This is a genomic window from Streptomyces sp. ID05-26A (genome assembly GCF_033794685.1).
GTDB lineage: Bacteria > Actinomycetota > Actinomycetes > Mycobacteriales > Pseudonocardiaceae > Lentzea.
This window is the reverse complement of record NZ_JARAYZ010000002.1, coordinates 1,551,433-1,607,811: the sequence shown is the minus strand read 5'-3', so window position 1 is coordinate 1,607,811 and position 56,379 is coordinate 1,551,433. Positions and strand designations below refer to the sequence as shown.

Genomic DNA, 56,379 nt, shown 5'->3' with positions numbered 1-56,379 from the left:
ACGTACGGCGTGTTCGCGTCCAGCTGCTCGGCGGGGATCGGCTCGCTCAGCGAGAGGATCGGGCCCTCGCCTCTGGCGAGGCCCGGTGCGTTCTCGCCTCTTCTCGGGGCGTGCAGGTGGCCGGCGAGCAGGTCGCCGGGGTTGGCGTGCCGTTCGCGCGGGGCGGGGAGGAGCAGCTCGGTGGTCTCGGTCGGGGTGATGCGCAGGATCGTCATGGCGGCCTCGGAAAGGAAGGGGTTTGGACCCGTTCAACGTTCCGCCGGCCGCCGTGGCGCGACAAGATATCTATAGGTGGACCGGAGAGGCCGCCGCGGGCGTTGCGCTCCGGCAAGCCACCCGGAGGTGTGTCGCTGCCGGGTGAAATCCGCCGCGCTGCCTCTTGACCCGGTCAAGCAGTGCTATTCGGTGGAGTCACCGCTGGCGCAGCGCGGCCTCGATCGCCTCGGTGACGGTGGCGTCCTCGGGCTCGGTGCGCGGCCGGAACCGGCCGATGACCTGGCCGTCGCGCGAGACGAGGAACTTCTCGAAGTTCCACTGCACGTCACCGGCCGTGCCGTCGGCGTCGGCGTGCCGGGTCAGCTCCTGGTAGACGGCGTGCTGATCGGGCCCGTTGACCTCGATCTTCTCGAAGAGGGGGAACGACACCCCGTACGTCGCCGAGCAGAACGTGGCGATCTCCTCGGCCGTGCCCGGCTCCTGGCCCATGAACTGGTTGCACGGGAAGCCGACCACGGAGAAGCCCTCGGTGCCGTACTTCTCCTGCAGCCGCTCCAGGCCCGCGTACTGCGGGGTGAGGCCGCAGCGCGAGGCGACGTTGACGACGAGCGCCACCTTGCCCCGCAGTGCCCCCAGGTCGCCGGGCTCACCCGCGAGCGTGCGGACCGGGATGTCGTAGATCTCCATGCCGCCAACGTAGTTCATGTCTTGGACCCTCCGGGAGCGGGCACGATCCGGGAGGCGAGTGAGGGCGGCGCGGGGGCGACGCCCGGCCCGCCCGCGTCGACCCAGTCGATCACGCCCTCCACCGTCTCGTCGTCCAGCACGGACCCGACCCACACCGCCCGCGCCCCGACCGCACGGGCGGCGGGACTGGGCCGCACGACGACCACGTTCGACGACTCGCACGCGTCCAGGCAGTCGGCCACGAGCACGGAGGGGATCCGCTCCCGCAGCACCGCGAGCTGGTGGTCGTGGTCGACCTCGGGGTGCTTGCGCGCGGTGCCGCAGCAGCAGCCGCGGCACACGGTGATCCGGGAACTCATGATCACCGTTCTACGCAGTCGACTGTTCGTTGCACAACGAGCACATTCCGCTGGCCGTCCGGGGACATCGCTCCGGAAAGCTCGAAGTCGTGGCTGGTAAAGGAATTGCGATGATGCTCCTGCTCGTGATGGTGACGGGTTGCACACCCGCGGGCCCGCAGATGACAGGCACTCACACGAGCACGCGGGTGAAGACGACCGGCGACGGCAGCATCCCGAAGAACGAGACCATCTCGCTGGACGACGACGGGCACGCCGCCATCGCGAACCTCGACCCGGCGTTGCTGGCCGCCATGCGCAAGGCCGCCGCCGACGCGTTGCTGAAGGGCGTCGAGTTCCGGGTGACGTCGGGCTGGCGCAGCGCCGAGTACCAGCAGCGGCTGCTCGACGAGGCGATCGACCTGTACCGCAGCAAGGACGAGGCGCTGCGGTGGGTGCACCCGCCGGAGAAGTCGGCGCACGTCACGGGCAAGGCGATCGACATCGGGCCGACCAACGCCGACGACTGGCTCATCCAGCACGGCTCGGACTACGGGTTGTGCCAGGCCTACGCCAACGAGATGTGGCACTTCGAGCTGCTGACGACACCCGGTGGCCAGTGCCCGCAGCCGCAGAGCAACGCCGGCTAACGACCGTGGATCACGGCCAGGGCGTGCTCGCGGGCCGGAGCGCTCAGGGTGGCGTTGAGCTCCCCGAACAGGGCCTCGGCCGTGACGCCGTTCCAGCCGGGAGGCAGCAGCGACAGGGGGAGACCCGGGTCGCTGTACGGCAGGCGCCGCCACGCCGTGAGCATCGGGACGTAGGTCTGGAAGGCCTGCTCCGGTGAGATGACGCCGGCATCCAGAACGGGACGGTGGCGGCGCAGGAAGTCCGCGTACAGGTCGGTCAGCTCGTCGAGGTCCCACCAGGCGCGCACCTTCGAGCGCAGGTCGCCGAACGCGAAGTGGTGCCCCGCGAAGATGTCGACGAACTCGGACAGGCCGCGGCGCTCCAGGGTGCGACGGGTCTCCGTCGCGAGGTTGCCCGGTGCCACCCACACACCGGGGGCCGTGGTGCCGAAACCGAGCTGGATCAGGCTGGTGCGCAGGGCGTGGCGCTTGTCGCGTTCGGACTCGGGCACGGAGAAGACGACGACCAGCCACCCGTCCTCGGCGGTGGCGCGGCGGCGTTCGAAGATGCGGGTGTCGCCCTCGGCCAGCGTCTCCAGGGTGGGTTCGGCCAGCGCGTAACCGGCGCCGTCGCGGCGTTCGGCCCGCACGACGCCCCGGCGCTTCAGGCGCGAGATCGACGACCTCACCGCCTGGCCCTCCACGCCCAGGTCGGCCATGAGCTGGACGACGGAGGCGACGGAGAGCCAGTTGTGCTCGCCGCGCGCGTAGAGGCCGAAGATCGTGATGATCAGCGGGCCGAGCCGGTCGCGCCCGGCGGGAGCCGCGGCTTCCACGGTCATGTCCGCGACGTCCAGTGCCCTCTCCTCACCTTGATCAGCCGAGCTTAACGCCCGGCCCACCCAGGTCCGTCAGCGTGACGGTGTTGCGCAGTTCGCCCAGGCCGCTGACCCGCGTCACCACGACGTCGCCGTCACGCAGGAAGAGCTGCGGCTCACGGGCGTTGCCGACGCCGCTGGGGGTGCCGGTCAGGATCACGTCGCCCGCGCGCAGGGTCATGCCCTGGCTGAGCTCGGCGATGATCTGAGCGAACGAGAACGCCATCTGCTCGCTCGACGCGTCCTGCAGCAGCACGCCGTTGACCTCGCACTGGACCCGCATCCCCGTCAGGTCGACGGAGTCGGTGGTGGTCAGCCACGGGCCGAGCGGCATCGTCGCGTCGAGGCTCTTGCCCTTGAGCCACTGGCCGCCGTGCGCGCGTTGCAGGTCGCGCTGCGAGACGTCGTTCGCGACGAGGAAGCCGAACACGTGGTCCAGCGCCTTCTCCTCCGGGATCGACCGGCCGTCGCGCCCGATGACCATCGCGATCTCCGCCTCGTAGTCCCACTTCTGGGACACCGCCGGGTCGTACGCGATGGGGTCGGACGGGCCGATGACGGTGTCCGGGCCCTTGGTGAAGAAGGTCGGCCGCAGCGGACGGGAGACCGGGTCTTGGCCCTCGCGCTTGCCCGCGGACTCGTCGAAGTGGTCCCAGTAGTTCCAGCCGGTGCACAGGATGTCGCGGTTGAAGCGGTGCAACGGCGCCTCCAGCCGCACCTCGGCCAGCGGCAGCACCTCGGCGCCGGCCACGTCGGCCGGTGCCCCGCGCACGATGTCGTCGACCGTGGTGGACAACACCGAGACGAGACGTCTCGTCTCGTCGACCACCGCCGCGCGCCGCACTCCGCCGACTGTCACAGCTGCGAGCTTCACCCGCGCACCTCCTCGGATATCGCGTTCACGTTTCGTGGATCATGAATACGCTATCGATTCAGCTCGGCCTGACCAGCCGCTCCTCGGGGATCACCGCGACACCGAGGATCTCGATGAGCGCCTCGGGCTGCCACAGCGCGGTGCAGCCGATGCCCGCCATGGCCGGGTAGACGGGTCCGGCGAGCTCGCGCCACGCCTTGCCGATCTCCTTGCCGTGGGCCTGGTAGTCGGGGATGTCGGTGAGGTAGATCGTGATGCTGACCAGGTCTTCCGGCTCGCCACCGGCCGCGCGCAACGTGGTGAGCACGTTGCCGAACGCCTGCCGGAACTGTTCGACGATCCCGCCCGGGACGATCTTCATGTCCGCGTCCAGGGCGGTCTGCCCGCCGAGGTACAGGGTGGTGCCGGCGAGGGTGCCGTGGGAGTAACCGCTCGGCGCAGGAAGGCTGGCCGGGTTCACTGCTGCTGGCCTCATGAGTATTGACACTATCTGACGGTCGTGAAGAATACGAGATATGGAGCCCGACCTGAGCAAGTACCAGCTCGACGGCGACAACTCGATGTACCGGCTGCCCAGCGGCCTGGTCGCGCCGGTCGTCACGCGCGGTGGCGCCGAGAACCCGGACACCGCGAACTCCGGCGGCGCGATCCGGGTCTCGGGCGTGAGCATCCAGCACACCCCGGCGAGGAGGCTGTGGTTCGGGAAGGTCACCAACGAACCCGGCTACCGCTCGGTCACCCACCACCACGGTGAGGCCGAGACCGGCGGGTACGTGCTGTCCGGCCGCGCCCGGATCTACTTCGGCGAGAAGTTCGAGGACTACCTCGACATGGAGGAGGGCGACTGGGTGTTCGTGCCCCCGTTCATGCCGCACATCGAGTGCAACCTCGACCGCAACAACCCGCTCACGTGGATGACCACGCGGACACCGGAGAACATCGTCGTGAACCTCGACGACGTCCCGGACGAGGACCTGCGCGACTGGCTGACCCGATGACGACCTCGAAGACCTTCACCGAGGCCATCGCGCTGGAGAAAGCCGAGCCGGAGCACTTCGACCTGGCCTTCACCGCCGTCACCCAGCCCTGCCCGTGGCCCAAGGCCTACGGCGGGGACCTGGTCGCCGCCGCCGCTGCCGCCGCCATGCGCTCGGTCACCGACGGCAAGACGCTGCACTCGATGCACAGCTACTTCCTGCGCCCGGCCGACATCGGCGCCCCGGTGCGCTACGAGGTCGAGGTGCTGCGCGACGGCCGCGGCTACAGCACCCGGCAGGTCCGCGGCTACCAGAACGGCAAGCCCCTCTACGTCTGCCTCGCGAACTTCGCCGCGGGAGAACCGGGCGGCAGCTTCCAGGCCGAGACCGCGGCCTTGCCCGGCCCGGACGCGCTGCCGAGCACCGCGGACCTCCTCGCCGGACGCTCCGGCGGCACGATGACCGAGGAGTCGCAGGCCTACTGGTCGGCGGGCCGCAGCTTCGACATGCGGCACGTACCCGGCCCCGTCTACCTCGAGGTCGAGGGCGACAAGGTGCCGCACCAGGCGGTGTGGATCAAGCCGTTCGACCCGCTGAGGCCCGTCGACGGACTGACCGACGCCCAGCGGGACCTCGCCGCGCTGGCCTACGTCTGCGACTACACGATCCTCGAGCCGATCCTGCGGGTGCTCGACCTGCCGTGGGCCCGGCCGGGCCTCGTCACCGCGAGCCTCGACCACGCCATGTGGTTCCACCGCGCGGGCCCGGTCGACGACTGGCTGCTCTACGTGCAGGAGGCCGTCGCCGCTGACGACGGCCGTGGCCTGGGACACGGCCGCTTCTTCACCCGCGATGGCCTCCACCTCGCGACCGTTGCCCAGGAGGGCATGATCCGCGCTTCCTGACCCGCCGCCCGCGGAAGGACCCACCATGGACACCTTCGCCCGTGACCACTTACCTCCCTCGGCGCTGTGGCCGGCGATCGAGTTCACGACGCCCGAACTGGAGTACCCGGCCAGGCTCAACGCCGCCACCGAACTGATCGACGTCCCGGTGGCGCGGTTCGGCCCCGACCGCCCGGCGCTGCGCACCCCCGCCGGTGAGGTCTGGACCTACGGCGAGCTGCGGACCCGTGCGAACCAGGTGGCCCAGGTGCTCGTCGAGGACCTCGGTCTCGTTGCAGGGCAACGGGTTCTGCTGCGCTCGCCCAACAACCCGTGGACCGTGGCGGCGTGGCTCGGCGTCCTGAAGGCCGGTGGTGTCGCGGTGACGACCATGGCCGCGCTGAGGACCCGCGAGCTCCTGCCGGTCGTCGAGCGGACCCGGCCGTCGATCGCGCTGGTCGACCCGCGCTTCACCGCCGACGTCCGAGAACTGACGTCGCTGACCGTGGTGGACTACGACGACCTCCAGGTGCTCGCCGCGACCAAGCCGGGGGAGTTCACCGCCGTGGACACCGCCGCCGACGACGTGGCACTGCTCGCGCCGACGTCCGGCAGCACCGGATCACCGAAGATCACCGTGCACTTCCACCGCGACGTCCTGTCCATCGACAACACGTTCGGCCGGCATGTGCTGCGGCTGAACGAGAACGACGTCGTCGCGTGCACAGCTCCGTTCGCCTTCACGTTCGGCCTCGGCATGCTCGTCGTGTTCCCGTTGCGCGCCGGTGCCTGCGCGCTGCTGACCGAGGCCGGTACGCCCGCCCAGGTCGCGGACTTCGTTCAGCAGCACGGAGTCACGGTGCTAGCGACGGCGCCGACCGCGTACAAGGCGATCCTGCGCGACGGCGTCGACGCGAAGCTCTCCGGCCTGCGGACCGCGGTGTCGGCCGGCGAGCACATCCCGCAGGAGACCTGGCAACGGCTGCACGACCGCCTCGGACTCCGCGTGATCGACGGCATCGGCGCCACGGAACTGTTGCACATCTTCATCTCCGCCGCCGGTGACGACATCCGGCCGGGCTCCACGGGCACACCTGTGCCGGGCTACCGCGCCACCGTGCTCGGCGCCGCCGGTGAGGAGCTCGGTCCCGGCGAACCCGGACGGCTCGCCGTGATCGGCCCCGTCGGGTGCCGCTACCTCGACGACGAGCGGCAGAAGGACTACGTGGTGAACGGCTGGAACGTCACCGGCGACGTCTTCCACCGCGACGAGGACGGCTACTTCCACTACCACGCCCGCAGCGACCACATGATCGTGTCCTCCGGTTACAACATCGGCGGGCCCGAGGTCGAGGAGGCCATCGACACCCACCCGGACGTGCTGGAGTCCGCCGTCGTCGCCAAACCGGACGACGAACGCGGCTCGGTCGTCTGCGCGTTCGTGGTGCTGCGCGAGGGCGTCGTGGGCGACGAGGCGAAGGCTCGCGAGATCCAGGACCACGTGAAGCACACCATCGCGCCGTACAAGTACCCGCGCGAGGTTCGCTTCCGGACCTCGTTGCCCCGCAACGCGAGCGGCAAGCTGCAGCGCTTCGCCCTCCGCAAGATCGTCGAGGAGGAGGTGCCGGCGTGAAGGTCGCACCCAAGAGGATCGCTGTCGTCGGTGGTGGCCCGGGTGGCCTGTACTTCGCCGCGCTGATGAAGCAGCTCGACCCTTCGCATGACGTCACCATCTGGGAACGCGACGCAGCCGACGTGACGTTCGGCTTCGGCGTGGTGTTCTCCGACGAGACGCTCGGCGGCATCGAGAACGCCGACCCGGAGTTCGCCGACGCCATGTCCCGCCGGTTCGCCCGGTGGACGGACATCGACATCCACCACCGCGGCGAGAGTCACACCGTGGGCGGGCAGGGGTTCGCCGCGATGAGCCGCAAGGAGCTGCTCCACCTGCTCCAGCAACGGTGCCGTGACCTCGGCGTGGTCGTGCACTACTCGACGCCCGCACCGCCGGTCGAGGTCCTGCGCGCGAGCCACGACCTCGTGGTGGGCGCGGACGGCGTGAACTCGTTGGTGCGGCAGTCCTCACCGGAGGTCTTCCGCTCCACTGTGGACCACAGGCGCAACAAGTACATGTGGCTCGGCACGGACCTCGTGTTCGAGGCGTTCCAGTTCTTCATCAAGGACACGCCGTGGGGGACCATGCAGGTCCACGGCTACCCCTACTCGGACAGCGGTTCCACGTTCATCGTCGAGATGCACGAGGACGTCTGGCGCCGCGCCGGTTTCGACACCGCCGAGGAGTTCGGGCCGGGTGTCTCGGACGAACGCGCCGTCGACCGGATCCGCGAGCTGTTCGCGGAGGAGCTGGCGGGCCACCAGGTGTTCGCCAACAACTCGAAGTGGCTCAGCTTCACCACCGTGCGGAACGTTCGCTGGCACGACGGCAACCTGGTCCTCGTCGGCGACGCCGCGCACACCGCGCACTTCTCCATCGGCTCCGGCACGAAGCTCGCGATGGAGGACTCGCTCGCCCTCGCCGCGTGCCTGCACGAACACCCTGACGTCGAGACCGCGCTGACGGCCTACGAGTCCGAACGGCGCCCCGTGGTGGAATCCACCCAGCGCGCCGCCCAGGCGTCCCTGGAGTGGTTCGAGAACATCGGCATGTACGCCGAGCAGGAGCCGACCCGGTTCTGCTTCAACCTGCTCACGCGCTCGCGCCGGATCACCTACGACAACCTCCGCACCCGCGACTCGGAGTTCGCCGACCGCGTCGACGCCGCCTTCGCCGCTTCCCAGGGGCTCACCGAGACGGCTCCGGCCATGTTCCAGCCGTTCCGCCTGGGAGAGCTCGAACTCAAGAACCGCGTGATCGTCTCGGCGATGGACATGTACTCCGCGGCCGACGGCGTGCCCGGCGACTTCCACCTCGTCCACCTGGGCTCCAAGGCCATGGGCGGCGCGGGACTGGTCATGACCGAGATGGTCTGCGTCTCGCCGGAAGGCCGCATCACGCCCGGCTGCACCGGCTTGTGGACCGACGAGCAACGCGACTCGTGGGCACGGATCGTGGCGTTCGCCCACGAGCGGAGCACCGCCCGCATCGGGCTGCAGCTCGGCCACTCCGGCCGCAAGGGCTCGACCCGCCTGATGTGGGAGGGCATGGACGAACCGCTGCCCGAGGGCGGCTGGGACGTCATCGGTCCGTCCGCGCTGCCCTACGGCCCGGGATCACCCGTTCCGTCCGAGGCGACCCGCGCCGACCTCGACCGGATCACCGCCGAGTTCGTCGCGGCGGCGGAACGTGGTGCCGAAGCGGGGTTCGACCTGCTCGAACTGCACTGCGCGCACGGCTACCTGCTGTCGTCGTTCCTCTCACCGGTGGCCAACCAGCGCACCGACGAGTACGGCGGCTCGCTGGCGAACCGTCTGAGGTACCCGCTGGAGGTGTTCGACGCCGTGCGCGCGGTGTGGCCGCCCGAGCGCCCGATGATCGTGCGCATCTCCGCGACCGACTGGGTCGACGGCGGCAACACCGAGCACGACGCCGTGGAGATCGCCCGCGCGTTCATCGCCCACGGCGCGAACGCGATCGACGTCTCCACCGGCCAGGTCACGGCAGACGAACGCCCTGCTTACGGCCGCAGCTACCAGACCCCGTTCGCGGACCGGATCCGTCACGAGGTCACCGGCGCCGCCGTCATCGCGGTGGGTGCCATCGCCTCCTACGACGACGTCAACTCCATCCTGCTCGCGGGTCGCGCCGACCTGTGCGCGATCGGCCGCACCCACCTCTACGACCCGCACTGGACGCTGCACGCGGCGGCGGAACAGGACTACCGGGCCGAGTGGCCTGTCCAGTTCCGGGCGGGCAGCCGCAAACCGCCGTCCGCGCGCACCGACGCCGTCCGCCCGCGGTTGTCCCTGCTGCGGGCCGACCCGCCGGACCGGAACGTGCACCTGCGCTGGACCCCGCACCGGGCCCATTCGCTTCTCTGATAGGCGTTTCGGTGGCGTTCAGGTGAAACTTCATTCGGCTATGAATTGGAATCTCCTTTCAGGTCACATGTCCCGCGTCCCCGCGTTGGTCTGATGGGGCAGACCTGCCGTGCACGCGGGTGAGGGGGTGTTTCGAGCACGGGCGAGGTCCCTAGCGTCGGCGGTCTGTTCCCGAACTCACCGCCGCTGAAGGGACCTCGCTCGTGCGAAGACGTTTGCCGGCGCTGGTGCTAGCGGGCGTGCTCGCCGGCAGCACGCTCACCGCCGCTGTTCCGGTGGCCGCCCAGCCACCCGAGTCCACTCTCACCAAGTCCGTGCAGGGCGTGTCCGACCCCGCCTCCCACGGAGACACCGCCTCCTGGGTCGTGTCCTACTCGAACGGTGCCAACGGCGCCGCGACGATCACCGACCCCATCGGCGCGGGCCAGACCCTGCTCGCCGGTTCGCTGCAGGTGCCGCCGGGCTGGACCGGCACCGAGGGAAACCTCGTCACCGCAACACATCCGAACGTGCGCAACGGTGGCAAGGCGCTGTCCAGCGTGCTGACGCCACCGGTGCAGGCCAGTGCGACCGCGACCGGTGGTGACGGCTTCATCCCGATCCTGCACCGCACGCCGGAAGGCCGCCTGCAGGCCTGGAACATGTACCACCACCTGGGTTTCACCAACCCGAAGCTGGTGTGCACCGACCTCGCGACCAGTGCGCTCTGCGCGGGCGGGCCGTGGCCGAAACCCCTCAACACGAACCCCGGCCCGTTCGGCTCGGGCTTCACCGGCAACATCGCCAGTCCCCTGGCGGCGCAGTACGTCCGCGACGAGACGAACCCCGCCCGCGTGTACTACTCGGCGACCACGCCCGGGACGCTCGGCGTCGGCTGCCTCGACCTCGCCGCTCCCGGTAACTGCGGCTACTGGCCGCTGATCAACCGGGCGGGGCAGACGATCGAGATGGCGGGACTCGTCCGGATCGGCGGGAACCTCTACGGCGTCGCGAACACCGGCCAGGTGGTGTGCTGGACGCCCTCCACGCAGACCGCCTGCGGTGGCCAGCCCTACGCGCCGATCGTGCCGTTGACCAACCACGGCAACTACTACCTCGGCGCGCTGGCCGTCGCCGGGGGCAAGTTGTTCGCGTCGTCGTCCAACATGAACAGCGGCACCCCGACGATGGGCTGCTTCGACCCCGGCACGACGAGCCTGTGCGCGGGCTGGCCCTCCCCGAAACCGTTGGGGCCCCTGGGCAACTACACCTACAACGCCTTCAGCGCCTACGGCTCGACGGGTCAGGAGACCGGCGCGTGTGCGAGCACGGCCGGCGCCACGAACATCACCACCTGCTACGCCGTCGACGGTTCGGTGCTGCCCAACGGGGTGACCGGACTGGCGAGCCAGACCTGGGTGTTCACCCCGGAGGTGGTCCGCACCGGTGACCGCGTGCGCAGCTACTTCGGCCTCTGGGGCGGTGCCTACCCGGCCGGCGCGACGATCTGCCACGACTGGAGCACAGGGACGTCGTGCCCCGGGTTCTCCTCGCCGGTCACCCACCCGGCCGCCAACGGCGGCGTCACGAGAGATTACGGCTACGCCTACGACGCTCCCACCGGCTGTCTGCTCGGTCTGGGAGACGCGGGCGTGCTGTTCTCGATGGATCCTGACACGGGGGCGTCGCCCTGCGTCCGCAGCGGCGCCTCCGTGTCGATCACCCCGTCCCAGTTCTACTGCGACGGCAAACCGCACACCACCACCTACACCAAGGCGAGGCTCGTCGGCATGACCCCGGCGAACGTGAACTTCGGCGCGTCCACGGTGAAGGCCGTCGACGGTGGCGGAAACCCCGTCGCCACACCGGGTTTCGCCCCGGACGGCACGGTCGACCTCGCTGGCGTCACGGCGTCCTCGCTGACGCTCACGGCAACGCTCGTGCTGAACAACGCCGCGGACTTCGGCGGCGGCAACCAGCCGTCGCTTGCCGTCGAGTTCACCGGGGACGCACCGCAGGTGTGCTTCCGCACCACGGTCGCCGCGGACTGCGCGGTCACGTCCGTCGCCAACACCGCGGGCGGTACCGACGCCACCGGCGGCTTCTCGTCCAACACGGTGACGCGCCAGGTCGCACCAGGTGCGGCGTGCCTGCCGAACGTGGTGGTGAACAAGGAGATCTGCGGCTCGTACACGCCCTCGCACTGCAAGGCGGGCGGAGCCGGTCCATGGGTGAAGCAAGCGCCCGTGGGCGTCCTCGGCCTGCTGTTCGCCACGGCGTACTGGCGGGTGACCGTGACCAACAACGGCCCGATCCCGATCGTCGACGCGTACGTGGTCGACGACGTGGAGCCCGCCTGCCAGACCGGGCCGTTCACGTTGCAGCCCGGTGAGTCCGAAGTGGTGCACTGCTCGACCTACGCGTTGCTGGCGCTGTTCCCCTTGACCAACAAGGCGAAGGCGAAGTACACGCCGGTCAACGGCACCCGTCTGTACACCGAGTGGTCGTCCGCGAAGGCGTGTTCACTGCTCTGCGCGTTGTAGTCCCGTCAGTGGAGGAGCATCAGCCGTACTCGGCCAGGTAGGTCAGGACGGCCAGCACCCGGCGGTGCTCCTCCACGTTGGCGGCCAGTCCCAGTTTCGCCATGATGCTGCCGATGTGGGTCTCGACGGTGCGTTCGTTGAGCCAGAGCCTGCGGGCGATGGCGACGTTCGTGCAGCCCTCGGCCATCAGTCCGAGCACCTCGCGTTCGCGCGGGGTGAGCGCCCCGGTGGTGGGCCGTCCGAGCAGCCGGCCCACCACCTCGGGGTCGAGCGCCGACCCGCCCGCGGCGACGCGCGCGATCGACTCCAGGAAGTCGTCGACGTCGAGCACGCGGTCCTTGAGCAGGTATCCGAACGCGCCCTGGCTGACCAGGGCGACCGAGTGCTTCGTCTCCACGTGCTGGGACAGCAGGAGGATGGCCACTCCCGGCTGGGCGGACCGGATCCGGCGGGCGGCCTCCGCGCCGTCGTCCTTGAGCCCCGGTGGCATCCGAACGTCCACAATGGCCAGATCAGGCTCTTCCCTGGCCACCACGGCCACCAGTGTCTCGGCGTCGGCGGCCTTGCCCACGACGTCGTGGCCCGCGTGGGAGAGCAGGCTCGCCAGGCCCTCGCGGAACAACGCCGAGTCCTCGCCGATCACGATGCGCACGGCAGCACCGCCTGGATGGTCGTGCCCGAGCCGGGCCTGCTGCTCAGGCGCAGTGAACCGCCCAGTGCGGCGACGCGGTCGGCCAGTCCGGCCAGACCGGAACCGGTCTTCGGGTCGGCGCCGCCGCAGCCGTCGTCCCTCACCCACACGTTGACCTCGTCGGCCTGCTGCGTGACGCGGACGGTGATCGTGCTGGCGTGCGCGTGCTTGGCGGCGTTGGTGATCGCCTCGGCGGCGACGTAGTAGGCGGTGATCGCGATGTCGTCGGTCAGCGGTTCGGACATGATCTCCAGAGCCACCGGAACCGGCAGCGTGTTCGTGAGCGCGGCCAGCGCGTTGTGCAGGCCGTCGTCGAGGCTGGTGGGACGCAGGCCGTGCGCGATCTGCCGGAGTTCGGCGATGGCGGTGGCCAGTTCGGCGACGCCCTGGTCGAGCAGCGCGTGCACGTCGACCTCGCCGGTGGGCAGCCGGCGCTGGGCGAGCCGCATCGCCATTCCCAGTGACACCAGCCGTTGCTGGGCGCCGTCGTGCAGGTCGCGTTCGAGCTTGTGCCGTTCGGCGTCCCCGGCCTGGATGATCCGGGCGCGGCTCGCCTCCACCTCGCGCAGGGCGGTGGCGAGCTCACCGCGCAGCCGGGCGACCTCGACGAGGCTCGCGGCGGCGGTGGCGACGACCTTGAGCACCGCCGGGGTGGTGCCGGACGCGGTGAGGACACCGATCTGCGTGCCGCCCAGGGTGATCGGGACCAACGAGGCGTCGGCCACCGGTGCGCCGTGCGCGTCCCTGAAACCGGCGGGGAGCAGCAGGCCGACCCGGAGCGTGGGGTCGCGCAACGCCGTGCGGAGGGTCGCCTCGAGCTCCTCCGGTTGCGCGGCCTGGGTGTGGACGCGGTGCTGCAGGTCCTCGATGGCGAGCAGGGCCGCCCTGGTCCGGGGGAAGAGCCGCCGGTCGACCGCGCGATGCAGGCGCCGCTGGACCGGTGTGAGCAGCACCGCGCAGATCGCCGTGGCCCCCGCCGCGGCGGCAGGGGAGTCCTGACCCACCACGAGACCCAGCGTCAGCGCCGACACGGCGTAGGCGCCGACCAGGACCAGCAGGACGATCGTGTAACTGATCGTGTCGGCGAGCACGCGATCGACGTCGTAGAGGTCGTGACGCAACATGGCGATGCCGACCGAGCAGAACAGCGCGACGATCGTGATGACGCCGAACACCGTTGCCACGACACCACTTCGGCCGGTCACGACGATCTCGGCGAGGCACACGACCGGGTACGCCGTCACCGCGAGCCCGGCGAACGCGAGCCACTTCAGCTGCGCCCGCACGACTCCGGCGGACCTCCGGAACCGCGCCACCAGGGAGATGCCGGCCGCCAGCACCGTCAGGACCAGCCCGATGGTGACGACGTAACTGAGCACGTGCACCACGTCGGACGGCGGTCCCCACGGATGCGCGAGACCTTCCATCGGTTCGGTGAACGGCTCCCTCGGCGTCGCGCCCAGTGCCTGCTGCGCCAGGGCGAGCACGACGATCAGCGGTGGCAGCCCGCGCCACCGCCCACTGGGCACTCGGCCGTCCGGGAAGTGCAGCAACAGCAACGCGACCGCGGCGAGCAGCCACCAGCCGCTCTCGTTGAGCAACGCGACCACGCGGGCGTCCAGCGGCACCGATCCCGGATCGCCGAGCCAGGTCCGGTAGTAGACGTCGCGCGTGGCCAGGAAGACCACGATCGTCCCGGCCCAGGCCAGCAGCGGGCCGACGGGGTTGGCGCGCACGCGGAACTCGATCGTCACGCCCAGCGCCGCCATCGCGAGCCCGAGGACGGCGAGGCCCGCGAAGGCGAGGGCGGGCTGCGGCGTGCGGACCAGCAGCCAGGCGCCGCCCGCCGCGAGCACGGCGGAGACGCCCAGAAGACCCGGCCCTGCCGGTCGCGGCCACCTCATCGGCCCAGGGTAAGGCCGGTGCGACGGCATGGCCTCCGTGTCAGCACGGAGACGGGGTACCGGGCCGGTACCGATGTGCCGGACGCGCCCGGACCGGTTCGCTGAGGGCCATCGAAACCGGCACTCCGAAAGGACCAGGGACCATGTCCGTCGACATCACCGCGACGCACGACACCGCCGCCACCTCCACGCGGGGACGCGTCGCCGTCCTCGCGGTCGTCCTGGGTGTCACGTCCGTCGCCGCCGTCGCGGGTGGACTGCTCTGGCCGGAACCCGCGGCCGGCGGCGAGACCTACTCCTACGCCGACATCGTCGTCCGGCGTGACCTGTGGTGGGGCCTGCTGACCGGCCTCGCGGCCATGCAGGTCGTCAACATCCCGTTGCAGGCACTGGCGGCGATGTTCCTGGTCCGGCGCCGGGGCAGTGCCGGGGTCACCTGGGGTGCCGCGCTCATGTGGATCGGCACCGGGCTGCAGGGTGCCGGCGGCGCGGGCTGGGCGGCGGCCTACTTCTTCCCGACCGACCCCTCCGTCGGCGCGGCGGCCGGTGAGGCGGTGTTCTCGGCGGCGAACGACTCGGCTCAGCTGTTCGCGTTCCTGATCCCCGGTGCGGTGCTCGTGTTGCTCGGCACCGTGCTGCAGTGCGTGGGGCTGTTCCGCTCGCACGCCGTCCCGAAGTGGGTGCCGGTGCTCCTGCTGTTCGTCGTGGTCTCGTTCGTGATCCCCGGCAACGGGCTCGCCGGTCTGCTGACCAGTGTTCCGATGGCCGCCGGTGCGATCGCGCTCGGCTACTACGCCTGGCGCGCCGCCTAGGCCGGGACGGCGTTGTGGGAGAGCAGGCTCTCGGCGGTCTCGGCGATGCTGTCCTCGATCGGGCGCGGCCGCCACCCGAGCACCCGCTGGGCCTTGGCGCTGCTCGCGTTGAAGTCCTGCCCGAGCTGCGGGCGCAACGAGCGCATCTGCGGGTTGACCATCGCCAGGCCGCGGGCGACGGCGAGCGGGATCTCCTTCGCCGGAGCCTTCGCGGCCCGCTCGCCGAGCCGGTCGCGCAGGATCCGCGAGACCTCCACGATCCGCAGGCTCGGGCCGGCCTGCGCGACGAAGCGCTCGCCGGCGGCGGCGGGATCGGTCATCGCCCGCAGGTGCAGGTCCGCGACGTCGCGCACGTCGACCCAGCCCGTGGCGAACGGGGGACAGGCGGGCAGACCGCCCTCGAGCATGCCGCGGATGGTGCGCAGCGAGGGCGGGTCGTCCGGGCCCAGCACCGGGCCGATGACCGCGGCCGGGTGCACGGCGGTGAGTTCGAGGCCGTCGCCCTCGGTCGCGACGAACTCCCACGCGGCGCGTTCGGCCAGGGTCTTGGACCTCTGGTACGGCGGGACGTCCGCGTCGACGTTCGTCCAGTCCGCCTCGGTGAACGGCTCCGACCGGCGCGGATGTCCGTAGGCGATGGCGCCGAGAGCGCTCGTGAGCACGACCCGCCGCACACCCGCGTCCCGGGCCGCCTGCAGCACCCGCAGCACGCCGTCACGCGCGGCGGAGATCATCGCCTCCTCGCTCTCCGGCGCGGTGCGCAGCGTGGGCGAGGCGACGTGCAGGACGTGGTCACAGCCCGCGACCGCCTCGGTCCAGCCGTCGTCACCGCTCAGGTCGGCCCGCACGACGGTCAGCCGCGAGTCCTCGAACTCGGTCGCGCCGTGCAGCAGGGCCCGCAGCGCCGGCTCTCGTTCGAGGCTGCGCACCGTCGTGCGGACGTCGTACCCCGCCTCCAGCAGTGCGACCGCGCACCAGCTGCCGATGAACCCGGTTCCGCCGGTGACCAGCACTTTCGACATGGTCTTCTCCTCTGATGCCAACTTCCGGACGATCCTCCGCAAGTGAGTGCGAAACTAGCGGAGGATTGTCCGCATGTCAAAGGCAGGGCATCATCGCAGGCATGAACGAGGACACGCCGGGCACGTACGGCACGCAGCGCAAGGCCGCCGCGCGCAACCGTGTCGCGATCATCGAGGCCGCTCACGAGCTGTTCGCGGAGAACCCGCTGGTGACGCTCAGTGAGGTCGCCAAGCGCGCCGGAGTCGGCCCGGGAACGCTGTACCGGCACTTCCCGACCCGCGAGGACCTGATCCTGGGCGCCTACCAGCACGACATCGAACGCCTGACCACCGCCGCCGACGAGGTGCTGGCGCGCAACTCCTCGGCCAAGGTGGCGTTCGTCGAGTGGTTCGAGATGCTGTCGGCCTACATCCGCCTCAAGCACGGCCTCGGCGACGCGTTGCACAGCGAGGCGGCCCAAGAGATGGTCCGCGCGTCTTGGGGACCGGCGACGGAGGCGGTGACGAAGCTCGTCGACGCGTGCGTGGCCGAGGGCACGATGGCCGCTGGGCACGACCCGGCGGACGTCATCATGCTGATGAGCTTCCTGTGGCGGGTCCCCAACAACGACGCGGGTGTGGCTCAGGGGAGGCGTCTGATCGCCATCGTGTTCTCGGGCCTGGAGAACGACCCCAAATCGCTTTAGGTGTGGCGCCGGTGGTCGAGTCACGTCACTGAGGCAAGGTGCCGCTGCGGTTCGGATGATGAGGTAATCTGGATGTTCAGAACATCTCAAATGCGTTCGGCGAGGAGTGGCGATGGTTCGGCTGACTCGGGTGCAGCAGCAGGCGCGCACGCGTGCCGCGGTGCTGGCGGCGGCGAGGGACGAGTTCGCCGAGCACGGGTTCCTGCCCGCGAAGGTCGACCGGATCGCCGAACGGGCGGAGCTGACGCGGGGCGCGGTGTACTCGAACTTCCCGAGCAAGCGCGCCCTGTACCTCGCCGTGCTGATCGACCTGATCGAGAAGGCCGCCGGGGGCGAGCCGCTGGCGTCGGTGTCGCCGACGTCGAGGGTCGACGCGCTGGGGGTGTTCGCGCGGGTCTGGCTCGAACGGCTGCCGCTCGTCGACGATTCGGCGCCGGGTGGCCGTCTGCAGCTGCGGTCGCTGGAGGGTGTCTTCGAGGACGAGCGGGGCCCGGCCGTGCTGGCGCAGCTGGCCCGGCTGGAGGCGTTGCTGCTGGCCATCGCCCTCGAACGGGGTGCTCCCGTCCGGCGGGTGCGGCTGGCCGAGCTGGTGCTGACGATGCTGTCCGGCGCGGGACACCGGGCCGAGACGTCGCCGGGGTTCGGCGACCCGTTCGACGTGGCGCACGCGTGCAGGCACCTGGCCGGCATCGAGCTGGAGGACGTCTGGGCGCCGCCGCACCTGCCGTACGTCGCCCCGGCGCAGGCCTGTTCCGACGCCTGGACCGCGCCCGAGGGTCTCGTGGACCAGATCAGCGGTGGGCCGGTCGACCTCGGGGACGGACTGGTCGTGGTGCTGGGCGCGGGGCGCCTCGGTGCGGCCGAGGAGGCCGTGCGGTCGGCGCAGCCCGGTGAGACGGTCACGCTGGCCGTGGTCACGGGTGATCCGGAGGAGACGGGCCGTCTCGTCCGGCTCCGGGTGATGGACGCGGTGGGCTGTCTGAGGAGGGTGTACGCGTCCGAGGTCTGGCAGCACGTGCGGCTGGTGCTCGACGACGACGCGCTGGTGGCGTCGGCGATCGGTCTCACGGGTTCCGGTGACGACACCGAGTCCGCGGTCAGCGTGCGCGGCGGCGTGATCGTCGCCCGCGCCCACGGCCGTGGTGCCGGGTACGCCGCTGGAGCGCGCCGGCGGGAGGCGACGCAGTGACGGTTCTGCACGCGTTGCGTTGTGTCGGCACGAGCGGACTCACCCGCGTGGCGTCGTTCACGGGGCTGGCGGAGTCCGATGTGGAATCCGAGCTGATCGACCTCGCGGTCGCCGGTCTCGTGACGCACCACAGGGGTTTCGGCGGGTGGGCGCTGACCGAGTCCGGCCGGGCCGCCGACGCCGCCGCGACCGAGGCCGAACTGGAGTCTGTCGGCACTCGCTCCGCGCTGGCGGAGGCGTTCGAGTCGTTCCTCGTGCTCAACCCCGAACTGCTCGAACTGTGCACGGCGTGGCAGATCCGTTCGGTCGACGGCGTCGTCAACGACCACTCCGACACCGTCTACGACGCTCGCGTGCTCGCTCTGTTCGCGGACCTGCACACCCGCGCCGTGGTCGTGATCGCCGCACTGGCCGCCGCGGTGCCGAGGTTCGCGCGCTACGACGCCCGCCTGTCCGAAGCGCTGGCCGACGTCCAGGCGGGGAAGGTGGAGCGCCTGGCCGACACCATCGACTCGTTCCACACGATCTGGGCGGAACTGCACGAGGACCTGCTCGCCACGCAGGGGATCGCCCGATGGGCTGGGTGAGGCACCTCTCGGCCACGCTCGACGACCCGCCGGAGGTGGTGGGCGGCAAGGCACACGGCCTCGTGCTGCTGCACCGCCTCGGCCTGCCGGTGCCCGCCGGCGTGGTCGTCACCACCGAGGCCTGCCGGGCGTTCCTCCGAGACGGCACCCTCCCCGCCGGGCTTGCCGACGAACTGTCGGCCGCCGTCGTGCCTTGGGGACCGTCGGTCTCCGTGCGCTCCGGCGCGGCGGTCTCGATGCCCGGCATGATGGACACGATCCTCAACCTGCGCCCCACACCCGACGCGCTGGCCGAGGCGGTGAAGTCGGTGTTCGCGTCCTGGAACACCCCACGCGCCCGCACCTACCGCACCCTGCACGGCATCCCGCACGACCTGGGCACCGCGGTCGTCGTGCAACGCATGGTGTTCGGCGACCACGACGCCCACAGCGGCTCCGGTGTCGCGTTCAGCCGCGACCCCACCACGGGCGACCACGTGCCGTTCGGCGAGGTCCTCTTCGGACACCAGGGCTCCGACGTCGTCTCCGGCCGTTCGCTGACCGAGCCCTTGAGCGCGCTGGCCGACCGCGAACCGCTGGTCTGGCGCACCCTGCTCGACGCCCTGAACCGGCTGGAACAGCACTACCGCGACGCCTGCTACGTCGAGTTCACCTACGAGGCCGGCACCCTGTGGCTGCTGCAGGTGCGACCGGGCCGCTTCACCGGTGCCGCCGCCATCCGACTGGCCACCTCGCTGGCCGACAGCGGCGCGATCACCCGCGAGGAAGCACTTCTCCGCGTGTCGCCACACCACCTCCGGCACGTCCGCACACCCCGGATCACTTCAGATGACGACGTCATCGCACGAGGCCTGGGAGTCTGCCCGGGAGTGGCGACGGGCAGGGTGGCGCTCACGTCCGACGAGGCCGTGCGCCTGGCCGCCGACGGCCCGGTGGTCCTGGTGCGGCCGGAGACGTCGCCGGACGACATCCGCGGCCTGGCGGCGGCCACCGGCATCGTCACGGCGCGGGGAGGCCCGGCGAGCCACGCGGCCGTCGTGGCGCGCTCCATGGGCAAGCCGGCTGTGGTCGGGGTGGCCGATCTGGTGGTGGGCAGCGGCTCGATGGTGTTGCCGGGGCGCGTTGTCGGAGCGGGTGAGGTGGTCGCGATCGACGGGACCAGCGGCGTTGTCGTTCTCGGGACGCCGCGGGTGGTCACGGCGGGGTCGGACGGGGACCTGCGGCGGTTGCTGGGGTGGGCGGACGAGGTGTCGGGGGACCGGTCCGCGCGGGAGGAGGCGGAGCGGCTTCGTGCCGCGCAGGCCGTGCTCGGGCAGGGGTAGGGCGCACGCCGGGTGGGTGCTCGCTGGGTGGGTGCTCGCTGGGTGGGTGCTCGCTGGGTGGGTGCTCGCTGGGTGGGTGCCAGTTGGGTGGGCGTTGGCTGGGCGCTCGCAGGCTGGCACTCGCTGGCTGGGCGTTGGCAGCTGGGTGCTCGCTGGGTGGGCGCTCGCTGGGGTGGGCGCTCACAGACTGGGCATTGGGTGGGTGGGCGCTCGGTGGGTGGGCGGTTGCTGGGTGGGCGGTTGCTGGGTGGGCGGTTGCTGGGGTGGGCGCTCACAGGCTGGGCGTTGGGTGGGTCGGCGTTGGCTGGGCGTTCGCTGGCTGGGCGTTCGCTGGCTGGGCGTTCGCTGGGTGGGTGCCGGCTGGGTGCCAGCTGGCTGGCACTCGCTGGGGTGGGCGCTCGCTGGCTGCGCCCGCTGAGTGGGGCACTCGTTGACCTGAGGTGGACATTGGCCAGGGGCGAGGCACACCTGCTTGGGTGCACGCCTGCGGTCTGGACGTTCACCGGATCTGACGTTCGCCCGCCCAGGCGCACACCGGCCTGCCACAGACCGGCCTCGGCGTGAGCCAGGCAGGGCGGGGTCAGGTCCGGGGTGGCGGGCTCAAGGCCGGGTGCCCGGCCCGAACCCCGTCCACCGCAGCTCCTCCGGCAGATGGCTCATGTCGTTGTACACCAACAAAGCCGGCAGCGACCCGGCACGGAACTGGAGCGCGGTCAGCCCGGTGTTGCCGCAGCTCATCGAGAGCCACCGGTCCGGGGGCGCGCCGAGGGCGTGTCGCACCAGCCAGGCCACCTGGTAGGCGTGCGTGACCAGGACCTCGTGCGACTCCGTGTCGGCCGGGCGTGCGAACCGGTTCGTGAGGGCCTCCGCGAGGGTCGCGCCTGCTGCTGCCTCCGCGGTGTCGTAGCCGTCGAAGAAACCTGCCCACGCGGGCGGGGGAGCGGCCGGTACGTGCGGCACGTGGTCCACGAGTTCGGCTGCCTCGGCGACGGCCGCGTCTGGCAGGTGTTCGCCCAGGATTCGTGCCGTGCTCGCGGCCCTGGCCAACGGTGAGTGCCACACGGTGCCGATCGGCAGCCTGGCCAGGCGCCGGCCGAGGAGGTGCGTCTGGCGTTCGCCCGCGTCGACCAGCTCGCCGAACGGGTCCGCCGCGCCGTGACGCACCACGTAGAGGTGCCGTGTTGCCATCTGTGTTCTCCCAGGTTGTGAACATCGGGATGGTAGCAACATCTGGATTTCCACGGTCGGCCTACGGCGGTAGGCACTGCGCTGGTGCGGACGGGTGAACTGCGTGCCACTCGTCATGCAGGTCGGGGATGGTCGTTTGACCATGGCTGAGTTGCGGTTGTAGCAACACAGAATTCCGTGTGCGGGGGCCACAGTCGGGGCCGACGCGAAGGAGACGGGGAGTCGATGCACCGACTCGATGACGTGCAGGCCAGGGAACTCACGCTGGCCGCGGTGGGTGCGATCAACAGGCGTGATCACCTGTGGTCGTCCGATGCCGTGCAGTGCCTGGCATCGGACGAACGGACGCGGGTGGTCGCGATCGACACGTGCGCCGCGATTCTGTTGCGCGGTGTTCCGCGTGGATCGCTGAACCCGGCTGTTCGCATTCCGATGTCCGTGCCGGCGACGCGGGGCGACCAGGCCTCCGCGCAGGCGGTCGAGGTGGCCTCGGAGGTGTTGAGCGGCCTGGCCTGCGGGCACGACGGGCGTGTCGCGGCGGCGTTGGAGACGTTGACGGAAGATCAGCAGTTCGACGCGCTGCTGGTGCTGGTGCGCGCCGCGGCGGCCTGGATCGACGCCTACGTGGGGATCGACGGAGACACAGTGGACGCCTACTACGCGATCTCCAAGGCGGAGATGACCTGACGCGCTGAAAGTTCTCGCGCCGTTGTGCGGGCGGTCCGCGCCGCCCATACGGTCGTTCGGGGAGACCGGTGACGTGACACCGGCCCGACGCTGGAGGACACGAGTGATCGTCGTGGTGGGAGCCGGTCTGGCCGGGCTGAGCGCCGCGCTCGAACTGGCCGCGGCGGGCGTCGAGGTCACGGTGCTGGAAGCGGGCGACGAGGTCGGTGGCCGGGTGCGGACCGACGTCGAGGACGGCGTGCGGTTCGACCGCGGGTTCCAGATCATGTTGCCCGCCTATCCCGAACTGGTGCGGCTCGGGCTGGATCCGCTCCCGCTCAGGCACTTCAGGCCCGGCGCGTTCGTGCACGACAACGGCAGGCACGACCTGCTCGCCGATCCGCGCAGCGGGCCCTCCGCCTGGGACGGGTTCCTGCGCCAGCACGTGCTCGGCGCGCGGGACGTGGCGGCGGTCGCCCGGTTCTCGGGCCCGGACGCCTTCGGCCCGGTGCGGCCGCTGTTCACCGCGCCGGACCGGACGACGCGCGATGCGTTGCGGCGGCTGGGGGTCTCCGACCGGGCGGTCGAGGCGGTGTTCCGGCCGTTCCTGTCCGGTGTGTTCCTGGAACGGGAGCTGACCACGTCGTCGAGGTTCTTCCACCTGGTGTGGCGGAGTTTCGCCCGGGGTGGTGCCGCGGTGCCCGCGCTCGGCATGGGCGAGCTGCCGAAGTCCATGGCGGAACGGCTGCCCCAGGACACCGTCCAGCTGGAGACAGCGGTGAAAGCCGTGCACGACAACGGGGTCGAACTGGAGGAGGGTGGGCGAGTCGCTGCCGACGCCGTGGTGGTCGCCACGGACGGCACGACCGCGGCCCGGCTGCTGCCGGGACTGGCCGAACCCCGCTGGAACGGTGTGACCACGTGGTACTTCCGGCCGCCGCGGTCCCCGTTGCGCGACGGATGCCTGGTGGTGGACGCCAACGGTGGTCCGGTCGTGAACACCGCCGTCATGTCCGAGGTGTCGCGCCCGTACTCACCGCGCGCTCCGCTCGTGCAGGCCTCGGTGGTCGGCGACGCCGGCGAGCAGGCGGTGCGGCAGCACCTGAACCGCCTGTACGGCACGGACACCAGCCGGTGGGAAGTGTTGCGGCGCTACGACATACCGCATGCGATCCCCGCGATGACCGCGCCACACCGGCTCAAGCAGTCCGTCCGCGCGGGCGGACGCCGGTACGTGTGCGGTGATCACCGTGACACCAGCTCGATCCAGGGAGCACTGCACTCGGGCCGCCGGGCCGCGCGCGCCGTGCTGGCCGACCTGCGTGGTGACCGGTGACGTTGCTGCTGTTCGGCGACCAGCTCGGCCCGCAGTTCCACACCGGCCACGACGAGATCGTCATGATCGAGTCGGCGGCGGCCCTGCGCCGCAAGCCCTACCACCGGCAGAAGCTGCACCTGGTGCTGTCGGGCATGCGCCATCTCGCCGCCGAGTTCCCCGACCGCGTCAGGCTCGTGCGCGCCGGCACCTACCGCGAAGCGATCCGTGAGCTGGACGGTCCGCTCGTCGCGTACCAGCCGGGTTCCGCCGCCGCACATCGGATGCTGACCGAGCTCGGTGTCACGATCATGCCCACTCCCGCGTTCGCCTTGTCCCGCGACGAGTTCTCCGCGTGGGCGGGCACGCGCGAGCGGTTCCTGATGGAGGACTTCTACCGCTACCAGCGCACTCGCTTCGACGTGCTGATGGAGGGCGAGAAGCCGATCGGCGGACGGTGGAACTTCGACACCGAGAACCGCGAACCGCCACCGAAACGCGGGCGGCTCGGCGTGCCGGCTCCCTGGTGGCCGGAAGAGGACGAGATCGACGCACGGGTGCGTGCCGACCTCGACGCGATGGACCTGCCCGCGGTCGGCAGGGACGGGCCACGCCGCTTCGCCATCACGCGCGAGGAAGCGCTGAACGCACTGGAAGTCTTCCTGCGCGACCGTCTGCCGCACTTCGGCCCGCACGAGGACGCCGTGCTGACCAAGGACTGGACGATGGCGCACTCGCTGCTGTCGGTGCCGCTCAACCACGGGCTCCTGCACCCGCTGGAGGTCGTCTACGCGGCGGAGGACGCCTACCGGGACGGCGTCGCGCCGCTGGCGAGCGTGGAGGGCTTCGTCCGGCAGGTGCTGGGCTGGCGCGAGTACGTGTGGCACCTGTACTGGCACCTGGGCCCGGAGTACCAGCGGCGCAACGGTTTCCGAGCCACCACCGAACTGCCGTCGTGGTGGGCGGAACTCCGGCCGGCCATGGTGCGCGCCGCCTGTCTGCGGACCGCGCTGGAAGGCGTCCGGGACCACGGCTGGGTGCACCACATCCAACGGCTGATGGTGCTCGGGAACCACGCCCTGCAGCGGGGTTACGACCCCGCCGCGCTCAACGACTGGTTCATCACGTCCTTCGTGGACGGTTTCCCGTGGGTGATGCCGGTGAACGTGATCGGGATGAGCCAGCACGCCGACGGCGGCGTCATCGCGACCAAGCCGTACCTCAGTGGCGGCGCCTACCTCAACCGCATGACAGATCACTGCGCGACGTGCTGGTTCGACCCGAAGAAGCGCACGGGGGAGCGGGCGTGCCCGTTCACCGCCGGGTACTGGGCGTGGCTCGACCGGCACGAGGCCCAGGTGAGCGGCAACCACCGGATGGCGCGTGCGGTGCAGGGGCTGCGTCGCATCTCCGAACTGGACGAGGTCCGCGCGAGGGAACGCGACCGCGAGATGTTCTAGCGCACGAGGGACAGCACGAGCTCGATCGCCTCGGTCAGGGACTTCGGCCGCCGCACGGACGGCGGCAGTGCGAGGCCCTCCCATCCGGAACCGGCGACGGTGAGCACCACCCCGGGCCGCGTGCCGAGCTGCTCCAGGGGGACGCGGAGCGCGAGGTCCTGCCGATGCGCCCAGATCAGCACGACCCTGGGACGCAGGCGGTCCACCGCGTCGCACAACGCTTCGGCGGGCACCCGCGCGCCGAGGTTGCCCCATCGGCAGTCCTCTTCGGACAGTGCGGCGCCGAGGGCTTCCAGCGGCAGCCAGTGCTGCTCCTCCGGCGCGCACGACAGCAACGCGGAGAGCACTCCCGGGCCGCTCGCCCGCGGGATCGAGCGCAGCGCGTGCAGGACGCTGCCGCTGGCCAGGTGCTCGACCTCTACTCCCTGGCCGCTCGTGACGACCAGCTCACCGAGTTCCACGAGGGCCGGTACGAACACCGACTCCCACGCGGACACGACACCGTGGTCCGCGAGGAGCTTCGCGGCGAGGTCGGCCATCGCCGGCTCGTCGAGGCGTTTCGCCGCCGACAGGAAGCCCCGGTGCGCGACCACGGCCTCCCCGGTGCCGATCGGGACGCGCGGGCCCTGCGGACGGGCGGCCGGTTGCTTGCGCGCCAGCACCGCCGCGGCGGACGCGGCCACGCCCTGGGCGGTCAGTCCGACCATCCGGCGCAGCACTTCGACGTCCGCGTCCTCGTAACGGCGGTGGCCGCCGTCGGTGCGAACGGAGGGACCCAGGCCGTAGCGCTGGTCCCAGGTGCGGAGCGTGGTGGGGGCGATGCCGAGCATGCCTGCCACTGCACGAGGCGTGTATGTCACGTCCTACGTGCGCGTTTCGCGAGAATTGCCCTCAACTCACTTTCACCGAGTCCACCCCAGATGCCGAAGGTCTCGTGGACCTCCAACGCGTGTTGCCGGCATTTTTCCATGACCGGGCAGCGCTGGCAGATGGCCTTGGCCTCAGCCTCGCGGCGGTCGCGTGCGGCGCCTCGTTCGTTCGGGGTGTGGAAGAAGCTGGCGCTGTCCATGCCACGGCACAGGCCGGAGAGCTGCCAGTCCCACGACTCCACGACGGGTTGAGGCAGACGGGACAGTTCAGGCATGACGAGCACGTCCTCTGCATGGTCGACCTCTGTTGGGAGGGCCATCCTAAAATCGACTCAGAAACGACGCAACTCGGGATATTGAAAAACCCTATGAGAGCGCTTTCTCCCCTAGGGTGGGTCGCTCCACTGCGAAGCCGAGGGGGCAGCGTGCGGCCGGTGAGGCGGGTACTGGCGACATCCATCGCGGCCGTGGTTCTGGTCGTTTCCGCAGGTGCGGCGCATGCCGAACCAGCGCCGCCCCTCACGTGGGCGGCCTGCCCTGACGACCAGGAGGGCGAGTGCGGCACCCTGACCGTGCCGCTGGACTGGGACAGGCCGCAGGGCCGGCGGATCGACCTCGCGATCGCCCGGCACAGGGCCACCGACCCGGCGCGACGGATCGGCGTGCTGGTGGTCGACCCCGGCGGACCCGGCGGTTCGGCGGCGGAGTTCGCGCTCTCCCGCCTGTTCAGCCCGGAGGTCCGCGCCCGGTTCGACATCGTCGGCATCGACCAGCGGGGCACGGGCGGCAGCCTGGCGATCCGCTGCGCGGACCTCATGCCCGGGCAGCCGTCGACCCATCCGCAGGACGAGGCCGGGTTCGCCGCGCTGCTGAGGCACAACCAGACCGTGCTCGCGCGGTGCCGCGAACGGAGCGGGCCGATCTTCGACCACGCCGACGGGGCCACCGTGGCGCGGGACATGGACGCGGCACGGCGGGCGCTCGGCGAACGGAAGATCAGCTACTTCGGCCTGTCTTACGGCACGACGTTCGGCCAGACGTACGCCGAGGAGTTCGGCGGTCACCTCCGGGCGATGGTCCTCGACAGCGTCGTCGACCACAGCGCGGACCTGCGGAGATTCGTCGGGGACCGGGCGGCCGCCTCGGACGACTCGTTCCGGGAGTTCGAGAGGTGGTGCGCCGGCTCGGCCTCCTGCGTCCTGCGCGGGCAGGACGTCCGCGCGGCCTGGGAAGCGGCCCTGGTTCGGGCAGACGGAGAGCCGGGCGGACGGCAGACCCTGCTCGACGACATGTACTTCGCGCTGCGCGGCCCCGACTGGCTCTACGCGGCAGACCTGATCACCGGCGCGGCACGCGTGGGGGTCCAGGACTTCGAACCGAACTACGAGTCGGTCGTGCTGGCCTCGGTGTGCCAGGACTTCTCGCTGCGGATCAGGAACTTCCGGGACTACGAACGGATGCGGGCCGAGGAGCTCCGCCGCTCACCGATCATGCGCGGCAGCTTCCTCGGCCACGACGAGGCCACCGCCTGCATCGGCGTGCCCGGACGGCCCGCCAACCCGCCCCACCGCCTCGACATCGGCGACGCGCCGAAGATCATGGTCATCAACTCGAGGTACGACCCGACGACCCCGCACGAGTGGGCGGTCGACATCAAGAGGCAGGCACCGCGCAACACCGCGCTGCTGACCTACGAGGGCTGGGGCCACATCGCCTACCCGCGCAGTGCCTGCACTCGAACCAACGTCGACGACTACCTGCTGGAGCTGAAGACCCCGGCCGTCAGCTGCCCTGCCGTGCTTCCGTGATGAAGTCGCGGTACCAGCGGTAGCTGGCGCGCGGGGTGCGGACCAGCGTCTCGTAGTCGACGTGCACCAGGCCGAACCGGTGCTTGTACCCGTGCGCCCACTCGAAGTTGTCGAGCAGCGACCAGCAGAAGTAGCCCCTCAGGTCCACGTCCGCTGCCTGCGCCGCCGCGATGTGGTCGCGCAGGTAGGCGATGCGTTCGGTGTCCTCGAAGCCGTCCACGTCGGGGTAGACGCAGCCGTTCTCGGTGACGTAGACCGGCGGCAGGTCCGGGTGCCGCGCCTTGAGATCGGCCAGCGCGGTCGTCATGCCGACCGGTTCGACCGGCCAGCCCATGCCGGTGCGAGGCACGTCCGGGAGCTGGGTCGTGTCGACGCCGATGTCGTGCGCGGTGCGCTTCGACGGATCCGGCTCGCGGTGCGGCGCGTCGGCGACGTGCAGCCGGTAGTAGTAGTTCAGGCCGACGTAGTCGAGCGGCTCGCTGATGATCGCCAGGTCGCCGTCCTGCTGGAACGAGAAGTCCGTGATGTCACCGAACATCGGCTTCAGCTCGTCCGGGTAGGCCGCGCCGAACAGCGGGTCGCTGAACTGCCTGCGCAGCAGGACGTCCTGACGGGTCGCGGCGGCCACGTCGGCGGGGGAGTCGCTCACCGGCACGGTGGGGGACTGGTTGAGCACGATCCCGAACTCCTGTTCGGGCAACCCGTTGGCGCGCATCGACTGCACGGCGAGTCCGTGGCCGAGCAGCAGGTGGTGCACCGCCGCCAGCGCGCCGTGGCCTTCCCGTGCGCCGGGTGCGTGCCGGCCTTCGCCGTAGCCCACGATCGACGAGCAGTACGGCTCGTTCAGCGTCGTCCACTTCCGGACGACGTCCCCGAGTTCCTCGTGCACGACGGCCGCGTAGTCGGCGAACCGGTGGGCCGTGTCGCGATCGCGCCAGCCGCCCTGCTCCTCCAGCGCCTGCGGCAGGTCCCAGTGGTACAGCGTGAGGAAGGGCTCGATCCCCTTGCTCAGCAACGCCTCGACGAGCCGCCGGTAGAAGTCGAGGCCGCGCTGCTCGACCTTCCCGTGCCCCTCCGGCAGGATCCGGGACCACGAGACGGAGAACCGGTACGAATCGACGCCGAGGTCGGCGAGCAGCCGCACGTCCTCCGCCCAGCGGTGGTAGTGGTCCGCCGCCACGTCGCCGGTGTCACCGGACGCGACGGCGCCCGGCACGGCGGCGAAGGTGTCCCAGATGGACGGACCGCGGCCGTCGAGCCGCGCCGCCCCCTCGATCTGGTAGGCCGAGGTCGCCACGCCCCAGCGAAAGCCGTCCGGAAAGCTCACAGCAGTCTCCCAAGTAGAAGGGTCAGCCCTTGACGGCGCCCGACATGATGCCGCCGACGATCTGACGGCCGAACAACAGGAACACGGCCAGCACGGGGACCGTGCCGATGGTCGCCGCGGTCAGCACCAGCGTGTAGTCCGTGGTGTAACCACTGGCCAAAGTGGACAGAGCGGTCTGCACCGTCGGGTTCTCCGGCGTGAGCACCACGAGCGGCCAGAAGAAGTCGTTCCACGCCTGCATGAACGTGAACAGCCCGAGCACGGCCGCCGCCGGGCGCGCCGCGGGCAGCGCGATGTGCCAGAACAGCCGCAGCGAGTGGCACCCGTCCATCCGGCCCGCCTCGAGCAGCTCGTCCGGGATCGCCCGCTCGAAGTACTGCCGCATGAAGAACACGCCGAACGCCGTCACGAGTCCCGGCACGATCACCGCGTGGATCTCGCCGGCCCAGCCGAACTCGGCCATCATCATGTAGAGCGGGATGATGCCGAGCTCGGTCGGGATCGCCTGCGTGCCGATGATGAGCAGCAGCAACACGTTGCGGCCGCGGAACTTCAGCTTGGCGAACGCGAACCCGGCCAGCGTCGAGAACAGCACCACCGACAGCGTCACCGTGCCCGACACGACGATCGAGTTCATCAACGCCAGCCAGAAGTCGGTGGTGTCGAAGACCCGCGTGATGTTCGCGAACAGGTGGCCGCCCGGCACCAGGACGGGCGGCACGCTGTCGATCGCGTCCGGCGTCTGCGAGGACACCACGAACGACCAGTACACGGGGAAGGCCGACCCGGCGAGCACGGCGATCAGGGCGGCGTACGTCCACGGCCCGGCGACACGACGGGCCAGCCTGCGCGCTCTGGCCGTCGGGCCGGTGGGCCGCACCGGCGCGGGGCGTTCCAGCACAGCGGTCATGGGGTCACTCCGTCCGGATCCGTTTGGTCACGAGGTAGCCGAGACCGGCGACGACCACCGTCGCGAGCGCCAGCACGACCGCGATCGCCGAGCTGTAGCCGAACTCGTACTTCGTGAAGCCCTGCTCGTACAGGTACAGCGCGGCGGTCTGGAACTGCCGGTCGGAACCACCGGTCGCGGCCGCCGCGCCGGGGTTGAACAGCAGCGGTTCGGCGAGCAGCCGCATGTTGCCGGTGGTCGCGATGATCGTGGAGAAGATGATCTGCGGCCGCAGCAGGGGAACGGTGATCCGCCAGAACTGCTGGCGGCCGTTCGCACCGTCCAAAGTGGCCGCCTCGTAGAGGTTGCCCGGGATCGCCTGCATGGACGCCAGGAAGATCAGCGCGTGGTAGCCGGACCAGCGCCACACCACCATCACGGCGATCGCGATGTGGGAGGACGCCGTGCCCGCCTGCCAGTCGATCTGCCCGGCCCCGACCATGCCCAGCAACCAGTTGATCAGGCCGAAGTCCCGGCCGAACAGCTGCGCGAAGATGATCGTCACCGCCGCCACCGAGGTGATGTTCGGCAGGATCACGCCCATCCGGAACAGCGTGCGGGTGCGGACCTTGCGGTTGAGCAGCTGCGCGACCCACAGCGCCAGCAGGATCTGCGGGACCGTCGTCAGGAGCCACAGGCTGAGCGTGTTGCCCATGGCGTTCCAGAAGTACGGGTCCGCGAACAGCTGCGTGTAGTTGGCGAACCAGACGAACCGCGCGGCGTCGGCGTCGATCAGGTTGCGTGCCTGCAGCGAGACCCAGACCGTGTAGAGCAGGGGGAACAGCCCGAAGACACCGAAGATCAGGAAGTACGGTGCCACGTACCCGTACGGCGCGAACCTCGTGTCCCAGCGGTGCCTTCGGGTCGTCTTGTCGATCACTGCCATTGGTCAGCTCGTCACTTCTGGACGTCGGCGACGAACTGGTTCCACGATTCCTCGCCGTTCTGCTTGCCCTGTTCGACGCGCTGCATCGCGCTGCCGATCGCGGTCTGGATGTCACCGGCCTTGGGACCTTGGTACTGCGGGTTCAGCTTCTTCGCCGCGTCGGTGAACAGCTTGCCGATCGGCGCGTCGTTGAAGTACGGGTTCTTGTAGTCCACGATCGCCGGGTCCTCGTACAGCTTCGGGGTCGACGGCAGCAGCCCGGCGCTCTTGAACACCTTGGCCTGCTGCTCGGGCGCCGTAAGCCACGCCGCCAGCTCCACGGCCTTGTCGACGTTCTTGCCGGACTTCGGCACCGTCAGGTACGAGCCACCCCAGTTGCCGCCACCGCCGGGCACGGACGTGACGTCCCACTTGCCTGCGGCCTCCGGACCGGCCTGGTCCTTGATCTTGGCCATCTGCCAGGCGGGGCACGTCACGGTCGCGAACTGGCCCTGCTTGAAGCCGGTGTTCCAGACGGGCGTGGAGTACAGCAGCTTCGAGGAAAGACCGGACTGCACGCCGTCGACCACGAGGTCCCAGCCCGCCTTGATGTCCTTGTTCTCGCCCACGATGATCTTGTCGGACTTGTCGTAGTAACCGACCGGGGTCTGGCCGACGATCGCGTTGAGCACGCTCGGGCCGCCGTCGAACCACTTCACGCCCTCGGGCGCCTTCTCCTGGAACTTCTTGCCCGCGGCCATGAAGTCCTGCCAGGTCGGCCACAGCGCGGCGACCTGGTCGCGGTCGGCCGGCAGACCGGCGTTCTCCAGCAGGTCGCGGCGGTAGCAGATGGCGAGGCCGCCGACGTCGGTGCCGTAGCCGATCTGCTTGCCGTCCTTGCTGAGCGAGCCCTCCCACTTCCAGGCCAGCCAGCGGTCCTTGAGCTGGTCGCCGCCCTTGGTGTTGAAGTCGACGAACTTGTCCGGCGTGGCCTTGAACTGGTTGATGTACCCGGTGTCGACCGCTTCGATGTCCGCGTTGCCGCTGCTGGTGGCGAGGTGCGCGGCGAGGTTCTTGTGGTGGTCGGAGTACGACGCGGTGCGGTCCGAGATCTCGACGTCCGGATGCGCCGCCATGTACTCCTTGAACAGCTCGGCGTAGCCGAAGTTGCCGAACAAGCCGATGGTCAGCTTGGTCTTGCCGCCGGACGCGGTGCCGCTGCCGCAGCCGCTGAGCACCACGGCCGCAGCCAGCGCGGCGCAGCCGAGTGCGAGTGCTTTGGGGCGCATTTTCCGGGCCTCCGTTGGTTTTTGGGCGCGCTGAAACAGAGATGTGGTTCTTCGAGAAGATTTGTGTGGCGCCTATGACAGCGGTGTTGCACACCGCCCGTCAAGTAACGAAACGATAAACAGATCGTTTCGCGCAGGCGTTTGACTAGCAGAAGTGCTGCTCGTAGGGTCTATGTAACCGCTTACGGTGGGATCGGGAGGTCAGATGGCGACCGGGCGAGAGATCGCCCAGCTCTGCGGCGTGTCCGTCGCGACGGTGTCGCGCGTCTTCAACCAGCCGGGAACGGTCAACGAGGAAACGCGTTCCCGCGTCCTGCGCGTCGCGAAAGAGCTGGACTACCGTCCCAACGAGTCCGCACGGGCGTTGTCGACGAAGCAGTCGACGATGATCGGACTGGTCTGGGACACCGACCACCGCAGGCCGGGCTGGCGCCACCCGTACCTGCAGGACCTGTTGATAGGCCTGAAGTCCGCGTTGAGCGCGCACGGTTACCACCTGCTGATGCTCGCGACGAGCGGCGACGCCCGTGAGGTCGGAGCATCGCTCGCGGACCCGGTCGGCTACGTGAACATGACGCGCCGCCACCACCTCGGCGGCCTCGTCCTGATCGACAGCGGCTCGGACGCCGAGGCGTTCGAAGCCTTTGCGCAGTCCGGAGTTCCGTGCGTCGCGCTCGACGTCGCGGTCGAAGGGCCCCGCGCCACCTACGTCACGTCGGACAACTTCGGCGGCGCACAACAGGCCGTCCGGCACCTGGTGGGTCTCGGCCACACGCGGATCGCCACGATCACCGGGCCCCTGGACAACCAGCCGTCCGACGCGCGTGTCTCGGGGTACCGGGCGGCGTTGCGCGAGGCCGGCATCGAGCCGCGCGACGAGTACGTGGTGTCCGGCGACTTCTACCGGGCCAGCGGAACCGCTGCCATGAAACGGTTGCTGGCGTTGGACCCGCCTCCCACGGCGGTGTTCGCGGCCAGCGACGAGATGGCCGTCGGGGCGTTGCTCGCCGCCCGTGCCGCCGGGGTGCACGTGCCCCGGGACCTGGCGCTGGTCGGGTTCGACGACATCGAGATCGCCTCGGTGGTGGAGCCCGCGCTGACGACGGTGGCGCAGGACAAGCCGGGGTTCGGGGTGGCGGCGGCGAAGGCGATCATGGCGATGGTCACCGGTGGGGAGTGCGAGTCGCCGCTGGTGTTGCCGGCCCAGTTGGTGGTGAGGGGGTCCTGCGGGCCTGTCGGTGGTGTGGCTCGGGACGGCGTCGAGTGATCTCGTGGTCGTGCGTCCTGACCTGGTAAAGCCGTCAGGACGTCGTCAGGCAGAAGGGGTGTCCGGCCGGATCCAGGAGCACCCGCCAGCGGCCGTCGCCGGGCTGGTGGTCCGGTTTGGTCGCGCCGAGTTCCAGCGCCAGCTCTTCCGCCGCGTCGAGGTCGTCGGCGCGGAGGTCCAGGTGGAACTGCTGGGGCACGTCCTGGCCTGGCCACCGCGGAGCGCGGTAGCCGTCGACCCGCTGGAATCCCAGGTCGCAGCCGGAGCCGTCCGTCAGAGCGACGAAGTCCTCCGAGCTGAAGAGTTCGCGCATCCCGGTCAGCGCACCGTAGAAGCCCGCCAGCTTGCGCGGGTCGGCGCAGTCCAGAGTCACGCCTCGCAGTCGAGCCGCCGGCACCAGTCGCTCCTTCGCGTCCGGCGGCCACCGTACGCGCCACACCCGTCGCCGCAGTAGCGGATTTCGGGCTGGTCCGTGTCCCGCAAGTCTCGTCCGGCGAGAGACGCGGCTTGCGGGGACAGGGACTAGTCCTCTGTGGACGCCGCCGCGATCAGTGCGATCAGCTGCTGCCGGAAGTGTTCGTAGTCCTCGACGGCCCCGAGCAGCGTCTCGGACTCGCGCTCCTCACGGCGTGCGGCGGCCAGGGCGCGGCGGCCGGACGGGGTGATCTTCACCGACGTCCGGCGGCGGTCCTTGGCGTCCTGGCTGCGCACGACGTGGCTGCCTCGGTCCAGGTGCTCGATCGTGCGGCTCATGGTCTGGTCGGTGACCCGGCAGAGCACCGCCAGTTCACGCTGCGAGCGCGGGCCGTCGGCCAGGTGGTGCAGGGTGATCATGCCGGCGTGCGTGAGGCCGCGGCCCGCGAGGAAGTCCTCGAACCGCTTCTCCACCACGCGTGCCGCCACCGACAGCAACCTGCCCGTCGGCCACGAGGCGACGTCCGCGCGCATCTGGTCCGGGCGGTGGGTCACCGCCGGCTCGTCTACCTCGGCCACACCTCCATCATCCCAGAGCCGCCCGATCACCCCACGTCGGTCCCGAATGGCATGCTGGTCACGGGCGTGTCGCCGGCTATCGCCGCCGCGATGGCCGCGGCAGCGGGTGGGTACGCGAGTTCGCCGAGGCCACCCAGCGGGGCGTCCGACCGCACGATGGTGACGTCGATTTCGGGAGTTTGACCGATTCTCGCCCACCGGTAGTCGCCGAACGACGACTCGGCGACGTGCCCCTCCCGGACGGTGATCTGCGCACCGAGCACAGTGGACAGCGCGTCGACCACACACCCCTCGACCTGGGCGCGTACGCCGGACGGGTGCAGCGCCACGCCGACGTCGACGGCCGCGTGCACGCGCAGCACCCGGCGTGACTCCGGCTCGGCGACGGCGATCACCGCGATCGCGGAGCCGTACTCCTCCAGACAGGCGACACCCCGTGTGGTGCCACGCGCGGGCGGGCTGCTCCAACGGGCGCGGTCGGCGACGGTGTCCAGCACCTTGTGCAGCCGGGAGCCCGCGGGCAGGAGCTTGCGGCGCAGCGCGACCTGGTCGAGGCCGGACCGCCTGCCGATCTCGCTGAGGAAGTTCTCCTCGGCGTAGACGAACTGGCCGGCGTAGACGGATCGCCAGAACCCCGTGCGCAACGGCGCGGGCCGCACGACGACCGAGACCTCACCGGGCACGGCGTACGGGAAGTGGTCGCCGCTGGCCTTGATCAGGGCAGGGTTGGAGAAGATGGGGAGGACGGTCAGGCCCCAGGTGGCGACCTCGTGCGCACGCCGGATGGGCACACCATCCGAGCCGATCTCGGCGGACAACCGGTGCACGGACATCGGCCGATACGAGTCATGACGCGTGTCGTCGGCCCGGGTCCACAACACCTGGACCGGCGCGCCCGCCCGTCGTGAGCAGGCCACCGCCTCCAGCACCGGGTCCGGTTCGATCCGCCGCCCGAACGCTCCGCCCGACGCCGTCGCCTCCACCCGCACGGACGCGGCGGGCACGCCGAGCTGGCGGGCCAACAGGGTGCGCAGCGAGCCGGGGTCCTGCGTCGGTGCCCAGATGGTCACACCATCTGGACGGACGTGGGCGGTGGCGTTCATCGGTTCCATCGGCGCGTGCGCGAGCAACGGCATCGAGTAGACCTGCTGAACGCCGTTGATCGGGCCCTGCGCCGGCAGCGACGCGCGGAGATCGGCCAGCCACGCCCGGCTGTCCGCGGTGGGCGTGCCACCGCGCCAGGTGATCTGCAGCGCGTCGCGGGCCTTCAACGCCTGATGCGTCGACTTGGCGATGACCGCGACACCGCCCTGCCCGTCGCCCGGCGCGGTGAGCGTCAGGACGTCGACCACGCCCGACATGCCACGGGCCGCGGTGTCGTCGATCGTGTCGGGAACCGCGCCGATCCACGGCGGGCGGGCGACCACGGCGACCAGTCCACCGGGCGGCCGGGAGTCGATGCCGTACCGGGTGCGACCGGTGACGACGTCGCGGGCGTCCACGCGTCCACCGCGGGTCTTGCCCAGCAGCCGCCACTTCTCCGGCGGCGTGAGCTCGACGGGGACGGTGGCGGGATCGAGCGCGGCCGCACCGCGCACGAGCGCCCGGTAGGGGAGCCTGCCCCGGCGCGGATGGCAGACGAAGCCGTCCCGGGCGGCGCACTCGGCGACCGGCACGTTCCAGCGCTGGGCGGCGGCGGTGACGAGCAGGCAGCGCGCGGTCGCGGCGGCCGTGCGGATCGGCGTCGAGAGCTGCCGCACCGACGTCGAGTTCGCCACGCCCTGCGAGCCGAACCGTTCGGTGTCACCGTGCGCCTGCTCCAGCGTGACCTCGCGGGCCTCGACCGCCAGCTCTTCCGCGACCATCAGCGCCACGACGGTCCGCACGCCCTGACCGGTGTCGGGGCGGGGCACGGTCGCGGTGATCCGGCCGGAGTCGTCCAGCCGCACGAACACGTTCGGCGCGAGTCCCCCGGCGGCGAGCGCGGGGACCGGGACCGCCACGACCAGCGCGCCGATTCCCGCGCCGCGCAACAACGTCCGCCTGCTGATCATCGTTCCTCCCGCATGATCCGGCTGGCCCGGCGCACCGCGTCGCGGATGCGGGGATAACTGCCGCACCGGCACACGTTGTCGCGCAGGGCTTCCTCGATCGCCGCGTCGTCGGGGTCGGGGTCACGGGCGAGCAGTGCCGCCGCGGCCATCACCTGGCCCGGCTGGCAGTACCCGCACTGCGCCACGTCGAGCTCCCGCCACGCGCGCTGCACCGGGTGGTCGCCGTCGCGCGACAACCCCTCGATCGTCGTGATCCGGGTCTTCACGCTGTCGGCCGCCGTGCGCACGCACGGTCGAGCGGCCTCACCGTCCACATGGGACGTGCAGGCGCCGCACAGGCCGACCCCGCAGCCGTACTTGACCCCTGTCAGTCCCAGCTCGTCGCGCAACACCCACAGCAGGGGAGTGTCACCCTCGACGTCGACCTCGCGCCGTTCACCGTTGACGCGCAACGAATATCGGGCCACCGCGATCCCTCCAGATTGCTCAGCGCGCTGAACGTATCACGCTCGGCCGTGCATAATGCTCAGCATGCTGAACAATCTGCGGCGGTCCGACAGGGCGGTCCTGGTGTGGGGTGTGGCGGCGAGTGCGCTGATCACGGGCCTGGTGTGGCTGCTCGGCCAGCGACTGCACGGCATCGCGTTGCTGCCCGACCAGGGCGCCTCCTGGTACTACTGGAAGCTGCCCGACCCGACCTTCTGGACCAGGGCGTCCGCCTGGGTGGGCTACGCGGCGCACCAACTCGTGTCGTGGGGCCTGATCTACTACGCGCAGACCCGCATCCGGCGCTACACCACCGGCCTGCACCGCATCAACGTCATCGCCCTCGCCGCGAACGGCGGGTTCATCGCCCTGCACGCCCTGCAGACCCAGCTCTTCTACGACGGCATCGCCCAGGACGTCTCGATCTTCAGCTCCCAGGGGTCCGTGGTCCTGCTGCTGGTGGTCGTCCTGCTGATGGAGAACCGCCGCCGCGGACTGGTGCTGACCTGGTCCGCGCCGATCTCCGCCCAGGTCGTCGGCTTCGCGCGCCGCTACCACGGTTACCTGTTCAGCTGGGCCGCGATCTACACGTTCTGGTACCACCCGATGGAGTCGTCGAGCGGGCACCTCATCGGGTTCTTCTACATGTTCCTGCTGCTGGTGCAGAGCAGTCTGATGTTCACGACATCCCACACGAACCGCTGGTGGACGCTCACCCTCGAGCTGCTCGTGGCCGTGCACGGCACGCTCGTCGCCGTGATGAACTCCGGCCCCAACGGGATGTGGCCGATGTTCTTCTTCGGTTTCGTGGCGATCTTCGTGCTGACCCAGATGCACGGCGTCGGGCTCAGCGCGGCGGTGCGGTGGTGGATCGGCGGCACGTTCGTGGTGGCGGCGCTCGCGGTCTACTCCTGGCGCGGCCTGGGCAAGATCGACGAGGTCGTGCGGATCCCGTTGATCGAGTACCTGCTGGTCGCCGTGCTCGCCGTGCTGATCTGGGCGGGTGTCCGGCTGGCGCGCGTCGGGCGGTCGTGACCGGGCCGCGTCATCTCACCGGTCACGCCACCCCGCGGGTCATGGCTTGGTCACCGACGCGATCAGCTTCGTGGCCACGTCGCGCAGCTTGACGTTCGCGCGTTGCGACTGCTCCACGAGCATCCCGAACGCGTCGTCCGCGTCGCAGGTGTGCACGGCCATAAGTACGCCCTTGGCCTGCTCGATGACGGCGCGCGACGCGAGGGCCTGCTCCAGGTGCTTGACCTTCCCCTGCGAGTGCCGCCACCGCTGGGAACTGGTGATCGTCGCGGACGCGGCGGCCGTGAACAGTCGCATGAGGCCCTCGTCGAACGGGTCGAAGGCCGTCGCCTGGTAGCTGTAGACGTTGAGCGTCCCGACGTGCCGCGCCTCGGTGTCGTTCGACGCGGGGAGCACGACCGGCACCGACAGGTACGCGCAGACCCCGGCTCGCGCGGCGGCGGCCTCGAACTCCGGCCACAGGTCGCGGTGCTCACCGATCACGGCCCGCACGGGCGTGAGCGCGCGGGCGGAGTCCAGGCACGGCCCGCGGCCGGACTCGTACTGCTGCTCGTCGACCGTGACCAGGCGCCGGTCGGTGGCGGCCGCGGTGTGCGGCCGTTGCCCCGTGACCACGGACACGGTCACCGCGTCGGCGTCCGGAAGGGCCCTGGCCGCCGTCTCCGCGACCCGCTGCAGCGCGTCTTCCAGCGATTCCTCACCGGTGAACGCGTCGTGCAGTTCCGTCAGCGCCTCGGTGGTCTCGTCCAGGCGAGACACCGGGTCTGGACGTTCCTCGTCGACCGGTCTCATCGATCCTGTCCGAACATGATCCGCCATGCCGCGGCGCCCCTCACTCTGCGTTGGAGTCCACGGCGCCGGCTGCTTGACGCACGTCCAGGGCATCGTACGGCCACCGGCACCATGCCGTCGCGACCCACCACGCCGGAACCGGCGCCGGCGACGGGTCGCTGCAAGGTCTCAACTTCCCGTGCCGGCACCGGCCGGACCGCCCGAGGGAGGTCCTCCGTGCGAACACGCGCGTGTTCGGCGTTCTGTCAGTACCCCGCTGGTGCGGAACTCACACGGTTCAGTGCGAACTCGTGAGCCGGCCGGACGACCGTTCGCCGGGCGAGGGCCGGCTCGGGCCGAACCAGCGGGCCAGGTGGTCCTCCAGGTCCCGCTGGCGCTCGCCGATCCAGGCGACGTGACCGTCGGGACGCAGCAGAAGGGCCGGCACGTCCACCGCCGCCGTGGGATCCGCGACCAGATCGACCCGATCCGCCCATCCCGTGACGGACAGGCGTTCGGTGCGGTCGAGCAGCAGACCCCGGCCCTGCCTCAGGTGGTCGAAGAGGCGGCCCTGCACCAGGGCGAGGTCGCGCAGACGGCGGCCGAGCAGGTCGGGGCCCGGACCGAGGTCGTAGCGGATGCCGAGCGCGGTGATCTTCTCGATGAGGTGCCGGTTGACCTCGTTGATGTCCATCAACGAGGTGAGCAGCCGGCGCACGGCCCGCGCGCCCGGTTCGTCGGCCGCCAGCGCTACCTGGGCACGGGTGTTGTCGAGGACGTCGGCGGCGACCGGGTGGCGTTCGGCGTGATAGGTGTCCTGCAACGACTCCGGGGCCCAGCCGCGGACCTGCGCGGCGAGCTTCCAGCCGAGGTTGACCGCGTCCTGCACGCCCAGGTTCAGGCCCTGGCCGCCGGCGGGCGGGTGGATGTGCGCCGCGTCGCCGGCGAGCAACACCCGGCCGGTGCGGTAGCTCTCGGCCTGGCGGGTGGCGTCGCCGAAGCGGGACAGCCAGCGCGGGGAGTGGACGCCGAAGTCGGTTCCGGCGAGCGCGCGCAGGTGCTGTGCGAAGTCGTCGATGGTGGGCTCGGCGCGGTCCTCGCTGAGGCCCGTGACCGGGATGACGACGCGGTAGATCCCCTCGCCGAACGGTGCGAAGGTGAACGCCTTGCTGGTCTCGCGGAGCTCGGCGGCCCTGGCCGCGATCTCCTCCGGCGGGGCGCTCGCCTCCATCTCGCCCATGAACGTGTCGTTGCGTGAAGGTTCGCCCGGGAAGCCGACGCCGAGGAGTTTGCGCACTGTGCTGCGTGCGCCGTCGCAGCCGACCAGGTACCTCGCTCGCAGCCGTTCGCCGTCGGCGAGTTCGACGGTCACACCCTCGTCGTCCTGTGCCAGCCCGGTCACCGCGCACCCGCGCCGGACCTCCGCGCCCAGGGCGACGGCGTGGTCTTCGAGCAGGCTCTCGACGACCGGCTGCGGGATGCCCAGCAACGTCGTGAAGTCGGAGTCGAGGCCCTCGGGCGTGGGTTTCGGGATACCGGCGAACGACCCACCGACCGGCCGCTGCCGCCCACGTTCCAGGAAGCGGTCCAGCAGTCCGCGCATCGCCATGATCTCGAGGCTGCGCGCGTGCAGGCTGACTATCCGGACGAACGACGAGGCGGGCTCGGCCTCCTTCTCCACCACGAGCACCCGCACGTCGTGCAGCCGGAGTTCGGCGGCCAGCATCGCGCCGGCCGGGCCGCACCCGGTAATGATCACATCGAACACGAACCACCCATTTTCGCAGGTCCTGGCGTCGGCGGCCCAGTGTGGAGCGCACCGGTGGGTGCCGCAACCGATATTCGTCCCGAGGGAACGGCAGGATGGCCGGGTGATCGACGACCCGGCCGGATGCCCAGGACATCCGGCGCGTCGACGCCGTGCTGACCGACGTGCCGCGCGCGGTGCTGTGGTCCGGCGCTACGCGGGCTGACCGGCGAGCCCGTCGACGAACGCGGTGAGCGTCGTGTCGTCGAACGCACGGCCGATCTCGAAGTGCTCGGCCCAGCGGTCCTGACCGAGCACGGCCGACGCGACGGCGACCGAGTGGTCCCGCGCGCCGGTCGCGAACGGGGTGATCTTCTTGCGCCGCAGGCGATCGGCCGCTCCCAGCAGGACGGTGGCGGCCGCCGGGTCGCGCGCGCAGAGGTACCGCGTGTGCAGCTCCAGGGCCTCCGCCACCGCGTCTCGGTCGCGGGTGGTGTGGCTGAGCGAGATCCGAAGGGCGCCGGCCAGCTCTCGCCACGCCGCCTTCGCGTCACCGAGTCCGTGCCGGACCACGCTCGCCCGCAGGTGCACCGTGGCCTCGACGCGGTCGTTTCCGTTGCCACCAGAGGATTGTGCGAGCAGGCGGTCGGTCCGTCGCAGGGCCGCGGATGACGCCGCGTGGTCCTCGCCCAGCGACGCCAGCGCCGCGGTGCACTCGGCGAACGCGGCCAGCAGGGTGTGGCCACCGGCCGTGAGCGGGGACACGGCCTCGGCGGCCCGGCTGACCGCGGTCGCGGTGTCGCCCAGGTCGAGTGCCAGGAAGGCGAGGTTGAACAGCGTGCGGCCGAGGTCCACCGGTCCCGTGCCGGCGCGTTTCTTGGCCGCCAGCGCGGCTTCCAGTTGCCGGAACGCGTCCTCGGGGCGGCCGATCTCGGCGAACACCGACGAGAAGTTGTTGAGCACACGGCCGAGCATCGCGTCGTCACCGGAGCGCCGGGCGGCGACGAGCGCGGTGCGCAGGTGCGTCATGGCCGCGCGTGGCTTTCCCTGTTCCACCGCGACCAGGCCGAGCAGGCTCAAGGCGGCGGTGCGCGTGCTGTAGTCGGTCTCCGAGGCCGCGGCCAGCGCCCGCCGCGCCGTTTCGGCGGCTCCCTCCAGGTCGCCCCGCAACGCCGCCAGCTGGCCCGCCCTGACCAGCAGCACCGGGAAGTCGTCGGCACCTGCCTGGCTGAGCAGTTCCGCGCCCTCGCCCAGGCGGCCGGTGGACTCGTAGTACCGGACCAGCGCGATGGCGGTGTCCGCGTCGAGCCGGGCCGGCTCCTCGGAGATCGCCCAGCGCACCGAGGCGCGGATGTTGGCCGCATCCAGCGGACCGAAGACCGTTGACCCGTCGCGCAGTCGGTCCAGGTAGTGCGACGCGATCCGCATGCGCACGTCATCTCGTTCACCGGAGGCGCAAAGCCGTTCCTCGGAGAGTTCCGCGACCGTGTCCGGCAGCGTGTACCGCGACGAGCCGCCGTCCGGGGTGATCCGCACCAGGTTGATGTCGACCAGTTCGGTCAGCTCCGTCAAAGACCGTCCCAGTACCGATTCCAGGTCGTCCAGCCGGACTCCGCCGTCGAACCCGCCCAGCCGTCCGAACGTGGCCCGCGCGCCTGGGGTGACCAGTTCCAGCGTCGCCTCCACGGCCGCGCGCAACGAACGGTGCCGTGCGGGAAGATCGCGTGCGCCGTCGGTGAGGTACCGCAGCCGGTGCGTGAGTCGCTCGGCCAGGTCCGCCGGGCGCATCAGCCGCACCCAGCCGGCCGCCAGTTCGATCGCGAGGGGCAGGTGGTCCACCTTGCGGCAGATGGTCTCGATCGCCGCCGCGGTGTCCTGGTCGACGGTGAACTCCGGGCTGGCCAGCTGAGCACGGCGCACGAACAGTTCGGCGGCCGTGTCAGGAGGTAGTCCTGCCAACGCGAGTACCCGTTCGTCGCGCACCCGCAACGGTCGCTGGCTCGTGACGACCACGGTCAGCCCGGGACAGCGGCGGGGCAGCGCGGCGAGTTCGGCGGCGGCGTCCACCAACTGTTCGAACCGGTCCACCACCAGCACCACCCGCCGGTCCCGCAGGTGCGCGGCCACCCTGTCCTGCGGTGCCAGCCGGGACGGGCCGCAGCCGAGCGCGTCCGCCACGAGATCACCGACCAGCGCGACGTCCGTGACGGCGGACAGGTCGAGGGTGCTCACCACCAGATCGGTGCGGCCGTGCAGCAACACGGCCAGTTCGGCGGCCAGGCGCGACTTCCCGGCACCCGCCGGGCCGGTGATCGAGACGAGCCGGTGACGTGCCTGGAGAACGAGGTCCAGCATCGACCGCAGTTCACCGGACCGCCCGACCAGTCCGTCGGTGCCCGGTGGGGCGGAACGGGCGGGCGCGGAACGGGCGGGCGCCGACCGCGGGCGTGCGGCGGCGAGGAACGCGGTGAGGTCGTCGCCGGTGAGCTTCAGCGCCGTGGCCATCAGCCGCACCGACTGCGACCGCGGCACCCGCCTGCCCTGTTCCAGATCACGCAGCGCGCGATCGCTGATCCCGCTGAGCTTCGCGAGTTCCACCTGGCTGAGCGCGGCGTTCGCCCGATGGCGGCGCAGCAGCTCGGCGAACGCGGACTCCTCCGGCGGCACCGGCCGACCGTAGCGGAAGTTCACCGGAAACTCCGGCGGTTTTCCTCACCACCACCCGTTTCCGGCAGTCATCGTCGTGCCACGGACGTCGGGGGACATGTCCGCGGGAAGTACCTGATTTCGTGGGGAGGACGGAATTGTCGTACTCATCAAGACGGGTGGTGCTCACCCTGGTCGTCGCGGCGATCGCCGCCGCGGGGCTGAGCACGCCCGCGATGGCGGCTCAGGGGGAGATCCGCGTCGGCACGGGGGCGAAGACCATCGACGGCCGATATGTCGTGGTGCTCAAGGAAGGCGCCACGGAGAAGGCACGCACGACCGAGACCGTGGCGGACATCGTTACCAAGAACGGTGGCGGTGAGGTCGGGGAGACGTGGCAGCACGCGCTGCACGGGTTCTCCCTCGGCGCCGGCGAGACGACCGCCAGGCGGATCGCGGCGGACCCGAGGGTCGCCTACGTCGAACAGGACGCGGAGATCACCGCGGACACGACCCAGCCGACGCCGCCGGCGCTGTGGGGTCTCGACCGGCTCGACCAGATCACCGGCCGGTCCAACGGTCAGTACGTGTCCAGCGGTTCCGGTGCGCGCAACGTGCGCGCGTACGTGATCGACTCCGGCATCCGCACGACGCACACCGACTTCGGCGGCCGTGCGAGCTGGGGCACCAACACCTCGGGGGACGGGAACAACACCGACTGCAACGGCCACGGCACGCACGTGGCGGGCACGATCGGCGGCACGACCCACGGCGTCGCGAAGTCCGTGCGGCTGGTGGCGGTCAAGGTCCTCACGTGCAGTGGTTCCGGCACCACCACCGGCGTGGTCAGCGGGGTCGACTGGGTGACGCAGAACGCGGTGCGCCCGGCCGTGGCGAACATGAGCCTCGGCGGGGGTGCCAGCGCCGCGCTCGACGCGGCGGTCGAGGCATCGATCGCCACGGGCATCACGTACACGGTCGCCGCGGGCAACTCGAACCGCGACGCCTGCACGACCTCACCGGCCAGGACGCCGAACGCGATCACCGTCGGTGCCACGGACCGCGACGACGTGCGGCCGACCGACTGGGTGAGCGGTGGCAGCAACTTCGGCACCTGCGTGGACCTCTTCGCCCCCGGCGACGACATCACGTCGGCGTCGAACGGCAGTGACACCGCGACCAGGGTGCTCAGCGGCACCTCGATGGCCGCACCGCACGCCGCCGGTGTCGCCGCGTTGCAACTGCAGCGCAGCCCGAACGCCTCGCCGACCTCGGTGTGGTTCGCCATGGCGTTCGTGGGGTCCAGGAAGGACGTCGTGGTGAACCCCGGGTCCGGATCGCCGAACCTGCTGCTCAACTCGCGCTCCACCTTCGGCGGGCCGGACGGCGACTACAACGACGACCAGCGCACGGACACCACCGTGTGGCGTCCGTCGACCGGTCAGTGGTTCGTGCGCAACGTCAGCACGACCCAGTGGGGTCAGCAGGGCGACGTCCCGGTGCCGGGCGACTACAACGGCGACGGCGTGTCCGACGTCGCGGTGTGGCGTCCGTCCACGGGGCAGTGGTTCGTGCACGGCCAGTTCACCGTCACGTGGGGCGTGCCGGGCGACATCCCGGTGCCGGGTGACTTCAACGGTGACCAGATCACCGACGTCGCGGTGTGGCGTCCGTCGACCGGGCAGTGGTTCGTGCACGGTCAGTTCACGCAGCAGTGGGGCCAGCAGGGTGACGTCCCGTTGCCCTTCGACTTCGACGGTGACGGCGCGGCTCAGGCGGCCGTGTGGCGTCCGTCGACCGGAACCTGGCACTACATCGGGATGTTCGGCGTCGTGGTGTCCGTCCCCTGGGGACAGAGCGGGGACGTGCCGGTGCCCGCCGACTACCAGGGCGACGGCGGCTTCGACCTCGCGGTGTGGCGCCCGTCGACCGGCGAGTGGCACGTTCGCGGTGTCAGCAGGGCGACGTCCCGGTGCCCGGCGACTACAACGCCGACGGGGTCGGTGATCTCGCGGTGTGGCGTCCGTCGACCGGGCAGTGGTTCGTGCGCAACCAGTTCAGCGTCGCCTGGGGTGTGCAGGGCGACAAACCGCTGGCGTCGTAGGTAGCCGACCGGTGCCGTCTCCGGAACTCTCCGGGGACGGCACCGGTCGTGCTCATGTGAGCAGCGCCAGGAACTCCGCGCGCGAACTGTCGATGCGCGCGCTCAGTTCCAGCAAGGGTGTGCTCTTGCCCGAGGCCGTCTCCGCACGCGCGACGGTGCGTGCTTCCTCGAACTGCGTGCGCAGCAACACCTTCAGCTGCTGGTCGAACTCAGGGCCCTGGGCGTACCCGACCGCGGCCAGTTCGGCGGCCGTGATCATGCCCGGCATGTCGTGCCCGTCGTGCTGGTCGCTCTCCGGACGGCCGGTCCGCGCGAGCAACGCCCGCACCTGCGCCAGTTCGTCGCGGTAGCGGGCCTCGACCTGGGCGGCCACCGGACGCAGTGCGGAAGGCCGGTCCGCGGTCAGGGCGAGGGCGGCGAGCGCGGACTCGTTCTGCGGGATCACCAGGTCCGCGAACGCCTGGTCGGTCGGGCCGAGCTCCGCCGGCAGAGCGTCAGCCGGCGCCGCGCAGCCCGTCACCACCAGGAGGGCGGCGAAGAGGAGGGCTCGCACTAGGGGCGGCCGTCCGGCCCGCACTTGACGATCCGGTTGATGCAGTCGCGGACTCGTTGTGCCATCTCGGCTTCCGGCCAGACGTTGAAGAAGTCGCCGTGCATCGTGAAGCCGGGACCGGAGGACAGCTTGAACCGGGCGGGGTCACCGCTCGCCGGGTATCGCAGGACCTGGCGCAGCTTCGGCACGGGCACGGGGTGCGTCGTGGGGCAGTCACCGGCGACCGGGTACGCCATGTGGCTCTTGTGGTCGGCGGAGTCGAGGTCCTTGCCGTTCCAGCACTGCGGGAAGTCCAGATAGGACTCGATCATCGTGCCGGCCGGGCAGTTCACGAAGTCCTTGGACGAGCCGACGTGGCCCGCGTGCAGGCACGACCAGCGCGACCGCGTGCTGTCGTCCGGCGCGGTGGCCTTGGCGTTGCCCGCGACGATCCGCAGCCCGTACGGCAGCGGCTGGATGCGCGCGGTGACGTCGTCGCGCACGCCTTCACCGAGGTAGTAGAACGTCGTGCCGGTCGGTTCGACGGGCTGGCCGTCGACCAGGAACGTCGGCACCCAGTACGAGGAGAGGTCGACCTTCGGGCTGCACGTGCTCTTGGCCTTGCTCAGGCTCGTGACGTCCGAATGGGCGTTCGTGGAGTCGTTGCCGAAGAAGCTGTGCATGTGCGAGGCGCCGGGGAGGCTCGGCAGGACGATCGGGTCGTCCGGGAGCCGGTGCGTGAAAGGGCACTCGGCGACGAACTCCGCGACGCGCACCGCGTTCGGAGGGATCGGCTCCTGCGGCTTCGTCGGAGCGGCGGCGGCCTTCGTCGTCTCGGCGGGAGGGGCGGGAGGGGCGGGCGTGCCGGCCGGAGGGGGCGTCGTGGTGCCCGCGGTGCCGGTCGACGGGGACGTGGCCGCCGGTGAGGAGGTCTGGCTCGCCTGGGGCTTCGCGGGCGGGGTGAAGAACATCGCGTTCGCGGTCACCGCGGACGCCGCGACGCCCGCCACGGCGAGGGCGGCGATCCACACGCGCCGCCGCAGCTTCGAAGAGGTGGCGAGGGGCATTGAAATCCTTTCGGGCAGGGTGATCCGGCGCGGTGAGGACGGTGGTCGCGCCGGATCACCAGGACACCTCACGTGCCGGTCAGGGTTCTTCTGACCAGGAGATGTCCCGGGAGCCCGGGGATAACAGAAACTTCGCGGAGGTTTTCCGGAGGCCCGTCTACTGAGGACCGGGCCCGCCGAGCGCGCCCAGGACCGTCGAGACCTGGAGGTCGGTGCGCGCGGCCGTGTCGTCGCCGTCGCCCAGTTCCGGCGCGCCGGGCGGGAGCTGGTGCACCACGTCGAGGATCGCCAGGTAGACGCGCAGGCACCAGGACGGGCACGCCGCGGTGATGGTGCCGGCGGCGTGCAGGCGGGAGAACAGCAGCTTCGCCCCGTCCTGGACCTCGTCGCTGAGGAACCCGTGGCCCGAGTTCGTCCCGTTCACGACGTCGACGATCAGCCGGTGGCTGAACTTGATCTCGATGACGAGCTCGGTGACGCGGTGCAGGGCGATGAGCGGGGGAGAGGTGTCGACCCTGGCCTCCCGCATCGCGCGCCGGTACTGCTCGTCGAGCTGCGCGAACAGCGTGTCCAGCAGTGCTTTGCGGGACGAGAAGCGGCGGTGGACGGTGGCGCGGGCGAGCCCGGCCTCGTCGGCGATCCGTTCCAGCGACGCGGTCGGATCCTCGGCCAGGACGATCTTGGCGGCCTCCAGGATGCGCACCACGTTGCGCTCGGCGTCCGCGCGAACGGGACGGGGCGGGGTGGGCGCGCTCATCTGACCTCCAGGGTGGTGACCCAGCCTAACGATCAGCATAAGTGCGACAGCAAGGTCTCGCTTGTTGACACAAGTGAGACTCTGGTGTTGCATTTATGGAGTTGAAGCCGAACCGCAGGAGTGGGAACCATGGATCTGAAGCTCACCGGCAAGCGCGTGCTCGTGACGGGCGCCAGCAAGGGCATCGGCCTCGCGGTCGTGCAGGCCTTCCGCGCCGAAGGAGCGCTGGTCACGGCGGTGTCGCGGCGCAGCACGCCCGAACTCGAAGCGACCGGCGCGACGTTCGTGGCCGCCGACCTGTCCACGCCCGACGGGCCGCGGCGCATGGTCGAGACCGTCCTCGCCGCCGACTCGAGGCTCGACGTGCTGGTCAACAACGCGGGTGGCGGCACGTTGCCCGAGGGGTCCATCGGCAACGTCCTGGACGGTGACGACGAGATCTGGCACGACGTGTTCGAGATGAACCTGCACTCCGCCGTGCGCGTCACCCGAGCCGCGCTCCCGGCGCTGCTCGAGGCCCGCGGTGCCATCGTCAACATCAGCTCCGACACCGCGCGGCGCATCGGTGCCCCCGGCGCCACTCCGCTGCCCTACGCGGCGGCCAAGACCTCGCTGAACATGTTCACCAGGGCGCTGGCCGAGCGGGTCGGGCCGGAGGGCGTGCGGGTCAACGCCGTCTCGCCGTCGCTCACCCGCACGTTCAGCATCGCGGGCGACGGCGGCTACATCTCGCAGGTGGCCGGAGCCTTCGGTGTCGAGCACGCGACGTTGCTGGGCGGGCTGCCGAAGGAACTGGGCATGCTGACCGGCCAGATGATCGAGCCGGACGAGATCGCCCGCGCGGTGCTGCTGCTGTCGTCGCCGACGATGCCGAGCGTGATGGGGTCGAACTGGTCCGTCGACGCCGGCTCCACCAAGGTCGCGGTCTAGGGGAGCAGCACCTCGAAGAGCTGCCGCAGGGTGTTTTCGAGGGTCTCCTCGTCGGTCGCGTTCAACGCGGTGCTGCCGATCACCTTGCGCAGCAACCAGAATCCCGCGATCACCGACAGCACCACGGCCGCGCGGTCGGTGCCGCGGGTCTCCGGCGCCACCTCGTGCAGGTGCGCCTCGACGTGTCGTTCGATGTTCTCCCGCAGGATCTCGGCGGCGCGCGGGTTGGCCGCCGACCTGAGCATCAGCAGGAACGGCGAGAGGTCGTCCGCGGTGGGTGAGGTGCGGCGGACCAGTGCGGCGGCGATGTCGCGGGCGAGGGTCGCCGGGTCACCGCCGAGCACCGTGCGGTCGGCCATCGACACCTCCACGACCTCGGTGAACAGCCCTTCCTTGGAGCCGAAGTAGCGGTTGACCAGCATCGCGCTGACCCCGGCCGCCTGGGCGATCTCGCGGACCCCGACCCCGTCGAAGCCGAACCGGGTGAACGCCTCGACGCCGGCTCGCAGGATCGCGGCTCGGGTGGCGGTGGCATCTCGGCGGTGTGCGGAACTCATGTATACGAGTGTAGACTTCGAAGTGAAGTATACGACTGTAGACATGTGGAGAACGTGGTGGAACTGAACCTGAAGGGCAAGCGAGCCCTGGTCACGGGCTCGAGCTCGGGCCTCGGCGAGGCGATCGCACGACTGCTCGCCGCCGAAGGAGCGGATGTCGTCGTGCACGGCCGGCACGAGGCCCGCGCCCGGGCCGTCGCGGCGGACATCGGCGCCGCCGCGGTGGCGATCGGCGACCTCGCGACCGACGCCGGTGCCGACGCGGTCGCCGCCGTCGCCGGCGAGATCGACGTGCTGGTCAACAACGCCGGCGGGTACGCCCACACCGGCTGGGAGGACGCGGCGCCGCGGGAGTGGCGGGAGATCTACGAGGCCAACGTGATCTCGGCGGTCCGGATGATCCAGCGCCTCGTGCCCGGCATGCGGGCCCGCGGCTGGGGCCGGGTGATCCAGATCGGCGGCGGCCTCGGCTCCCAGCCGATCGCGGTCCAGCCGCACTACAGCGCGACGCTGGCGGCACGGCACACCCTCGCGGTGTCGCTGGCGCGCGAACTGAAGGACACCGGCGTCACGTCGAACGTGGTGTCGCCCGGCGCGATCATGGTCGACTCGGTCGAGGCGTGGCTGACGAAGCAGGCGCCGGGCAACGGGTGGGGCGAGACCTGGCAGGAGATCGAGCGCAACGCCGTCTCCGCGCTGGTGCCCAACGACGTCGGCCGGTTCGGCCGTCCCGAGGAGATCGCCGGAGCGGTGGCCTACCTCGCGAGCCCGTACGCCGACTACGTCAGCGGCGCGACGATCCGGGTCGACGGGGGCACGGTCAGGTCGGTGGTCTGACGGACCGGCCCCTGTCGAGTCCGATGTGGACGCTCGGCGGGGATCAGCCGGGCGACGGGAGTGCTCACACGTGGGTGTCGGCGGGTTCCTCGTGCCGCGCCTCGGCCTTCCGCTGCCGTTTCCGGTCGAGCAGCCACATCACGGGGGACGCGGAGAAGCCGTGCAGGAGGATCGAGCCGATCACGACGAGCCCGACGATCTGCCACAGCGCGTCCTGCTCGGGGAACTCGCCCTTCTGCAGGGCGTAGACGAGGTAGAACAACGACCCGACGCCGCGCACGCCGAAGAACGCGACGACGGTCCGTTCGCGTGGGCCGGTCTTGCCGCCGAGCAGGCCGATCCACCCCGCGAGCGGCCGCACGATCAGCAGCACCACGGCGGCGACGAGGATCTCCTTCCAGCCGACGCCGGACAGCAGCCCGGTGGCCGCGGCGCCGCCGAGCAGGAAGACGATCAGCACGGTGAGCATGCGCTCGGCCTGCTCGACGTAGCGGTGCAGGACCTGGTGGTAGCCGTGGCGGCGTTCGCCCGACCGGATCGCGCACGCGCACACGAACACCGCGATGAACCCGTAGCCCTCGACCAGTTCGGTGATCCCGTAGGCCAGGAAGGTCGCCGCGAGGGCCACGAAACCCTCCGCGTGCTCGGCCAGGCGGAACTTCTCCGACGGTGCCGAGAAGAACAGCTTGCCGAGCGCCCACCCGATGAGCAGGCCGACGGCGACGGCGGCCGCGAGCCGCCAGAGCACGTCCACCGCGAGCCAGTGCCCGAGCCACCCCGACGGCGCCACCCCGGCGACGCTGATCGCGATGGCGGCGTAGGTGAACGGGAACGCCAGTCCGTCGTTGAGGCCCGCCTCCGAGGTGAGCGCGAAGCGGGCCTCGTCCTCGTCGGACTCCGGGTTCTCGGTGGGCTCGGCGACCTGGACCTCGCTCGCGAGCACCGGGTCGGTGGGCGCGAGCGCGGCGGCGAGCAGCACGGAGGCCCCGACGCCGAGGCCCAGCGCGCCCCAGCCGAGCAGGCCGACGGCGAGCATCGACAGGGGCATGGTGATGGCGAGCAACCGCCAGGTGCTCGCCCAGCCGCGCAGGCTGACCTGCCGGTTCAGCGCGAGGCCCGCGCCCATCAACGAGATGATCACGCAGATCTCGGTCAGGTGCAGGAGCACGCCGCTGTGCTCGACGGGGTCGGGATCGGGCAGCGGGCCCGCCACCGTGAACGTCAGGGCGCCCGCGCCGAGGAAGAGCATCGGCATCGAGATCGGCGCCTTGGCGAGCAGCCGGGGGAGCAGCGCGGCGGCGAGAGTGGCCAGACCCGCCCCGGCGTACAGCAGCGGTCCTGGATCCACCGTCGGCCTCCTGTCGAAGAACTGACCAGGTACCCGTCTGGATGACCGGCAAACGGGCTGGCCGAGTCCATTGAGGACCCGGACCGGTCAGCCCTGGGCGGCGCGGGCCGCGAGTATCGGCGACATGTCGAACACGCTGATCACGTGGCTGATCTTGCCGTCCGTCACGGTGAGGTGCTCGGCGCCGTGCAGGTTCCGCACGAACGGCAGGTCGACGGAGTACACGGTCACGGCGCGGGTGTCGTGACCGAGCACGTCGAGGACCTCGCCACGGAGCATCCTGCCCACGAACGGCGCCAGGAACCGGCGGTAGCCGTCGATGCCCTCGATCCGGCCGGAGGGGGCCTCGCAGACGACGTCGTCGGCGACCAGGCTCAGCGCCTTCTCGGCGTCGCCGCTGGTCCAGGCCTGGACGTAGGTGCGGGCGATCGACGCGGCGGCACCGGTGGCAGAGGTCATGAACGTTCCTTTCCAACGCCGGATCACGCTCATCGCGACCCGATGACCGAAGTCTCGCCCGCCTTATATGACATCTTCTGTCATGTACGGAGAGGAGATTCCGGAACCATGAAGTCGGACCGCCTGCTCTCGATCCTGCTGCTCCTGCAGACCCACGGGCAGCTCTCCGCGGCCGGCCTGGCCGCGCGTCTGGAGGTCTCCGCGCGGACGATCATGCGCGACTTCGAGGCGCTGTCGGCGGCGGGCGTGCCCGTCTACACCGTCCGCGGCCCTCAGGGCGGCATCGCCCTGCTGCCCGGTTACCGGACCGACGTCACCGGCCTGACCGCGGACGAGTCCCGCGCGCTGTTCGTGGCGCTGTCCGGGTCCGCGCACACCGACCTCGGTCTCGGTCACGCCCTCGGCTCCGCGCTGCGCAAGGTCATGGCCGCGCTGCCCGCCCCGCACCGGGACGGCGCCGACCTGACCAGCAGGCGCGTGCTGATCGACCCCGTCCGCTGGCGGGGCGCGCCGGGAGCCGCGGATCTGGACGTCTTCCAGCGGGCCGTGTTCGCCGACCTGCGGTTGCGACTGCGCTACCGGCACGGCCGCGACAACCGGGTGCGCACCTACACGGTCGATCCCTACGGCCTCGCGAACAAGGCCGGCGTCTGGTACCTGGTCGCCGACCACGAGGGTGAACCCCACCTCTACCGCGTCGACCGGACCCGGTCGGCCGTCGTCCTCGCCGAACCCGTCCGGCGCCGCCCCGGTGTGGAACTCGACGACGCGTGGGAGGCCCTGCGCCGCCGCATCGACGACCTGCCCTCCCCGGTGGCCGTCACGGCGCTGGTCCAGGACGACGTCCTCGCCTTGTTCCTGCGCGTGCACCAGGCCGAGATCGTGGACACCGGCCCGGCGCCGAAAGCCGGATGGAGTCAGGTCGGCCTGCGTTTCCGCTCGCTGCGCAACGTCGAGACCCTGCTCGCCTTCGGGGCGGGCGTCGAGGTGCTCACCCCCGGCGAAGCGCGCCAGGCGCTGGCGCGGCAGGCCAGGGCGATCGCGGACCTCTACGAATCGGGGTGAACCGCGGCACGGGCGGCGCGCCGGGCCAGATCGGCGAACGCCTCGCGCAGCGCGGGCGGTCCGACCACCTCGACGCCGGCGTCGAAACGGGCCAGCTTCGCGGCGAGCGCGGCCCAGGACCACGCGCCGGTCAGCAGCCTCGTGCGGCCGGGACCCGCCTCCTCGGCGGTGTCGGAGCCCGCGAACGGCGCCACCTCGGCGAGGGGCCGGTCGAGGACCACCTCGCCGCGGCACGGCCAGGCGTCGGCGCCGTCCGAACCCTTGAACCGGGCGGACAGGAACGCCGCGACGTCACCGCCGGGCACCTGCCGGGGCGTGAAACGCGGTCCGTTCGGCACGCGGAGCGACATCCGGTCGGCGCGGTAGGTCCGCCAGTCCTCGCGGTCCGGACTCCACCCGACGAGGTACCAGCGGCCCGCGCGGACCACCAGGTGGTGCGGCTGCACCCGGCGCGGTGGCCCCTCGGGGTCCGGGCGGCCGGGGGAGCGGTAGTCGAACCGCAGTTCCTCGCAGGCGCGGACCGCCGTGCTCAGCGCGAGCAGGAGATCGGTGTCCACCTGGGTGCCGCGCCCGGCCGGTTCGACCTCCAGCGCGTCGACGCGCTGCCGCAGCCGGGACGGCAGGACCTGGCGCACGGTGGCCAGGGCCCGCGCGGCAGCCTCCTCGATGCCCGCGCCGGTGCCGACGGCGATCTTCAGCGCCACGGCGAGCGCGATCGCCTGGTCCTCGTCGAACAGCAGCGGCGGCACCTGGCTGCCGGCTTCGAGCCGATAGCCGCCGTCGGGGCCCTTGACCGCGTGGACCAGGTAACCGAGCTCGCGCAACCGGTCGACGTCACGGCGCACCGTGCGTTCACTGACGCCGAGGCGCTGGGCCAGGTGCAGGCCCGGCCAGTCGCGGCGGACCTGCAGCAGCGACAGCAACGACAGCAGACGTCCCGAGGTGGTCGTCGACGCGGCGATGGGCATGGATTGAGGTTCTCACAAGTAGCGGACGTTCCCTGTCCGCTACTGCTGACAGAGTCGCTCTCATGGCACTCAACGCAGCACCCCACCTCAACTTCCGCGGCCAGGCCAGGGAGGCCCTCGAGTTCTACCGCTCGGTCTTCGGCGGACGGCTCAACGTCGTCACCTATGGCGACTTCGGCATGCCCGCCGAGGTCCCCGGCGCGGGCAACGTCGTGTTCGGCGAGGTCGTCGCCGAGAACGGGTTCCGCGTTCTCGCCTACGACGTTCCCGGAGCTACCGAGCCGCTCCCGGCCGGTGAGCCCACGACCCGCCGCGAGAACGGCACGACGATCACCGAGGAGCGCTTCTTCCTGTCCGTCGGCGGCGACAGCGTCGACGAGCTGACCCCGATCTGGGAAGGGCTCGCCGACGGCGCGACCGTGATCGAGAAGTTCGGCCCCTCGCCGTTCTCGCCCGGCTTCGGGATGCTGGCCGACCGGTTCGGCGTCACCTGGATCGTCTCCGTCGCGACGAACCCGGGCTGAGTCACTGTGAGTTGACATCTAGTGCGGCGAAATATGTCGCAAAGTAGTTGGAAATAGATGTTTTGATTTATTTTGTGCCGCTGATCTGCGACGAAAGAATTCCTCCACTTTCGAGTGAACCGGCTACTGAAGGACTCCGAATACACGGATGACAGGTGCTGATTCGTCGAAAGGGGGTGATTACATGAAGTCGACATGTTCCACGGTTCTACGGCGGACGCTCGGCGTGGCCGGGTTCCTCATCGGGTTCGGTCTGCTCTCCGCGGGAGTGGCGAGTGCCGACGACGACGCGCCCGGCCTGCTGGGCGGCGTCGCCGGTCTCGTCTCCCCGGTGACCGAAGCCGTCTCCCCGGTGACCGGCGCGCTCGTGCCGGTGACGAACGCGGTCGCGCCAGTGACGCGTCAGGTCGCCAAGGTGGCCGAACCGGTTCTCAGGCCGGTGTTGAAGGCCGCCGAGCCGGTGACCGAACCGTTGCTGGCACCGCTGGCACCGACGGTCGATTCCGTCGTGCGGGTGGCGGGTCCGGTGCTGGAACCACTTCAGCCCGTGACGGCGCCACTGCTCACCCCCGTGGTGAGCACGGTGCAGGACCTGCCGGTGGTGCCGCGGATCGCGGAACCGTTGGTGGCACGGCAATCCGCTCCGGCGGACGTGCCGCCGGTCCCGTCGCTCCCGGACGCGCCCCAGGCCCCGGCCGTCGTGCCGGAGGTGCACGCTGTGGTGCCGTCCGGCTGGGCCGCGGTGGCAGTTCCCCCGCAGCGGCACCAGATCTCCGCACCTGACGTGGCGCCACCGATCGAGGCGCCGCAGCAGCAGCCGCTGCCCGACGTGCCCTTCGCACTGCCCGGCACGACGGGATCGGTCTCGTCGAACGGATCGGCGAGCACGGCGGTCGCGGATCTCCCAGCGGGCTCGGGGGTTCACACGCACGACGGGTCGCTCGTCGTGGGTCCGGACCACCAGGTCCACGGGTCGTGGTGCTACTACTACGGCCGGAACCATCCCAGTTGACCAGTCCTGACAACCAAGCCGGCAGATCACCAAGCTTGTTTGACAGGAAGGTTCGGCAATGCACAGCTACGTACGGCGCGGCCTGATGGCCGCAGCGTTCTCGGGAGGCTTCCTCCTGTTCGGAACGGCGATGGCAAGCGCTGACACCGGGGGCAACGGTCTCCTGGGCGGCGTCGGCGACGTCGTGCACTCGGTCGTGAACGGTGGCAACGGCGGGAACTCGGGCAACGGCGGCAACGCCACGAGCTCGAACAACGCCACGTCCGGCAACTCGGGCAACTCCGGGAACTCCGGCGCCACCGGTGGCAACACCGCCTACGGCGTCTGCGTGCTGGCGGAGTGCCACACGAACGTGAGCTCGGGCGACTCCGGGAACACGGGCGCGACGGGTTCGACCGGCGACGCCTCCAACCACAGCAACACCGTGGGCGGCAAGTCCGGTGCCGCGGGCAACGGTGGCGACGCCACCGCGGCCGGCCGCAGCCAGAACACCGGCGCGACCGCGGGCAACGGTGGCAACTCGGGCAACGGTGGCAACGCCACCAGTTCGAACACCGCGCGGTCGGGCAACTCCGGTAACTCGGGCAACTCGGGTGACACCGGTGGCAACAGCGCCTACGGCGTCTGCGTGCTGGCGGAGTGCCACACGAACGTGAGCTCGGGTGACTCCGGGGACACGGGCGCGACGGGTGCGACCGGTGACGCCTCCAACCACAGCAACACCGTGGGTGGGAACTCGGGTCCCGCCGGTGACGGCGGCGACGCGAAGGCAGTGAGCAAGGACCAGAAGTGGAGCAAGCACGGCAACAACGGCTCCACTGAGGCCACCGCGGGCAACGGCGGCAACTCGGGCAACGGTGGCAACGCCACCAGCTCGAACAACGCCACCACCGGGAACTCGGGCAACTCCGGGAACTCCGGTGACACCGGCGGCAACAAGGCCGTCGTGCGCTCGACCGGTTCGGACAAGGGCCACGGGAAGTCCTGGAACAGCACCAAGTCCTGGACGACCGTCACGTCGGGCGACTCCGGCGACACGGGTGCCACCGGTTCGACCGGTGACGCCTCCAACCACAGCAACACCGTGGGTGGCAACTCCGGCCCGGCCGGTGACGGCGGCGACGCGTGGGCAGTGACCGAGCAGGGCAAGAAGTCCTGGAACCACGGCAAGTGGAGCAAGCACGGCAACAACGGCTCCACTGAGGCCACCGCGGGCAACGGCGGCAACTCGGGCAACGGTGGCAACGCCACCAGCTCGAACAACGCC

The 56,379-nt window shown here is 70.7% G+C and carries 53 protein-coding genes and 1 pseudogene (1 of these 54 only partly in view); 24 read left to right on the top strand and 30 right to left on the bottom strand.

Translation table 11 applies throughout. The features are described from left to right. From PV646_RS23020 to PV646_RS23010, 3 genes are all read right to left on the bottom strand, one after another. Positions 1-215 carry the 5' end (the start) of a lectin MOA-related protein gene (locus PV646_RS23020; protein WP_500344238.1) on the bottom strand. Its footprint begins 850 nt before the window's first position, so the window shows 215 of its 1,065 coding nt (coding positions 1-215); the start codon lies at positions 213-215; its stop codon lies beyond the left edge, outside the window. Between the two features lie 196 nt (positions 216-411). Next, positions 412-903 carry a glutathione peroxidase gene (locus PV646_RS23015; RefSeq protein WP_500345065.1) on the bottom strand — a complete coding sequence of 164 codons (492 nt, stop codon included), beginning with the start codon at positions 901-903 and terminating at the stop codon, positions 412-414. A gap of 14 nt (positions 904-917) precedes the next feature. Next, positions 918-1,262, bottom strand: coding sequence for a hypothetical protein (locus tag PV646_RS23010; protein WP_500344237.1), 345 nt, complete (start codon positions 1,260-1,262; stop codon positions 918-920). Between the two features lie 110 nt (positions 1,263-1,372). On the opposite strand from PV646_RS23010, the gene PV646_RS23005 reads away from it, so the two are divergent. Further along, positions 1,373-1,891 carry a M15 family metallopeptidase gene (locus PV646_RS23005; protein WP_500344236.1) on the top strand — a complete coding sequence of 173 codons (519 nt, stop codon included), beginning with the start codon at positions 1,373-1,375 and terminating at the stop codon, positions 1,889-1,891. Here PV646_RS23005 and PV646_RS23000 read toward each other — a convergent pair. The 3 genes from PV646_RS23000 to PV646_RS22990 are packed head-to-tail and all read right to left on the bottom strand — an operon-like array spanning position 1,888 to position 4,097. After that, positions 1,888-2,712 (bottom strand): PaaX family transcriptional regulator, encoded by an 825-nt coding sequence (locus PV646_RS23000; RefSeq protein WP_500344235.1) that lies wholly within the window; start codon positions 2,710-2,712, stop codon positions 1,888-1,890. The genes PV646_RS23005 and PV646_RS23000 overlap by 4 nt on opposite strands. Before the next feature lie 34 nt (positions 2,713-2,746). Beyond that, on the bottom strand, positions 2,747-3,622 hold the full coding sequence (locus PV646_RS22995) for a fumarylacetoacetate hydrolase family protein (protein ID WP_500344234.1): 876 nt from the start codon (positions 3,620-3,622) through the stop codon (positions 2,747-2,749). 58 nt (positions 3,623-3,680) lie between these two features. After that, the gene (locus tag PV646_RS22990; protein WP_500344233.1) at positions 3,681-4,097 is read right to left on the bottom strand and encodes a RidA family protein; all 417 of its coding nucleotides are present in this window, start codon (positions 4,095-4,097) and stop codon (positions 3,681-3,683) included. Positions 4,098-4,137: 40 nt separating this feature from the next. Here PV646_RS22990 and PV646_RS22985 point away from each other — a divergent pair, with 40 nt between their 5' ends. From PV646_RS22985 to PV646_RS22965, 5 genes are all read left to right on the top strand, one after another. Next, positions 4,138-4,620: a cupin domain-containing protein gene (locus PV646_RS22985; RefSeq protein ID WP_500344232.1), complete on the top strand. Its 483-nt coding sequence runs from the start codon at positions 4,138-4,140 to the stop codon at positions 4,618-4,620. Continuing rightward, a complete protein-coding gene (locus tag PV646_RS22980; RefSeq protein ID WP_500344231.1) occupies positions 4,617-5,504 on the top strand; it encodes an acyl-CoA thioesterase in 888 nt (295 codons plus the stop codon). The genes PV646_RS22985 and PV646_RS22980 overlap by 4 nt, the downstream gene beginning before the upstream one ends. A gap of 25 nt (positions 5,505-5,529) precedes the next feature. Continuing rightward, entirely contained in the window at positions 5,530-7,116 is a 1,587-nt protein-coding gene (locus PV646_RS22975) for an AMP-binding protein (protein ID WP_500344230.1), read from the top strand. Further along, a complete protein-coding gene (locus PV646_RS22970) occupies positions 7,113-9,482 on the top strand; it encodes a bifunctional salicylyl-CoA 5-hydroxylase/oxidoreductase (RefSeq protein WP_500344229.1) in 2,370 nt (789 codons plus the stop codon). Before PV646_RS22975 ends, PV646_RS22970 begins: the two co-directional genes overlap by 4 nt. Positions 9,483-9,685: 203 nt before the next feature. Beyond that, positions 9,686-12,004: a DUF7617 domain-containing protein gene (locus PV646_RS22965; RefSeq protein ID WP_500344228.1), complete on the top strand. Its 2,319-nt coding sequence runs from the start codon at positions 9,686-9,688 to the stop codon at positions 12,002-12,004. 19 nt (positions 12,005-12,023) lie between these two features. Here PV646_RS22965 and PV646_RS22960 read toward each other — a convergent pair whose 3' ends face one another. Together PV646_RS22960 and PV646_RS22955 are read right to left on the bottom strand one after the other, a co-directional pair. Beyond that, positions 12,024-12,656: a response regulator transcription factor gene (locus PV646_RS22960; RefSeq protein ID WP_500344227.1), complete on the bottom strand. Its 633-nt coding sequence runs from the start codon at positions 12,654-12,656 to the stop codon at positions 12,024-12,026. After that, entirely contained in the window at positions 12,644-14,599 is a 1,956-nt protein-coding gene (locus PV646_RS22955; protein ID WP_500344226.1) for a sensor histidine kinase, read from the bottom strand. The genes PV646_RS22960 and PV646_RS22955 overlap by 13 nt, the downstream gene beginning before the upstream one ends. A gap of 143 nt (positions 14,600-14,742) precedes the next feature. Between PV646_RS22955 and PV646_RS22950 the strand changes: the two genes are divergently transcribed. Next, positions 14,743-15,411: a hypothetical protein gene (locus PV646_RS22950; RefSeq protein WP_500344225.1), complete on the top strand. Its 669-nt coding sequence runs from the start codon at positions 14,743-14,745 to the stop codon at positions 15,409-15,411. Here the strand turns inward: PV646_RS22950 and PV646_RS22945 are convergent. Continuing rightward, on the bottom strand, positions 15,408-16,433 hold the full coding sequence (locus tag PV646_RS22945) for an SDR family oxidoreductase (RefSeq protein WP_500344224.1): 1,026 nt from the start codon (positions 16,431-16,433) through the stop codon (positions 15,408-15,410). The two genes, PV646_RS22950 and PV646_RS22945, sit on opposite strands and share 4 nt — an antisense overlap. Before the next feature lie 101 nt (positions 16,434-16,534). Here PV646_RS22945 and PV646_RS22940 point away from each other — a divergent pair, with 101 nt between their 5' ends. The 4 genes from PV646_RS22940 (at position 16,535) to PV646_RS22925 (ending at position 20,217) form a co-directional block, all read left to right on the top strand. Continuing rightward, the gene (locus PV646_RS22940; RefSeq protein ID WP_500344223.1) at positions 16,535-17,119 is read left to right on the top strand and encodes a TetR/AcrR family transcriptional regulator; all 585 of its coding nucleotides are present in this window, start codon (positions 16,535-16,537) and stop codon (positions 17,117-17,119) included. A 112-nt stretch (positions 17,120-17,231) separates the two neighbouring features. Further along, positions 17,232-18,308, top strand: a complete 1,077-nt coding sequence (locus PV646_RS22935) for a TetR/AcrR family transcriptional regulator (protein WP_500344222.1) — start codon at positions 17,232-17,234, stop codon at positions 18,306-18,308. Continuing rightward, a complete protein-coding gene (locus PV646_RS22930; protein WP_500344221.1) occupies positions 18,305-18,895 on the top strand; it encodes a transcriptional regulator in 591 nt (196 codons plus the stop codon). The genes PV646_RS22935 and PV646_RS22930 overlap by 4 nt, the downstream gene beginning before the upstream one ends. Then, positions 18,883-20,217 (top strand): PEP/pyruvate-binding domain-containing protein, encoded by a 1,335-nt coding sequence (locus PV646_RS22925; protein WP_500344220.1) that lies wholly within the window; start codon positions 18,883-18,885, stop codon positions 20,215-20,217. The genes PV646_RS22930 and PV646_RS22925 overlap by 13 nt, the downstream gene beginning before the upstream one ends. A 600-nt stretch (positions 20,218-20,817) precedes the next feature. On the opposite strand, the gene PV646_RS22920 is transcribed toward PV646_RS22925, so the two are convergent. Next, positions 20,818-21,405, bottom strand: a complete 588-nt coding sequence (locus PV646_RS22920) for a histidine phosphatase family protein (protein WP_500344219.1) — start codon at positions 21,403-21,405, stop codon at positions 20,818-20,820. Positions 21,406-21,630: 225 nt separating this feature from the next. Here PV646_RS22920 and PV646_RS22915 point away from each other — a divergent pair, with 225 nt between their 5' ends. From PV646_RS22915 to PV646_RS22905, 3 genes are all read left to right on the top strand, one after another. Beyond that, positions 21,631-22,092: a hypothetical protein gene (locus tag PV646_RS22915; RefSeq protein ID WP_500344218.1), complete on the top strand. Its 462-nt coding sequence runs from the start codon at positions 21,631-21,633 to the stop codon at positions 22,090-22,092. A gap of 103 nt (positions 22,093-22,195) precedes the next feature. Further along, positions 22,196-23,407, top strand: a complete 1,212-nt coding sequence (locus PV646_RS22910) for an NAD(P)/FAD-dependent oxidoreductase (protein WP_500344217.1) — start codon at positions 22,196-22,198, stop codon at positions 23,405-23,407. Further along, positions 23,404-24,846 carry a cryptochrome/photolyase family protein gene (locus tag PV646_RS22905; protein WP_500344216.1) on the top strand — a complete coding sequence of 481 codons (1,443 nt, stop codon included), beginning with the start codon at positions 23,404-23,406 and terminating at the stop codon, positions 24,844-24,846. The genes PV646_RS22910 and PV646_RS22905 overlap by 4 nt, the downstream gene beginning before the upstream one ends. Here PV646_RS22905 and PV646_RS22900 read toward each other — a convergent pair. Both PV646_RS22900 and PV646_RS22895 read right to left on the bottom strand, forming a co-directional pair. Next, positions 24,843-25,706 carry a MerR family transcriptional regulator gene (locus PV646_RS22900; RefSeq protein ID WP_500344215.1) on the bottom strand — a complete coding sequence of 288 codons (864 nt, stop codon included), beginning with the start codon at positions 25,704-25,706 and terminating at the stop codon, positions 24,843-24,845. The genes PV646_RS22905 and PV646_RS22900 overlap by 4 nt on opposite strands. Next, a complete protein-coding gene (locus PV646_RS22895) occupies positions 25,703-25,990 on the bottom strand; it encodes a WhiB family transcriptional regulator (RefSeq protein WP_500344214.1) in 288 nt (95 codons plus the stop codon). The genes PV646_RS22900 and PV646_RS22895 overlap by 4 nt, the downstream gene beginning before the upstream one ends. 159 nt (positions 25,991-26,149) lie before the next feature. On the opposite strand from PV646_RS22895, the gene PV646_RS22890 reads away from it, so the two are divergent. Beyond that, positions 26,150-27,523, top strand: coding sequence for an alpha/beta hydrolase (locus PV646_RS22890; RefSeq protein WP_500344213.1), 1,374 nt, complete (start codon positions 26,150-26,152; stop codon positions 27,521-27,523). Here PV646_RS22890 and PV646_RS22885 read toward each other — a convergent pair. The 4 genes from PV646_RS22885 to PV646_RS22870 are packed head-to-tail and all read right to left on the bottom strand — an operon-like array spanning position 27,498 to position 31,953. Continuing rightward, entirely contained in the window at positions 27,498-28,850 is a 1,353-nt protein-coding gene (locus PV646_RS22885) for a GH1 family beta-glucosidase (protein WP_500344212.1), read from the bottom strand. The genes PV646_RS22890 and PV646_RS22885 overlap by 26 nt on opposite strands. Positions 28,851-28,872: 22 nt before the next feature. Then, a complete protein-coding gene (locus PV646_RS22880; protein WP_500344211.1) occupies positions 28,873-29,760 on the bottom strand; it encodes a carbohydrate ABC transporter permease in 888 nt (295 codons plus the stop codon). Positions 29,761-29,764: 4 nt separating this feature from the next. Continuing rightward, positions 29,765-30,685 carry a carbohydrate ABC transporter permease gene (locus PV646_RS22875; protein ID WP_500344210.1) on the bottom strand — a complete coding sequence of 307 codons (921 nt, stop codon included), beginning with the start codon at positions 30,683-30,685 and terminating at the stop codon, positions 29,765-29,767. An 11-nt stretch (positions 30,686-30,696) separates the two neighbouring features. Beyond that, complete coding sequence (locus tag PV646_RS22870) at positions 30,697-31,953, bottom strand: ABC transporter substrate-binding protein (RefSeq protein ID WP_500344209.1); 1,257 nt, start codon at positions 31,951-31,953, stop codon at positions 30,697-30,699. A 205-nt stretch (positions 31,954-32,158) separates the two neighbouring features. On the opposite strand from PV646_RS22870, the gene PV646_RS22865 reads away from it, so the two are divergent. Further along, a complete protein-coding gene (locus PV646_RS22865; protein ID WP_500344208.1) occupies positions 32,159-33,220 on the top strand; it encodes a LacI family DNA-binding transcriptional regulator in 1,062 nt (353 codons plus the stop codon). A gap of 34 nt (positions 33,221-33,254) precedes the next feature. On the opposite strand, the gene PV646_RS22860 is transcribed toward PV646_RS22865, so the two are convergent. The 4 genes from PV646_RS22860 to PV646_RS22845 form a co-directional block, all read right to left on the bottom strand. Then, positions 33,255-33,620 (bottom strand): VOC family protein, encoded by a 366-nt coding sequence (locus PV646_RS22860; RefSeq protein ID WP_500345064.1) that lies wholly within the window; start codon positions 33,618-33,620, stop codon positions 33,255-33,257. Between the two features lie 122 nt (positions 33,621-33,742). Next, a complete protein-coding gene (locus PV646_RS22855) occupies positions 33,743-34,213 on the bottom strand; it encodes a MarR family winged helix-turn-helix transcriptional regulator (RefSeq protein ID WP_500344207.1) in 471 nt (156 codons plus the stop codon). Positions 34,214-34,239: 26 nt separating this feature from the next. Beyond that, positions 34,240-36,267, bottom strand: a complete 2,028-nt coding sequence (locus tag PV646_RS22850) for a xanthine dehydrogenase family protein molybdopterin-binding subunit (protein ID WP_500344206.1) — start codon at positions 36,265-36,267, stop codon at positions 34,240-34,242. Further along, positions 36,264-36,734, bottom strand: a complete 471-nt coding sequence (locus tag PV646_RS22845; RefSeq protein WP_500344205.1) for a (2Fe-2S)-binding protein — start codon at positions 36,732-36,734, stop codon at positions 36,264-36,266. Before PV646_RS22845 ends, PV646_RS22850 begins: the two co-directional genes overlap by 4 nt. 64 nt (positions 36,735-36,798) lie before the next feature. On the opposite strand from PV646_RS22845, the gene PV646_RS22840 reads away from it, so the two are divergent. Beyond that, complete coding sequence (locus PV646_RS22840) at positions 36,799-37,788, top strand: hypothetical protein (RefSeq protein WP_500344204.1); 990 nt, start codon at positions 36,799-36,801, stop codon at positions 37,786-37,788. A gap of 39 nt (positions 37,789-37,827) precedes the next feature. Here the strand turns inward: PV646_RS22840 and PV646_RS22835 are convergent, their stop codons facing one another. From PV646_RS22835 to PV646_RS22825, 3 genes are all read right to left on the bottom strand, one after another. After that, positions 37,828-38,580 (bottom strand): ANTAR domain-containing protein, encoded by a 753-nt coding sequence (locus PV646_RS22835; protein WP_500344203.1) that lies wholly within the window; start codon positions 38,578-38,580, stop codon positions 37,828-37,830. 277 nt (positions 38,581-38,857) lie between these two features. Further along, complete coding sequence (locus tag PV646_RS22830; protein ID WP_500344202.1) at positions 38,858-40,327, bottom strand: FAD-dependent monooxygenase; 1,470 nt, start codon at positions 40,325-40,327, stop codon at positions 38,858-38,860. A gap of 192 nt (positions 40,328-40,519) precedes the next feature. Beyond that, positions 40,520-42,997, bottom strand: coding sequence for an ATP-binding protein (locus PV646_RS22825; protein ID WP_500344201.1), 2,478 nt, complete (start codon positions 42,995-42,997; stop codon positions 40,520-40,522). A gap of 113 nt (positions 42,998-43,110) precedes the next feature. Here PV646_RS22825 and PV646_RS22820 point away from each other — a divergent pair, with 113 nt between their 5' ends. Beyond that, positions 43,111-45,060, top strand: coding sequence for a S8 family serine peptidase (locus PV646_RS22820; RefSeq protein WP_500344200.1), 1,950 nt, complete (start codon positions 43,111-43,113; stop codon positions 45,058-45,060). A gap of 48 nt (positions 45,061-45,108) precedes the next feature. Here PV646_RS22820 and PV646_RS22815 read toward each other — a convergent pair whose 3' ends face one another. From PV646_RS22815 to PV646_RS22805, 3 genes are all read right to left on the bottom strand, one after another. Continuing rightward, entirely contained in the window at positions 45,109-45,609 is a 501-nt protein-coding gene (locus PV646_RS22815; protein WP_500344199.1) for a DUF305 domain-containing protein, read from the bottom strand. After that, a complete protein-coding gene (locus PV646_RS22810) occupies positions 45,609-46,655 on the bottom strand; it encodes a DUF1996 domain-containing protein (protein WP_500344198.1) in 1,047 nt (348 codons plus the stop codon). The genes PV646_RS22815 and PV646_RS22810 overlap by 1 nt, the downstream gene beginning before the upstream one ends. Before the next feature lie 157 nt (positions 46,656-46,812). Further along, complete coding sequence (locus PV646_RS22805; protein WP_500344197.1) at positions 46,813-47,412, bottom strand: TetR/AcrR family transcriptional regulator; 600 nt, start codon at positions 47,410-47,412, stop codon at positions 46,813-46,815. A gap of 129 nt (positions 47,413-47,541) precedes the next feature. On the opposite strand from PV646_RS22805, the gene PV646_RS22800 reads away from it, so the two are divergent. After that, positions 47,542-48,342, top strand: coding sequence for an SDR family NAD(P)-dependent oxidoreductase (locus PV646_RS22800; protein ID WP_500344196.1), 801 nt, complete (start codon positions 47,542-47,544; stop codon positions 48,340-48,342). Here PV646_RS22800 and PV646_RS22795 read toward each other — a convergent pair. Continuing rightward, a complete protein-coding gene (locus PV646_RS22795) occupies positions 48,339-48,899 on the bottom strand; it encodes a TetR/AcrR family transcriptional regulator (protein ID WP_500344195.1) in 561 nt (186 codons plus the stop codon). The genes PV646_RS22800 and PV646_RS22795 overlap by 4 nt on opposite strands. A 57-nt stretch (positions 48,900-48,956) precedes the next feature. Between PV646_RS22795 and PV646_RS22790 the strand changes: the two genes are divergently transcribed. After that, complete coding sequence (locus tag PV646_RS22790; protein WP_500344194.1) at positions 48,957-49,736, top strand: SDR family NAD(P)-dependent oxidoreductase; 780 nt, start codon at positions 48,957-48,959, stop codon at positions 49,734-49,736. Positions 49,737-49,800: 64 nt separating this feature from the next. Here PV646_RS22790 and PV646_RS22785 read toward each other — a convergent pair whose 3' ends face one another. Together PV646_RS22785 and PV646_RS22780 are read right to left on the bottom strand one after the other, a co-directional pair. Further along, positions 49,801-51,084 carry a cation:proton antiporter gene (locus tag PV646_RS22785; protein ID WP_500344193.1) on the bottom strand — a complete coding sequence of 428 codons (1,284 nt, stop codon included), beginning with the start codon at positions 51,082-51,084 and terminating at the stop codon, positions 49,801-49,803. A gap of 87 nt (positions 51,085-51,171) precedes the next feature. Continuing rightward, a complete protein-coding gene (locus PV646_RS22780) occupies positions 51,172-51,543 on the bottom strand; it encodes a nuclear transport factor 2 family protein (protein WP_500344192.1) in 372 nt (123 codons plus the stop codon). Positions 51,544-51,651: 108 nt separating this feature from the next. Between PV646_RS22780 and PV646_RS22775 the strand changes: the two genes are divergently transcribed. Beyond that, on the top strand, positions 51,652-52,608 hold the full coding sequence (locus PV646_RS22775) for a helix-turn-helix transcriptional regulator (RefSeq protein WP_500344191.1): 957 nt from the start codon (positions 51,652-51,654) through the stop codon (positions 52,606-52,608). On the opposite strand, the gene PV646_RS22770 is transcribed toward PV646_RS22775, so the two are convergent. Then, positions 52,593-53,576, bottom strand: a complete 984-nt coding sequence (locus tag PV646_RS22770; RefSeq protein WP_500344190.1) for a helix-turn-helix transcriptional regulator — start codon at positions 53,574-53,576, stop codon at positions 52,593-52,595. The two genes, PV646_RS22775 and PV646_RS22770, sit on opposite strands and share 16 nt — an antisense overlap. Before the next feature lie 62 nt (positions 53,577-53,638). On the opposite strand from PV646_RS22770, the gene PV646_RS22765 reads away from it, so the two are divergent. The 3 genes and pseudogenes from PV646_RS22765 to PV646_RS22755 form a co-directional block, all read left to right on the top strand. Beyond that, complete coding sequence (locus tag PV646_RS22765; RefSeq protein WP_500344189.1) at positions 53,639-54,100, top strand: VOC family protein; 462 nt, start codon at positions 53,639-53,641, stop codon at positions 54,098-54,100. Positions 54,101-54,284: 184 nt separating this feature from the next. After that, entirely contained in the window at positions 54,285-55,112 is an 828-nt protein-coding gene (locus tag PV646_RS22760; RefSeq protein WP_500344188.1) for a hypothetical protein, read from the top strand. A 58-nt stretch (positions 55,113-55,170) separates the two neighbouring features. After that, positions 55,171-56,379, top strand: a pseudogene (locus PV646_RS22755) (hypothetical protein); the annotation flags it as partial.

What these genes read in the sequence shown, in the direction of transcription:
- PV646_RS22880 (WP_500344211.1), bottom strand. Translation starts at nt 29,760, where the DNA reads ATGACCGCTGTGCTGGAACGCCCCGCGCCGGTGCGGCCCACCGGCCCG.
- PV646_RS22770 (WP_500344190.1), bottom strand. Translation starts at nt 53,576, where the DNA reads ATGCCCATCGCCGCGTCGACGACCACCTCGGGACGTCTGCTGTCGTTG.
- PV646_RS22985 (WP_500344232.1), top strand. Translation starts at nt 4,138, where the DNA reads ATGGAGCCCGACCTGAGCAAGTACCAGCTCGACGGCGACAACTCGATG.
- PV646_RS22865 (WP_500344208.1), top strand. Translation starts at nt 32,159, where the DNA reads ATGGCGACCGGGCGAGAGATCGCCCAGCTCTGCGGCGTGTCCGTCGCG.
- PV646_RS22915 (WP_500344218.1), top strand. Translation starts at nt 21,631, where the DNA reads ATGCACCGACTCGATGACGTGCAGGCCAGGGAACTCACGCTGGCCGCG.
- PV646_RS23005 (WP_500344236.1), top strand. Translation starts at nt 1,373, where the DNA reads ATGATGCTCCTGCTCGTGATGGTGACGGGTTGCACACCCGCGGGCCCG.
- PV646_RS22980 (WP_500344231.1), top strand. Translation starts at nt 4,617, where the DNA reads ATGACGACCTCGAAGACCTTCACCGAGGCCATCGCGCTGGAGAAAGCC.
- PV646_RS22925 (WP_500344220.1), top strand. Translation starts at nt 18,883, where the DNA reads ATGGGCTGGGTGAGGCACCTCTCGGCCACGCTCGACGACCCGCCGGAG.
- PV646_RS22955 (WP_500344226.1), bottom strand. Translation starts at nt 14,599, where the DNA reads ATGAGGTGGCCGCGACCGGCAGGGCCGGGTCTTCTGGGCGTCTCCGCC.
- PV646_RS22940 (WP_500344223.1), top strand. Translation starts at nt 16,535, where the DNA reads ATGAACGAGGACACGCCGGGCACGTACGGCACGCAGCGCAAGGCCGCC.
- PV646_RS22920 (WP_500344219.1), bottom strand. Translation starts at nt 21,405, where the DNA reads ATGGCAACACGGCACCTCTACGTGGTGCGTCACGGCGCGGCGGACCCG.
- PV646_RS22990 (WP_500344233.1), bottom strand. Translation starts at nt 4,097, where the DNA reads ATGAGGCCAGCAGCAGTGAACCCGGCCAGCCTTCCTGCGCCGAGCGGT.
- PV646_RS22765 (WP_500344189.1), top strand. Translation starts at nt 53,639, where the DNA reads ATGGCACTCAACGCAGCACCCCACCTCAACTTCCGCGGCCAGGCCAGG.
- PV646_RS22945 (WP_500344224.1), bottom strand. Translation starts at nt 16,433, where the DNA reads ATGTCGAAAGTGCTGGTCACCGGCGGAACCGGGTTCATCGGCAGCTGG.
- PV646_RS22760 (WP_500344188.1), top strand. Translation starts at nt 54,285, where the DNA reads ATGAAGTCGACATGTTCCACGGTTCTACGGCGGACGCTCGGCGTGGCC.
- PV646_RS22805 (WP_500344197.1), bottom strand. Translation starts at nt 47,412, where the DNA reads ATGAGCGCGCCCACCCCGCCCCGTCCCGTTCGCGCGGACGCCGAGCGC.
- PV646_RS22850 (WP_500344206.1), bottom strand. Translation starts at nt 36,267, where the DNA reads ATGATCAGCAGGCGGACGTTGTTGCGCGGCGCGGGAATCGGCGCGCTG.
- PV646_RS23010 (WP_500344237.1), bottom strand. Translation starts at nt 1,262, where the DNA reads ATGAGTTCCCGGATCACCGTGTGCCGCGGCTGCTGCTGCGGCACCGCG.
- PV646_RS22975 (WP_500344230.1), top strand. Translation starts at nt 5,530, where the DNA reads ATGGACACCTTCGCCCGTGACCACTTACCTCCCTCGGCGCTGTGGCCG.
- PV646_RS22875 (WP_500344210.1), bottom strand. Translation starts at nt 30,685, where the DNA reads ATGGCAGTGATCGACAAGACGACCCGAAGGCACCGCTGGGACACGAGG.
- PV646_RS22835 (WP_500344203.1), bottom strand. Translation starts at nt 38,580, where the DNA reads ATGAGACCGGTCGACGAGGAACGTCCAGACCCGGTGTCTCGCCTGGAC.
- PV646_RS22800 (WP_500344196.1), top strand. Translation starts at nt 47,542, where the DNA reads ATGGATCTGAAGCTCACCGGCAAGCGCGTGCTCGTGACGGGCGCCAGC.
- PV646_RS22840 (WP_500344204.1), top strand. Translation starts at nt 36,799, where the DNA reads ATGCTGAACAATCTGCGGCGGTCCGACAGGGCGGTCCTGGTGTGGGGT.
- PV646_RS22950 (WP_500344225.1), top strand. Translation starts at nt 14,743, where the DNA reads ATGTCCGTCGACATCACCGCGACGCACGACACCGCCGCCACCTCCACG.
- PV646_RS22775 (WP_500344191.1), top strand. Translation starts at nt 51,652, where the DNA reads ATGAAGTCGGACCGCCTGCTCTCGATCCTGCTGCTCCTGCAGACCCAC.
- PV646_RS23000 (WP_500344235.1), bottom strand. Translation starts at nt 2,712, where the DNA reads ATGACCGTGGAAGCCGCGGCTCCCGCCGGGCGCGACCGGCTCGGCCCG.
- PV646_RS22780 (WP_500344192.1), bottom strand. Translation starts at nt 51,543, where the DNA reads ATGACCTCTGCCACCGGTGCCGCCGCGTCGATCGCCCGCACCTACGTC.
- PV646_RS22870 (WP_500344209.1), bottom strand. Translation starts at nt 31,953, where the DNA reads ATGCGCCCCAAAGCACTCGCACTCGGCTGCGCCGCGCTGGCTGCGGCC.
- PV646_RS22895 (WP_500344214.1), bottom strand. Translation starts at nt 25,990, where the DNA reads ATGCCTGAACTGTCCCGTCTGCCTCAACCCGTCGTGGAGTCGTGGGAC.
- PV646_RS22935 (WP_500344222.1), top strand. Translation starts at nt 17,232, where the DNA reads ATGGTTCGGCTGACTCGGGTGCAGCAGCAGGCGCGCACGCGTGCCGCG.
- PV646_RS23015 (WP_500345065.1), bottom strand. Translation starts at nt 903, where the DNA reads ATGGAGATCTACGACATCCCGGTCCGCACGCTCGCGGGTGAGCCCGGC.
- PV646_RS22810 (WP_500344198.1), bottom strand. Translation starts at nt 46,655, where the DNA reads ATGCCCCTCGCCACCTCTTCGAAGCTGCGGCGGCGCGTGTGGATCGCC.
- PV646_RS22795 (WP_500344195.1), bottom strand. Translation starts at nt 48,899, where the DNA reads ATGAGTTCCGCACACCGCCGAGATGCCACCGCCACCCGAGCCGCGATC.